54 protein-coding genes and 2 pseudogenes (1 of these 56 cut by a window edge) are annotated in these 55,825 nt (G+C 63.9%); 30 read left to right on the top strand and 26 right to left on the bottom strand.

From position 1 onward, the window contains the following. Positions 1-53 precede the first annotated feature (53 nt). The 3 genes and pseudogenes from AC0L3B_RS11605 to dusA all read left to right on the top strand — a co-directional run bounded on the left by AC0L3B_RS11605 (position 54) and on the right by dusA (position 1,538). Positions 54-194 (top strand): hypothetical protein, encoded by a 141-nt coding sequence (locus AC0L3B_RS11605; RefSeq protein ID WP_317244491.1) that lies wholly within the window; start codon positions 54-56, stop codon positions 192-194. 59 nt (positions 195-253) lie between these two features. Beyond that, a pseudogene (locus AC0L3B_RS11600) lies at positions 254-343 on the top strand (DUF3606 domain-containing protein); the annotation flags it as partial. A gap of 199 nt (positions 344-542) precedes the next feature. Beyond that, positions 543-1,538 (top strand): tRNA dihydrouridine(20/20a) synthase DusA, encoded by a 996-nt coding sequence (gene dusA, locus AC0L3B_RS11595; RefSeq protein WP_085352720.1) that lies wholly within the window; start codon positions 543-545, stop codon positions 1,536-1,538. 33 nt (positions 1,539-1,571) lie between these two features. On the opposite strand, the gene AC0L3B_RS11590 is transcribed toward dusA, so the two are convergent. From AC0L3B_RS11590 to AC0L3B_RS11570, 5 genes are all read right to left on the bottom strand, one after another. After that, on the bottom strand, positions 1,572-2,126 hold the full coding sequence (locus tag AC0L3B_RS11590; RefSeq protein WP_018459395.1) for a TIGR02281 family clan AA aspartic protease: 555 nt from the start codon (positions 2,124-2,126) through the stop codon (positions 1,572-1,574). A 28-nt stretch (positions 2,127-2,154) separates the two neighbouring features. Further along, positions 2,155-2,358, bottom strand: a complete 204-nt coding sequence (locus AC0L3B_RS11585) for a DUF1289 domain-containing protein (protein ID WP_018459394.1) — start codon at positions 2,356-2,358, stop codon at positions 2,155-2,157. A gap of 44 nt (positions 2,359-2,402) precedes the next feature. Continuing rightward, positions 2,403-3,998, bottom strand: coding sequence for a sensor histidine kinase (locus AC0L3B_RS11580; RefSeq protein ID WP_085352721.1), 1,596 nt, complete (start codon positions 3,996-3,998; stop codon positions 2,403-2,405). A 137-nt stretch (positions 3,999-4,135) separates the two neighbouring features. Beyond that, a complete protein-coding gene (gene nhaD / locus AC0L3B_RS11575) occupies positions 4,136-5,413 on the bottom strand; it encodes a sodium:proton antiporter NhaD (RefSeq protein WP_018459392.1) in 1,278 nt (425 codons plus the stop codon). A 22-nt stretch (positions 5,414-5,435) separates the two neighbouring features. Continuing rightward, complete coding sequence (locus tag AC0L3B_RS11570; RefSeq protein ID WP_026233796.1) at positions 5,436-6,308, bottom strand: NAD(P)-dependent oxidoreductase; 873 nt, start codon at positions 6,306-6,308, stop codon at positions 5,436-5,438. 182 nt (positions 6,309-6,490) lie between these two features. Between AC0L3B_RS11570 and AC0L3B_RS11565 the strand changes: the two genes are divergently transcribed. The 4 genes from AC0L3B_RS11565 (at position 6,491) to AC0L3B_RS11550 (ending at position 10,184) form a co-directional block, all read left to right on the top strand. Continuing rightward, positions 6,491-6,928: a VOC family protein gene (locus AC0L3B_RS11565; RefSeq protein WP_018459390.1), complete on the top strand. Its 438-nt coding sequence runs from the start codon at positions 6,491-6,493 to the stop codon at positions 6,926-6,928. A 53-nt stretch (positions 6,929-6,981) separates the two neighbouring features. Then, positions 6,982-8,124: an Mrp/NBP35 family ATP-binding protein gene (locus tag AC0L3B_RS11560; protein ID WP_018459389.1), complete on the top strand. Its 1,143-nt coding sequence runs from the start codon at positions 6,982-6,984 to the stop codon at positions 8,122-8,124. A gap of 218 nt (positions 8,125-8,342) precedes the next feature. Then, a complete protein-coding gene (locus AC0L3B_RS11555; protein WP_018459388.1) occupies positions 8,343-9,434 on the top strand; it encodes a TRAP transporter substrate-binding protein in 1,092 nt (363 codons plus the stop codon). Between the two features lie 303 nt (positions 9,435-9,737). Next, positions 9,738-10,184: a YunG family protein gene (locus AC0L3B_RS11550; protein ID WP_438286320.1), complete on the top strand. Its 447-nt coding sequence runs from the start codon at positions 9,738-9,740 to the stop codon at positions 10,182-10,184. Positions 10,185-10,241: 57 nt separating this feature from the next. Here AC0L3B_RS11550 and AC0L3B_RS11545 read toward each other — a convergent pair whose 3' ends face one another. Together AC0L3B_RS11545 and AC0L3B_RS11540 are read right to left on the bottom strand one after the other, a co-directional pair. Beyond that, on the bottom strand, positions 10,242-11,243 hold the full coding sequence (locus tag AC0L3B_RS11545; RefSeq protein WP_085385591.1) for a sensor histidine kinase: 1,002 nt from the start codon (positions 11,241-11,243) through the stop codon (positions 10,242-10,244). Between the two features lie 206 nt (positions 11,244-11,449). Then, entirely contained in the window at positions 11,450-12,496 is a 1,047-nt protein-coding gene (locus AC0L3B_RS11540; RefSeq protein ID WP_473380406.1) for an alpha/beta fold hydrolase, read from the bottom strand. A gap of 305 nt (positions 12,497-12,801) precedes the next feature. Between AC0L3B_RS11540 and AC0L3B_RS11535 the strand changes: the two genes are divergently transcribed. Both AC0L3B_RS11535 and AC0L3B_RS11530 read left to right on the top strand, forming a co-directional pair. Next, positions 12,802-13,476 (top strand): response regulator transcription factor, encoded by a 675-nt coding sequence (locus tag AC0L3B_RS11535; RefSeq protein WP_027569404.1) that lies wholly within the window; start codon positions 12,802-12,804, stop codon positions 13,474-13,476. 1 nt (position 13,477) lies between these two features. Beyond that, on the top strand, positions 13,478-14,887 hold the full coding sequence (locus tag AC0L3B_RS11530; protein WP_317244487.1) for a sensor histidine kinase: 1,410 nt from the start codon (positions 13,478-13,480) through the stop codon (positions 14,885-14,887). A 69-nt stretch (positions 14,888-14,956) separates the two neighbouring features. On the opposite strand, the gene AC0L3B_RS11525 is transcribed toward AC0L3B_RS11530, so the two are convergent. After that, positions 14,957-16,258, bottom strand: coding sequence for a M20/M25/M40 family metallo-hydrolase (locus AC0L3B_RS11525; protein WP_247821534.1), 1,302 nt, complete (start codon positions 16,256-16,258; stop codon positions 14,957-14,959). A 280-nt stretch (positions 16,259-16,538) separates the two neighbouring features. On the opposite strand from AC0L3B_RS11525, the gene AC0L3B_RS11520 reads away from it, so the two are divergent. After that, on the top strand, positions 16,539-17,627 hold the full coding sequence (locus tag AC0L3B_RS11520; protein WP_085395849.1) for a TRAP transporter substrate-binding protein: 1,089 nt from the start codon (positions 16,539-16,541) through the stop codon (positions 17,625-17,627). A gap of 78 nt (positions 17,628-17,705) precedes the next feature. Here AC0L3B_RS11520 and AC0L3B_RS11515 read toward each other — a convergent pair whose 3' ends face one another. The 5 genes from AC0L3B_RS11515 to AC0L3B_RS11495 form a co-directional block, all read right to left on the bottom strand. After that, positions 17,706-19,361, bottom strand: a complete 1,656-nt coding sequence (locus tag AC0L3B_RS11515) for a TRAP transporter large permease (RefSeq protein WP_085352727.1) — start codon at positions 19,359-19,361, stop codon at positions 17,706-17,708. Between the two features lie 27 nt (positions 19,362-19,388). Further along, positions 19,389-19,970, bottom strand: coding sequence for a TRAP transporter small permease subunit (locus AC0L3B_RS11510; RefSeq protein ID WP_018459380.1), 582 nt, complete (start codon positions 19,968-19,970; stop codon positions 19,389-19,391). 170 nt (positions 19,971-20,140) lie between these two features. Further along, on the bottom strand, positions 20,141-21,166 hold the full coding sequence (moaA, locus tag AC0L3B_RS11505; protein WP_085352728.1) for a GTP 3',8-cyclase MoaA: 1,026 nt from the start codon (positions 21,164-21,166) through the stop codon (positions 20,141-20,143). 107 nt (positions 21,167-21,273) lie between these two features. Beyond that, positions 21,274-21,771: a hypothetical protein gene (locus tag AC0L3B_RS11500; protein ID WP_473356795.1), complete on the bottom strand. Its 498-nt coding sequence runs from the start codon at positions 21,769-21,771 to the stop codon at positions 21,274-21,276. A 139-nt stretch (positions 21,772-21,910) separates the two neighbouring features. Further along, entirely contained in the window at positions 21,911-22,600 is a 690-nt protein-coding gene (locus AC0L3B_RS11495; protein ID WP_085395850.1) for an HAD-IA family hydrolase, read from the bottom strand. Between the two features lie 174 nt (positions 22,601-22,774). Here AC0L3B_RS11495 and rpiA point away from each other — a divergent pair, with 174 nt between their 5' ends. The 3 genes from rpiA to gor are packed head-to-tail and all read left to right on the top strand — an operon-like array spanning position 22,775 to position 25,453. After that, on the top strand, positions 22,775-23,488 hold the full coding sequence (gene rpiA, locus AC0L3B_RS11490) for a ribose-5-phosphate isomerase RpiA (protein WP_473380405.1): 714 nt from the start codon (positions 22,775-22,777) through the stop codon (positions 23,486-23,488). Between the two features lie 2 nt (positions 23,489-23,490). Then, positions 23,491-24,009 (top strand): DUF2059 domain-containing protein, encoded by a 519-nt coding sequence (locus AC0L3B_RS11485; RefSeq protein WP_085352730.1) that lies wholly within the window; start codon positions 23,491-23,493, stop codon positions 24,007-24,009. Positions 24,010-24,064: 55 nt separating this feature from the next. After that, a complete protein-coding gene (gor, locus tag AC0L3B_RS11480) occupies positions 24,065-25,453 on the top strand; it encodes a glutathione-disulfide reductase (protein WP_018459374.1) in 1,389 nt (462 codons plus the stop codon). A gap of 6 nt (positions 25,454-25,459) precedes the next feature. Here gor and AC0L3B_RS11475 read toward each other — a convergent pair whose 3' ends face one another. The 7 genes from AC0L3B_RS11475 to AC0L3B_RS11445 form a co-directional block, all read right to left on the bottom strand. Continuing rightward, positions 25,460-26,599 carry a hypothetical protein gene (locus AC0L3B_RS11475; RefSeq protein ID WP_018459373.1) on the bottom strand — a complete coding sequence of 380 codons (1,140 nt, stop codon included), beginning with the start codon at positions 26,597-26,599 and terminating at the stop codon, positions 25,460-25,462. Between the two features lie 572 nt (positions 26,600-27,171). Beyond that, positions 27,172-28,398, bottom strand: coding sequence for a carboxylate-amine ligase (locus AC0L3B_RS11470; protein WP_143275438.1), 1,227 nt, complete (start codon positions 28,396-28,398; stop codon positions 27,172-27,174). Between the two features lie 21 nt (positions 28,399-28,419). Then, positions 28,420-29,247 (bottom strand): class II glutamine amidotransferase, encoded by an 828-nt coding sequence (locus AC0L3B_RS11465; RefSeq protein WP_085352733.1) that lies wholly within the window; start codon positions 29,245-29,247, stop codon positions 28,420-28,422. Between the two features lie 92 nt (positions 29,248-29,339). After that, the gene (locus AC0L3B_RS11460) at positions 29,340-29,966 is read right to left on the bottom strand and encodes an FMN-binding negative transcriptional regulator (RefSeq protein ID WP_018459369.1); all 627 of its coding nucleotides are present in this window, start codon (positions 29,964-29,966) and stop codon (positions 29,340-29,342) included. 73 nt (positions 29,967-30,039) lie between these two features. Then, complete coding sequence (pdxR, locus tag AC0L3B_RS11455) at positions 30,040-31,506, bottom strand: MocR-like pyridoxine biosynthesis transcription factor PdxR (RefSeq protein WP_247297645.1); 1,467 nt, start codon at positions 31,504-31,506, stop codon at positions 30,040-30,042. A gap of 50 nt (positions 31,507-31,556) precedes the next feature. Next, on the bottom strand, positions 31,557-32,153 hold the full coding sequence (locus tag AC0L3B_RS11450) for a redoxin domain-containing protein (RefSeq protein ID WP_026233787.1): 597 nt from the start codon (positions 32,151-32,153) through the stop codon (positions 31,557-31,559). A gap of 15 nt (positions 32,154-32,168) precedes the next feature. Beyond that, the gene (locus AC0L3B_RS11445; protein ID WP_204510893.1) at positions 32,169-33,926 is read right to left on the bottom strand and encodes an MOSC and FAD-binding oxidoreductase domain-containing protein; all 1,758 of its coding nucleotides are present in this window, start codon (positions 33,924-33,926) and stop codon (positions 32,169-32,171) included. A 167-nt stretch (positions 33,927-34,093) separates the two neighbouring features. On the opposite strand from AC0L3B_RS11445, the gene AC0L3B_RS11440 reads away from it, so the two are divergent. The 5 genes from AC0L3B_RS11440 (at position 34,094) to AC0L3B_RS11420 (ending at position 36,998) form a co-directional block, all read left to right on the top strand. Beyond that, positions 34,094-34,474 (top strand): nuclear transport factor 2 family protein, encoded by a 381-nt coding sequence (locus AC0L3B_RS11440; RefSeq protein ID WP_204510894.1) that lies wholly within the window; start codon positions 34,094-34,096, stop codon positions 34,472-34,474. A gap of 435 nt (positions 34,475-34,909) precedes the next feature. Next, the gene (locus tag AC0L3B_RS11435) at positions 34,910-35,383 is read left to right on the top strand and encodes a tellurite resistance TerB family protein (protein ID WP_085352736.1); all 474 of its coding nucleotides are present in this window, start codon (positions 34,910-34,912) and stop codon (positions 35,381-35,383) included. 2 nt (positions 35,384-35,385) lie between these two features. Then, the gene (locus AC0L3B_RS11430; protein ID WP_026233786.1) at positions 35,386-35,748 is read left to right on the top strand and encodes a hypothetical protein; all 363 of its coding nucleotides are present in this window, start codon (positions 35,386-35,388) and stop codon (positions 35,746-35,748) included. Next, positions 35,745-36,380 (top strand): TerC family protein, encoded by a 636-nt coding sequence (locus AC0L3B_RS11425; RefSeq protein WP_204510895.1) that lies wholly within the window; start codon positions 35,745-35,747, stop codon positions 36,378-36,380. The genes AC0L3B_RS11430 and AC0L3B_RS11425 overlap by 4 nt, the downstream gene beginning before the upstream one ends. A gap of 33 nt (positions 36,381-36,413) precedes the next feature. Continuing rightward, positions 36,414-36,998: a TIGR00645 family protein gene (locus AC0L3B_RS11420; protein ID WP_085352737.1), complete on the top strand. Its 585-nt coding sequence runs from the start codon at positions 36,414-36,416 to the stop codon at positions 36,996-36,998. A 22-nt stretch (positions 36,999-37,020) separates the two neighbouring features. On the opposite strand, the gene AC0L3B_RS11415 is transcribed toward AC0L3B_RS11420, so the two are convergent. Next, the gene (locus AC0L3B_RS11415) at positions 37,021-37,959 is read right to left on the bottom strand and encodes a LysR family transcriptional regulator (protein WP_085362156.1); all 939 of its coding nucleotides are present in this window, start codon (positions 37,957-37,959) and stop codon (positions 37,021-37,023) included. Positions 37,960-38,117: 158 nt separating this feature from the next. Between AC0L3B_RS11415 and AC0L3B_RS11410 the strand changes: the two genes are divergently transcribed. Next, entirely contained in the window at positions 38,118-38,693 is a 576-nt protein-coding gene (locus AC0L3B_RS11410) for a hypothetical protein (protein WP_247398332.1), read from the top strand. 33 nt (positions 38,694-38,726) lie between these two features. Here AC0L3B_RS11410 and AC0L3B_RS11405 read toward each other — a convergent pair whose 3' ends face one another. Next, positions 38,727-39,809: a substrate-binding domain-containing protein gene (locus AC0L3B_RS11405; RefSeq protein ID WP_473380404.1), complete on the bottom strand. Its 1,083-nt coding sequence runs from the start codon at positions 39,807-39,809 to the stop codon at positions 38,727-38,729. A 114-nt stretch (positions 39,810-39,923) separates the two neighbouring features. Here AC0L3B_RS11405 and AC0L3B_RS11400 point away from each other — a divergent pair, with 114 nt between their 5' ends. Continuing rightward, positions 39,924-41,408 (top strand): aldehyde dehydrogenase family protein, encoded by a 1,485-nt coding sequence (locus tag AC0L3B_RS11400; RefSeq protein ID WP_247391217.1) that lies wholly within the window; start codon positions 39,924-39,926, stop codon positions 41,406-41,408. Between the two features lie 186 nt (positions 41,409-41,594). Then, positions 41,595-41,858, top strand: a complete 264-nt coding sequence (locus tag AC0L3B_RS11395; RefSeq protein ID WP_247391219.1) for a hypothetical protein — start codon at positions 41,595-41,597, stop codon at positions 41,856-41,858. Positions 41,859-41,865: 7 nt separating this feature from the next. Here AC0L3B_RS11395 and AC0L3B_RS11390 read toward each other — a convergent pair. Next, positions 41,866-42,763 (bottom strand): annotated as a pseudogene (locus tag AC0L3B_RS11390) (alpha/beta hydrolase family protein). A gap of 180 nt (positions 42,764-42,943) precedes the next feature. Here AC0L3B_RS11390 and AC0L3B_RS11385 point away from each other — a divergent pair. The 3 genes from AC0L3B_RS11385 (at position 42,944) to AC0L3B_RS11375 (ending at position 46,539) form a co-directional block, all read left to right on the top strand. Continuing rightward, a complete protein-coding gene (locus AC0L3B_RS11385) occupies positions 42,944-44,332 on the top strand; it encodes a class II 3-deoxy-7-phosphoheptulonate synthase (protein ID WP_085395858.1) in 1,389 nt (462 codons plus the stop codon). Between the two features lie 4 nt (positions 44,333-44,336). Continuing rightward, complete coding sequence (locus tag AC0L3B_RS11380) at positions 44,337-44,690, top strand: diacylglycerol kinase (protein ID WP_018459355.1); 354 nt, start codon at positions 44,337-44,339, stop codon at positions 44,688-44,690. A 91-nt stretch (positions 44,691-44,781) separates the two neighbouring features. Next, positions 44,782-46,539 carry an NAD+ synthase gene (locus AC0L3B_RS11375; protein ID WP_473380403.1) on the top strand — a complete coding sequence of 586 codons (1,758 nt, stop codon included), beginning with the start codon at positions 44,782-44,784 and terminating at the stop codon, positions 46,537-46,539. 207 nt (positions 46,540-46,746) lie between these two features. Here the strand turns inward: AC0L3B_RS11375 and AC0L3B_RS11370 are convergent, their stop codons facing one another. Both AC0L3B_RS11370 and AC0L3B_RS11365 read right to left on the bottom strand, forming a co-directional pair. Beyond that, positions 46,747-47,940 carry a DUF2865 domain-containing protein gene (locus AC0L3B_RS11370; protein ID WP_473380402.1) on the bottom strand — a complete coding sequence of 398 codons (1,194 nt, stop codon included), beginning with the start codon at positions 47,938-47,940 and terminating at the stop codon, positions 46,747-46,749. A 131-nt stretch (positions 47,941-48,071) separates the two neighbouring features. After that, the gene (locus AC0L3B_RS11365; protein ID WP_473380401.1) at positions 48,072-48,377 is read right to left on the bottom strand and encodes a hypothetical protein; all 306 of its coding nucleotides are present in this window, start codon (positions 48,375-48,377) and stop codon (positions 48,072-48,074) included. A 291-nt stretch (positions 48,378-48,668) separates the two neighbouring features. Between AC0L3B_RS11365 and cysS the strand changes: the two genes are divergently transcribed. From cysS to AC0L3B_RS11345, 4 genes are all read left to right on the top strand, one after another. After that, entirely contained in the window at positions 48,669-50,051 is a 1,383-nt protein-coding gene (cysS, locus tag AC0L3B_RS11360) for a cysteine--tRNA ligase (protein ID WP_473380400.1), read from the top strand. 115 nt (positions 50,052-50,166) lie between these two features. Then, positions 50,167-50,676, top strand: a complete 510-nt coding sequence (locus tag AC0L3B_RS11355) for a GNAT family N-acetyltransferase (protein ID WP_473380399.1) — start codon at positions 50,167-50,169, stop codon at positions 50,674-50,676. Then, positions 50,673-52,271 carry a citramalate synthase gene (gene cimA / locus AC0L3B_RS11350; protein ID WP_247369163.1) on the top strand — a complete coding sequence of 533 codons (1,599 nt, stop codon included), beginning with the start codon at positions 50,673-50,675 and terminating at the stop codon, positions 52,269-52,271. Before AC0L3B_RS11355 ends, cimA begins: the two co-directional genes overlap by 4 nt. A gap of 47 nt (positions 52,272-52,318) precedes the next feature. Next, a complete protein-coding gene (locus tag AC0L3B_RS11345) occupies positions 52,319-52,696 on the top strand; it encodes a VOC family protein (protein ID WP_473380398.1) in 378 nt (125 codons plus the stop codon). On the opposite strand, the gene AC0L3B_RS11340 is transcribed toward AC0L3B_RS11345, so the two are convergent. After that, the gene (locus AC0L3B_RS11340; protein WP_018459347.1) at positions 52,693-53,298 is read right to left on the bottom strand and encodes an LOG family protein; all 606 of its coding nucleotides are present in this window, start codon (positions 53,296-53,298) and stop codon (positions 52,693-52,695) included. The two genes, AC0L3B_RS11345 and AC0L3B_RS11340, sit on opposite strands and share 4 nt — an antisense overlap. A gap of 202 nt (positions 53,299-53,500) precedes the next feature. Between AC0L3B_RS11340 and AC0L3B_RS11335 the strand changes: the two genes are divergently transcribed. Together AC0L3B_RS11335 and AC0L3B_RS11330 are read left to right on the top strand one after the other, a co-directional pair. Further along, positions 53,501-55,456 carry an ABCB family ABC transporter ATP-binding protein/permease gene (locus AC0L3B_RS11335; protein WP_473380397.1) on the top strand — a complete coding sequence of 652 codons (1,956 nt, stop codon included), beginning with the start codon at positions 53,501-53,503 and terminating at the stop codon, positions 55,454-55,456. A gap of 77 nt (positions 55,457-55,533) precedes the next feature. After that, on the top strand, positions 55,534-55,825 hold the 5' portion of the coding sequence (locus AC0L3B_RS11330; protein WP_256374445.1) for a phosphatidylserine decarboxylase. Its footprint extends 413 nt past the window's final position; 292 of the gene's 705 nt are visible here — the first part of the coding sequence; its start codon is at positions 55,534-55,536; its stop codon lies beyond the right edge, outside the window.

Raw genomic sequence — 55,825 nt, 5'->3', positions numbered from 1 at the left:
AGCGGGCTCCGGGCGAAAGTCCGGAGCAAACCAGCTCGCGCGACGTGCGCCAAATGGCCGCTTTGCTCATGCGGCGCGACCAAGCCTTCGTGCAGGCGGTCGAGGAACTGAAAATGGAAAAGCCCACCAAGTTGGAGCCGCGATGCTGCGTCGCTCGCGTTCGTTCGGCCTCGCGCTCGCAACAGCTTCTTTGAAGGAACTCGCGATTCCTTGAAGCGTCGCACCGCGATGAGTTTCGCGGACGGAGGAGCAGATGGCAGCGAAGAAGAAGACCGCACGGGGACGCAAACAAGATCGCGCCCGCGTGGCTAACGGCCAGGACTACGAAGTGCGATACGATTCCTCCTGACTTGAACGCGCCAGCTGCCCGACTAGAGCTTCTTAAAGGTCGGCACCGCGTGTGCGCTCCACCCGGATTTCATGTGCGCTAGTGTGCACCGGGAGATCAAACGCGGTACAAACGTGTGCAATTTTGGCTAGTTTGGAGTGCACACGTGTGCACTTGTTCCTGCTCTAGTCCATTGTAAGGATAGGATAACTACTTGGAATATCAAGAATATCGCTTTTCCGTGGCGCCCATGATGGATTGGACCGACCGGCATTGCCGGGTGTTCCACCGTCACCTGACGAGGCGGGCGCTGCTCTATACGGAGATGCTGACCACTGGCGCCATCATTCATGGTGACCGGAAGCGGCTGCTTGGGTTCGACCTAGTCGAGCACCCGGTCGCGCTTCAGCTCGGCGGGTCGGACCCACGCGAGCTGGCGCTGGCGGCGCGGATCGGCGAGGAGTTCGGTTATGACGAAATCAACCTCAACGTCGGCTGCCCCTCCGACCGCGTGAAGGACGGCCGTTTCGGCGCTTGCCTGATGGCAGAGCCTGATCTCGTGGCGAGGTGCGTCGAGGCGATGAAGGGTGAGGTGGCCGTGCCCGTGACCGTGAAGTGCCGCATCGGGATCGACGACCAGGATCCCGAAGTCGCGCTCGACAACCTTGCGCACGCAGTCGTTGACTCCGGCTGCGATGCGCTGATCGTACATGCCCGGAAAGCATGGCTCAGCGGTTTGTCACCAAAGGAGAATCGCGACATCCCGCCGCTCGACTATGATCGCGTCTATCGCCTCAAGCGCGCGATGCCGGATGTGCCTGTCATCATCAACGGCGGCATCCCCGGTGTCGACGAGGCAAGGGCACATCTCGATCACGTTGACGGCGCGATGCTTGGACGAGCCGCCTATCAGGAGCCGTGGCGGCTGCTCTCGGTCGATACCGACATTTTCGGCGAGGCGGCGCCGCATGCCTCGATGCAGGATGCGCTCGAAGGGATGGTGCCCTACATCGAACAGCAGCTCGCGCGCGGCACGAGGCTGCACTCTATGGCGAGGCATTTCGTCGGCGCATTCCACGCCGTCCCCGGCGCGCGCGCCTTCCGCCGGCATCTTGCCGAGCAGGGGGTGAAGCCGGGCGCTGGCCTCGAGGTGCTACGCGAAGCGATTGCGCGTGTCGGTGCGCGCGCACCGGCGGAGGCGGCGGCCTAGCCGTAATCGCATGACGAGCCGGATTGCAAGAGTCTAGTCGACTGCCAGGCGCGAGCGGCGGCGACTGGTCTGGAGCTCCGGATAACCCGTGAGCATCAGCCTGTCGGCGCGCACGCCCCAGCTCTCCAGGCGATCGAGGAAGCTCATCCCGAGCAGGTTGGTCTTCATCTGCCCGCGCTGTACGACGAGGGCTGGCACCGATTTCTCGACGAGGTGACCGACGGAGAGGCGGTCGATCGTGAGGCGGGCCGCCTTGGTATGACCGCCCGCGGTTTCGAGATCGACGTCGTATTCGAGCATCTCGAGCGGCAGCCCGATCGCCTTCGCGGTTTCCCAGGTCAGCACCACCGAGGTCGCGCCGGTGTCAATGACCATCGGTGCGGCCACGCCGTTGATCTTCGCGCGCAGCGCGAATTCGCCGCCCTGGCCGCGCGGAATCTGCACGGCGGGCGCGGGCGCTGCGGTCTGCGTGCGAAAGATATGCGAGACCTTGCTGCTTGCGCGCGCGATCTGGTCGGAATCGCCATAGGCGACGACGGCACCGGCCGTGCAGGCGAGCATGATGAAGACGAGCAGAAAGCGGATCATTGCGCATCTCCAGATGCGCGCCGACCGGTCAGGTGTGTTTCGGCGATCCCGCGATGGGCGGAAGTCCAGCCTGATTCATGCGCGCCGGCAACAGCGCCATGAGGGCGAGCCGCTCCGCGCTCTCCATGGCGTGCCAGCGCGCGATCTCCGGCAATGTGCGTCCGCAGCCGAAGCACAGCCTGGTCTTGGGGTCGATCATGCAGACCGCCACGCACGGCGTTTCTTTGCTCATTGGGGCATAGTGGCGGATGGTCGGGCATGTCTGCAAGCATCTCGTTACGAGCCCGTACCCGCGCTCATGATCGGCTTGCGGCGGGGCCGGCGCTTCTCGTCCGCCACCGCGGAACTCTCGGGTTGGAGCGGCGGAGAATCATCCGACATCGGCGCCAGCGCGCTCATCACGCGCTCGGGCGGGAAGGTGACGATCACTTCGGTGCCGATGCGCAGCTTCGATTTCAGCGTGAACGTACCGCCATGCAGGTCGACCAGATTCTTGGCGATCGGCAGGCCGAGACCGGCGCCCTGTTCGGCCGACTTGATCGAATTGGAGCCTTGGCCGAACGAGGCGAGCACGACCGGGATCTCGTCCTCGGGAATCCCGGAGCCGGTGTCCTTCACCGAGAGATATTGTCCGCCTGAGGCCGTCCAGCCGGCCTTGAGCCAGATCTCGCCGCCCTGCGGAGTGAACTTGATCGAGTTGGAGAGCAGATTGAGCACGACCTGGCGGATCGCGCGCTCGTCGGCCCACAGCCGCGGCATTGCCTGCTCGAACACCTCGTGGATGGTGATGCCACGGCTCGAGGCGCGCAGCTTCATCAAATGATGGCAGTCGGCGACGATGCCGACCAGCGAGACCGCTTCCTCGTTGAGCTCGTAGCGGCCAGCCTCGATCCGCGACAGATCGAGGATCTCGTTGATGAGGTTGAGCAGGTGGACGCCGGAATTGTGGATGTCGGCCGAGTACTCCTTGTAGACCGGCACGGCATGCGCGCCGAAAATCTCGCTCTTCATCACTTCCGAGAAGCCGAGGATTGCATTGAGCGGCGTCCGCAGTTCGTGGCTCATCTGCGCCAGAAAGCGCGACTTGGCCACATTGGCGGATTCGGCGCGGTGGCGCGCTTCGTCCGAGATCGCCTTGGCTTGTTCGAGCTCGCCGATCAGCGCGTCCTTCTCGGCCCGCGCCTCGAGCGTGGCGAAGGTCGAAGAGTGCAGGCGGTGAGCCAACAACACGAAATAGCCTTCGGCGGCGACGGCGAGCGCGGCCAGAATGTAATTATCCAGCGAGCCGGTCATCACGAAGCTCAGCGCCATCGCGACCGCGACCGGTGCGGTGGCGGCGAGGGCGGCGATCGGCAGATTGGCGGCCAGCATGCTTGATACTGCGATCACCAGCAGCATCAGGAACATCATCAGCGTTTCCGTGATCATGTCGAGCACGGGATGGATCAGGATCGCCATCCAGCAAAGGCCATAGAGCAGGTCGAGCACGACGAAACGCGTCTGCCATGCGCGCGTTGCCGCGGGCGAGGCGGGCTCGGCCAGGAAGCGGTGGCAGCTGCGGATCATTGCGGCATGAATGCAAAGCATGCCGGCGGTCCAGGCCGCGGCCGGGATCGGCTGCATCCACAGCCCAAACAGCACGCCTGTCGCGACCACAAGCAGCATCACGACATAGGAGGCCGACAGCCGCGTCTGGGCGTACTGGCGCAGCATTTCGGCATCGAAAGCCGGCCGGGTTCCACTGGTCGACGTTAACTTATCGCGCGCCTCGCGCACCCGCTGTGCCGCAGCCCGGCGATTGCTCGCCGACGGCACGCTCACCGGCTCGGCCGGAAGCTGCACAACCTCGGGCTTTTCAGCGGGTTTACTCATCGCACAACAACAATTCCTGCCCGCGCGGGACGGGCCTTCTGCATTCTCTATCTCTGGCAAGAAATCCTTAAGAGGTGACTTAAGGAGCTAAAGAATTACGTTAACCCGGCGTTAATTTTGGATCCGGCGTGAGCCGCTCAATGCAGCGCCGCGTGCTGCGCGATGTACACCACGGCGCCCGCCAGATAGCCGGCGAGCGCGGGAACGGCGATGCGGCGGGCGTACCAGAGGAACTCGATGCGCTCGAGCCCCATGGCGGCGACGCCTGCGGCCGAGCCGATGATCAGGATCGAGCCGCCGGTTCCGGCGCAATAGGCGATGAACTCCCAGATGAAGCTGTCGGGTGGATAATGCGCGAGGTCGTACATGCCCATCGTCGCGGCGACCAGCGGCACGTTGTCGATGACAGCACTGAGCAGGCCGAGCACGATCACGATGATGTCCTGTCGGCCGATCGCGGTGTCCAGCCATTTGGCCACCATGGAGAGCAGGCCGGCATGTTCGAGGCAGGCGACCGCGAGCAAGATGCCGAGGAAGAATACGATCGAGCCCATGTCGATCCGCGTCAGCGCATTCGCAAGCGTGAGGGGACCGCGGACATGCTCATCCTTTTTGCGATGAACGATCTCGCCGACCAACCACACGATGCCAAGCCCGAGCAGGACGCCCATGAAGGGCGGCAGGTGCGTGACCGTCTTGAAGGCGGGCACCGCGATCAGTACGCCGAGTCCGAGATAGAACATCACGTTCCGCTCGAACGGATCGACGCCCTGCAATCCGTCCTCTTTCGGCGGTGGTGCGATGGTCTTGCCCTTGAGTGAAAAGCTGATGAATGCGAGCGGCACCAGCAGGTTGAGCAAGGAGGGCAGGAACACCGCGCTCATGATTTTCAGGGGCGAAATCTGTCCGCCGATCCACAGCATGGTCGTGGTGACGTCGCCGATCACGGTCCATGCGCCGCCGGCATTTGCGGCGATGACGATGAGGGAGGCGAACAGCAAGCGGTCGTCGCGCTTGGCGATCAGCCGCTGGATCAGCGAGACCATGACGATGGTGGTGGTCAGATTGTCGAGGATTGCACTGAGGAAGAAGGTAACGAAGCCAATCAGCCATATCAGACGGACCTGGCTGGTCGTGCTGATGCGGGAGGTGATGACCTCGAAACCGTCATGGGCGTCGATGACCTCGACGATGGTCATCGCGCCAACCAGGAAGAACACGATCTGCGCGGTGGCAGCGACGGACTCGTCAAGCTGACGGCCGACCAGCGTGTGGTCGCCGGTCGCGAGCGCGTAGATTGTCCAGAGCACGCCCGCGCCGAGTAGCGCAGACGCGCTCTTGTTCACCCCGATAGGATGCTCGAGCGCGATCGCCGCATAGGCGAGGATGAAGATTGCGGCGAGTGCGGTCAGCAAGGCAGGATCACTTCGTGAGGTGTCAGCGATTCAGGCGCGCGAGCAGGCTCGATGTATCCCAGCGCTTGCCGCCCATCTTCTCGACCTCGGCGTAGAACTGGTCGACGAGCGCGGTCACCGGCAGATTGGCGCCATTGCGACGGGCTTCGGCCAGCGAGATCGAGAGATCCTTGCGCATCCATTCGACCGCGAAGCCGAAATCGTATTTGTCCTCGTTCATGGTCTTGTAGCGGTTCTCCATCTGCCAGGACTGCGCGGCGCCCTTGGAGATGGTTTCGATCACGGCGGCGACGTCAAGGCCACTTTTCTTGGCGAAGTGAATACCCTCGGAGAGGCCCTGGACGAGGCCGGCGATGCAGATCTGGTTGACCATTTTGGTCAGCTGGCCGGAGCCGGCGGGCCCCAGCAATTTGCACATCCGCGCATAGGCGCCTGTGATGATCGGCTCGGCGCCGGCATAGGCGTCCTGCGCGCCGCCGCACATCACCGTCAGCACGCCGTTCTCGGCGCCGGCCTGGCCGCCGGACACGGGTGCGTCGATGAACTTGAAGCCGGCCTTGGTCGCGGCCGCATCGAGCTCACGCGCGACCTCGGCGGAAGCGGTGGTGTGGTCGACGAAGGTTGCACCCTTCTTCATGCCGGCAAACGCGCCGTCGGCACCGATCGTGACCGCGCGCAGATCGTTATCGTTGCCGACGCAGCACATCACGAAATCCTGGCCCTCGGCCGCGGCCTTCGGGGTCGCCGCGGTCTTGCCGCCGAACTTGTCCGCCCACTCCTTCGCCTTGGCCGCGGTGCGGTTATAGACGGTGACCTCATGGCCCCCTTTTTTCACGAGGTGTCCGGCCATGGGGAAGCCCATCACGCCGAGACCGAGGAAAGCGACTTTAGCCATCTGTAGTACCTTGTCCGTAGTTTGGGTTTTACGGTTCTTGCCGGGCGAGGGCCGTCCGGTTCCGCCATTGCGGCAGATCGGGCGCACCATAAACCCTTGAGGCCGGAGGGCAACGGGTTCGTTTGGCCCCCGCCTGTGTTAGGATGGTGGACCTAAGGACTTCAAAAAAAGGGAGCGAAGGCATGGGCGGCGTAAGCGTGGGCGTGCTCGATCATTTCAATGTCCGGACCCGGAATCTGGCCGAAACCGTCCGCTTCTACGAGGACGTGCTGGGCCTGGAAAAAGGCGCCCGGCCGAATTTCGCCTTCCCCGGCGCCTGGATGTACAGCGAGGGAAAGCCGGTGGTGCACCTCGTCGATATTTCTCCGACTGCCGAGCCACAAAAGCCGGATTCCGGCGTTGTCCACCACGTCGCCTTCGCCAGCCGCGGGTTTGACGGCATGAAGCAGCGGCTGGCCTCAAAGGGGATGAAGTTCGACTCCCGCCAAGTGCCCGGCGGTGAGCTCTGGCAGATCTTCGTCCACGACCCCAACGGGGTCATGATCGAGCTCAACTACGAGGCGGCCCTGGAGCAGGGGGCCGCGCCCGCCGAGATGGCTGACGATATCGGCAGGCAGTAGCCTTTTGGGCGTTTCCGCTCTAATGGGGCATCTTGAATTCTAGGAGATGCGCTTTGAGCGTGACGCAGCAACAGGTTCTCGACAGCCTCGCCAGGATCAAGTCGCCCCGCGGGGTCGCGCTCACCAATGCCAATGTGCTGAGCGCGATCAGCGCGGCCGACGGCAAGGTGTTCTTCTCGATCAATGTCGATGCCGCCGAAGCGCGAGCCTGGGAATCCGTCCGGGCCGAGGCCGAGGCCGCGGTGCGCGCCATTCCCGGCGTCACCACCGTCATGGTGGCGCTGACCGCCGAGCGGAAGGCCGGCGCGGCGCCGCCACCGCCGCCAACTCCCAGCCGCGGCACGCCGGGCGTGCAGCCCGTCCACGCCCACAAGCCGCCGCCGCAGGGCGGCGCCCAATCGCCGATGGCGCGGCAGTCCGAGATTCCGGGCGTCGCGGCCGTGATCGCGGTCGCCTCGGGCAAGGGCGGTGTCGGCAAATCCACCACCGCGCTCAACCTGGCACTCGGTCTGCGCGATCTCGGCCTCAAGGTCGGGCTGCTCGATGCCGACATCTACGGCCCATCGGTGCCGCGGCTGACGGGCCTGCACGAGAAGCCGGAGCTGAACGACGAGCGCAAGATGATTCCGCTCAGGCGCTTTGGCCTGGCCATCATGTCGATCGGCTTCCTGGTGGAGGAAGAGACCGCGATGATCTGGCGCGGGCCGATGGTGATGTCGGCAGTGACGCAGATGCTGCGCGACGTCGTATGGGGCCAGCTCGATGTGCTCGTCGTCGACATGCCGCCAGGCACCGGCGATGCCCAGCTCACGCTGGCGCAGAACGTCCCTTTGAAGGGCGCCGTGATCGTCTCGACCCCGCAGGACCTGTCGCTGATCGACGCAAGGCGGGGGCTTGCGATGTTCAAGAAGGTCAACGTGCCCGTGCTCGGCATCGTCGAGAACATGAGCTATTTCCAGTGCCCGCAATGCGGCACGAAATCCGACATTTTCGGCCATGGCGGCGCGCGCCACGAGGCCGAGAAGCTCGGGGTACCATTCCTGGGCGAGATCCCCCTGCACATGGCGATTCGCGCCACCTCGGATGCGGGCACGCCCGTAGTGGACAGCGAGCCGGATGGTCCCCATGCGGCGATCTACCGCGCCATTGCGGGACAGGTGCGGGACCAGCTCAAGGGCGTCATCGCCGCGGCCTAAGCGGATCCAAGCCGATCCCTTGAAACCAATACCTTGGGGACATGCGACTTTCGTAGAGCCCTGTCATGCCAATGTCGCGTTTCGAAAGCAGGGCTTCCGTGTTAAAGGCCCACGGCAGTCAAGCCCCTTCGGTTCGACGCGGCCCAAGAACGCGTCGCCGGAATGAGCGGCAGCAAAGAGGAAGTTAGGGGAAACGCCCCAACAAGGAGAGACTGAAGATGAAGCGTCGTGATTTCCTGAAAGTGTCGGCAGCCGGCGCGGCGGCGACCGCCGCGGTGGCCTCGCCGGCGATCGCGCAGTCCTCGCCCGAGATCAAGTGGCGCCTGACGTCGAGCTTCCCGAAGTCGCTCGACACCATCTATGGCGGTGCCGAGCAGATGGCGAAGTACGTCGCCGAGATGACCGACAACAAGTTTCAGATTCAGGTCTTCCAGGCGGGTGAAATCGTCCCGGGCCTGCAGGCGCTGGATGCGACCCAGAAGGGCACCGTCGAGATGTGCCACACGGTGTCGTATTATTACGTCGGCAAAGACCCGACCTTCGCGATTTTCGCGTCGGTGCCTTTCGGGCTGAATGCACGCCAGCAGAATTCCTGGCTGTACCAAGGCGGCGGGAACGAGCTCGCCAACGAGTTCTTCAAGAAGACGAACGTGGTGGGCTTCCCCTGCGGCAACACCGGCACCCAGATGGGCGGCTGGTTCCGCAAGGAGATCAAGACCGTTGCCGACCTGTCGGGCCTGAAGATGCGCATCGGCGGCATTGCCGGCCAGGTGCTTCAGAAGGTCGGCGTGGTGCCGCAGCAGCTCGCCGGCGGCGACATCTATCCGTCGCTCGAGAAGGGCACCATCGACGCGGCCGAATGGGTCGGTCCCTACGATGACGAGAAGCTCGGCTTCGCCAAGGTCGCTAAGTACTACTACTACCCGGGCTTCTGGGAAGGCGGTCCGACCGTTCACGCCTTCGCCAACATCGACAAGTGGAACGAGCTGCCGAAGAACTATCAGGCGATCCTCACCAACGCGACCGTCAACACCAACACCTGGATGGCCGCGCGCTACGACATGGTGAACCCCGGCGCGCTGAAGCGTCTGGTCGCCGGCGGAACGCAGCTTCGCCCGTTCACCAATGAGGTTCTGGAAGCCTGCCTCAAGGCGACCAACGAATTGTGGGGCGAGATCTCGGCCAAGAATCCCGACTTCAAGAAGTCGATCGACGCCATGCAGGCCTACCGCTCCGACGAATATCTGTGGTGGCAGGTCGCCGAATACACCTACGACAGCTTCATGATCCGCTCGCGCACCCGCGGCTGATCTTCGAGCAAGTCGCAAGACGACACGCCCGGTCTCGTTCGCGAGGCCGGGCTTTTCTTTGGGGCGACGCGATCGGAATAGGCGAGCGGATATCGGCGAGCGGCGGTGTCGCCGGGGGACGGGCGGGGCCTCCAACAAAAAATCTGAAAAACAACCCCATGCACAGTAGACGAGGGGTGAGAGGACAAGGCGTTGCGAGTGTAGCCAACAGCTTGATGCGATGGGCTAATTGGCAGGCACGCCCGAGCATCGCGCGGTCGAGGGCAACTTCGTATTTTTGGGCGTCAAAGCGGGCAGGCGCGCGTGCTTCAGCGAGATCGTTTGACTCGTCGGGCAAAACAGTGGCATAAAGGCATTATCGCAAAATCCGAAATGAGCGCCTCGGCGGCTGGCCTGGGGTTGATGATGAGCTTCGATCCCGATGAGGTTCAAAGCGCGCTGCGCAAGGCCTGGTCGTTGGCAACCGCCAGTCAATGGACGGCGAGCAATCCGGCGGCGGGGCAATGCAACGTCACCTCGCTGCTGATCCACGAGCTCTTCGGCGGCGAGTTGCTGAGGACGCCGCTGCCGGCCGGCGACCATTTTTACAATCGCATCGGTGGTCGGCGGTACGACTTTACGGCCAGCCAGTTCGATCAGCCGATTGCTTACAGGGATTTACCTGCAAGCCGTGCCGATGTGGAATTGGGAGCGACAAGCGATGAACTGGCCGAACTCAGAGAGGCTTTTCAGGAGCGTCGTACGAAGTAAAGCCAAGGGCCAATCGCAGACGGGTGACAGGAGTGGGCGCGGGAAATCAGCTCAACATCAATTCGCAAGACGGTCTTTGCTCATGCGCAGGATGACCACCACACCCTCTTCCGACCAGTCAAAAGTTATAGTCCCGCCAAGCTGGGCGGCCATACTTCGGTGCACCAACTGGCTTCCAAAGCCTTCGAGCTTTGTTGGAGCGACAACGGGGGGACCACCCCGCTCCGTCCACTTGACCACGACCTCGTCCTCGTGAGCGTTGCACGATACGTCCAGGGTGCCACTTGAAAGGGACAGCGCACCGTATTTCGCAGAGTTGGTTGCCAGTTCATGCATCACCAAGGCGAGTGCTGTGCTGGAAGCCTCTCCCACGTTCATCTTGGGGACCGAGACACGAATACGAACGCTGGCTCCTTCCTCATCGTACGGCGCAAGCAGAACAGAGATGAGGTCTCCGAGAAGCGTCCCTTCTCTATTTCGTCCCGGTACCGGGCGCACAAGGTCCTGAGCACGTCCAAGAGCCATCAGGCGACTGGTCAGCTCCTGGGCCATATCCTCTTTTGATGCTGCCGAGCGTGAGCTCATTTGCGTCAGCGCCGTTGCGACGGTGAGAAGGTTTTTCAGCCGGTGGCTCATCTCGCCCGCCAGGAGCTCGTTGGCTTCCTCGGCTTGCTTGCGTTGGGTGACGTCCAGGAAAATACCGAACATCGTTCGATCCGCGATGTCGGCATCGTCGCCCTGGCCCCGCGCGGAAATCCAACGGATATCGCTGCCGGTCAGAATACGAAAATCTATCTCGTAAGAGCCTACGACTGCGCGAGTAGCGGCAAATGCCGATCTCACCCTCTCAAGATCGGCGGGGTGGATGTTCTTGGACAGAATCTCGAACGTAATTTTCTGCTCGCCCTTGGGCACCTCCCAAAGGTCGTACGCGGGTTCATCCATGGTGATGGCGTCGGTATCAACGTTCCAGGACCATAGAGCGACACCGGCGGCGCGAGTGGCAGCCCGGAGGTGCTTTTCGTGCCACAAGGGCATCGTCACCTGGCTAGGAACCATTGTGCTTCGTTTTCCCGCTTTATCTGACCAATCGGCACCTCGGCCAACGGGCGATCGACAGATACCATACCCGGTCGAAAAGGTCTCCGTTCGACCGAGAGGGCGGGTTGAAGTGTGGTCCCGCGCCCGAGTTGGCTCAGAAGCGATCCTCCGCAAACGAGCCGTGAGGTTCGCCGACGGCGATCAGCGGCGTTGTTCGTGAGCGATTACGCGTTGCTTCGCGAAACGCCTGGGCCTTCCCGTCCATGGGTCAACACGGCCTCGGCAGCAGCTTCGTCGATGGCCGCCATCACATCAGCGGTTGCGGAATGATGAATCATGTGTCCCGCTCCGTCGATCCGGTGCAATTTGCTCTGCTTGACCTCGCCATGCAGCCTGACCGACTGCTTGATATCGATCAGACGATCGTTCTGGCCCGCGATAATGATCGTCGGCATCTTGAGTTCTGCATAAGTCTTCGAACCTGAGAATGCGGCGGAGATCAACATCGTCGCTTCGGCCGCTGTGGCCCGCATCTGTGATGGGCGCAACGCCATTTCTTTCGGAAAGCCGGCGAACTTGTTCGGGACCGGCCGGGGGCCAAACAGCTTGCGCAACATCGCGGGCCACATCATCCGACCGGCTAGCGGCGAAATCGTGGAGCTGATGACGTCCCCGACCACCGGTAGGGCGGACAGCACCGACGCCGCGCTGTCCGCGCGGGGAGTCGGGAAATAATAGCCCGAGGCCAATACGAGAGCCTGCACGAACGAAGGATGTCTTGTCGCCAGCGCAACCGCAACCGACGCTCCCCATGAATGGCCAAGGACAATCGCTTGAGAGACGCCCAACTGATCGAGGGCCTTCTTGAACAGGTCCGCCTGGGCATCCGGAGTCCAGACGACGTGCCTTGGCCGCGAGCTATGCCCAAAACCGGGACGATCGAACACTATGACCCTGTAGCTCTCGGCTGCGAGATCGATCAATCCACTCGAGACGAAATCCTGGACCATGCTGCCATTGCCGTGAAACAAGACTAGCGGCTTGCCTCTGCCGCGTTCCAAATAGTGCAGGCGAACCCCCTCGACGTCGATGAACCGACCCTGCGGAGGATTATCGCGTTGCGCTTTGTTCGCGAGCCGCCGGTTTATGATTGCGGTAGCCGCAACGAGGGTACCTGCGGCAGCAAACGCGGCGGCGCCTGGATGTCGCGTGATGGCGCCCAAGCAATCGGATAGAAGGGAGCTGGAACGTGTTCGTCGTGCAAGGCGCATGTGCATTACCTTAGGTGGTCTGCACGACGCCCCATCAAATGAGAAATGTTGCAGCTGAGTTGAACGGTTCGCGGGGGTGTTCGTTCCTCGGCAGGGCCGACGGCGGCGGGGCCCAAGGAGGTAAATTTCCGGGCCATCCGCGACTCATCCGCTCGTGCCCGGACTGGCTTACAGGAACCTGACGGAAGGGAGCGGCCGGCCCGCCGGGTGCTTTTTCGCTGGCCGAGATGCCCCGGATGATGGAAGACAGCGAAGATGCGGCGGAAGCCGTGCGGTGACACCGGAACATCCCGCGGGAAAATGCGATGCGCCTTCTGATCGTCGAGGACAATGCCGAGCTGTCGCGGCTCGTTGCCGGCGGGCTGTCGGCGGCCGGTTATGAGAGCGACATCGTCGGCAGCGTCGCTGAAGCGCGCGAGGCGGTCAGCAGCGTCAGCTATGCCGCGATGATCCTGGACCTCGGACTGCCCGACGGCGATGGCCTGTCGGTGCTGCGTGAGCTTCGCCGGCAGATGGAGCCGTTGCCGGTGCTGGTGCTGACCGCGCGCGGCGGCTTGCAAGATCGTGTCAGCGGCCTGCGCAGCGGCGCCGACGACTATCTCGCAAAACCGTTCGCGATGGAGGAGCTGGTGGCGCGACTGGAGGCGATCCTGCGCCGTCCGGGCCAGTTGCTTGGCCGCTCGCTGCGCCTCGCCAACCTCGTCTATGACACCGAGAGCCGCCAGATCTTCGTCGACGACCAGCCGCGCATCATCTCCGCGCGCGAGACCTCGGTGCTCGAGATCCTGCTGCGCCGGCAGGGGCGGGTGGTACCGAAGAAGAACGTCGAGGACCACATCTTCGGCCTCGATGGCGAGGTCGCCTCTAACGCGGTCGAGGTCTACGTCTCGCGGCTGCGCAAGCAGCTCGCCGAGCATGGCGCCAAGGTCGTGATCCACACCATCCGTGGCGTCGGCTATCTCATGGCCGAGGAGAAATAGCGTGGCCCGGATCGGATCTCACGCCGGATTCCGCGCCGGGATCCATGGGAGGTCGCCGACGTTCAAATCGCTGATCTGGCGCATCGTGTTCCTGCACATCGTGGCGGTCGCGGTGGTCGCGATCTTCCTGCCGCTGGTGCTGTTCTGGCTGCTCAATTCAGAGATCGACCAGCTGCATCGCGATGCCATGCGCGCGCAGGCCGAGGTGTTGGCCGAGCGCATCGTCGCCCAGCCCGACGGGCTGCTGACGTTCAACCTGCCGGACAGTCTCAAGGGCCTTTATTCAGAAGCCTATGGCCGCTACCAGTACGACATTCGCGATGCCGGGGGGAATCTGCTGTTTTCGTCGCGGCGCAAGACCGGCACTGCGGCGGCCGCGCCACCGCCGCTCTCCGAAACGATTTCCGGGGCCGGAGTCACCCGCACCATCGACGGCAAGGTGATACGCATTCGCGTCGCGGAGGACCTCGCGCACCGCGACGTCATCATCGACGACATCGTATCGAACTTCTTCCGGCGGGTCGGATGGATCACCATTCCGATCCTGCTGGTCCTGCTCGGCATCGACATCATCATCTTTCGCCGCGCTGTTGCGCCGCTATGGAAGGCCTCCGAGGAGGCGAGCAATATCGGCCCGGCGCGCACGGACATCCGCCTGCCGACGGAGCAGATTCCGCGCGAGATCATGCCGCTCGTCACCGCCGTCAACCAGGCGCTCGACCGCCTCGAGGACGGCTTTCGGGTGCAGCGGCAGTTCACCGCCGACGCCGCGCATCAATTGCGCACGCCGCTCGCGATCCTGCGCACGCGGATCGAGACGCTCGGCGATGGCGCCGCACGGCATGCGCTGCATGCGGACATCGAGGGCATGAGCCGCATCGTCGCGCAGCTACTGGAGATCGCCGAGCTCGACACGCTGGTGCTCGATCCCGGCGAGACCGCGGATTTGCGCGCGGTCTGCGCCGAGGTGGTCGGTTCGATCGCGCCGCTCGCGATCGCACAGCACAAGGATATCGCGCTGAGGGGCACCGAGGCGCCGGTGCTGATCCACGGCAATTCGGTGATGCTCCAGCGCGCGATCTTCAATCTCGCCGAAAACGCCATCAAGTTCACGGCAATGGACACGTCGGTCGATGTCGATGTGAGCGAGGATGGCGCGGTGCGCGTGCGCGATTGCGGGCCGGGAATCGCGGAAGCCGAGCGCGAATTGATCTTCCACCGCTTCTGGCGCGCCGACCGCCAGCGCAGCGACGGCGCCGGCCTCGGGCTGTCGATCGTGCGCGCCGTGGCGGATGATCACGCGGCGACGGTTGCGGTGGAGAATCTTCCGGGCGGCGGCGCGCAGTTCACGCTGCGGTTCAGGCTGGCAGAGAAGTCAGGCGACGTTGATTTGAACGCGGCGCTGCGCTGACGCGCCACTTTCTCCCACATCCGCCTTTGCCAAGGCTTCGGCGGACGTGAGGAGAGAAGGAAGATCGGGCTATTTCAGCTTGCCGGTGGACAGATCCATGATCATGCGTGTGGTCAGATAAAGCCGCGGCACGATGCTGTTGAGCTGCACATATTCGGCATCGTTGGAATGCGCGCCGAACCCCGACAGGCCCATGCCTTCCACCACGGCTCCGCTGGTCTTGAGTGCGGCAAACGCCGCATCCGTGCCGCCGCCGGTCGCCTTCTCGTCGACCTTGAGGGGCAGTCCGATCTCCCCATAGATCGTCTTGCCGTGGGCCGCGACTCGACGTGAGGCGTCGTTGGCTTCCAGCGGCGGACGGCGCACCTCGAATTTCAGCTCGACCTTGGACTCGGGCAGCAGGTGATTCTTGATCTTCTCCTGCAGTGTCTTCTCGAGCTCGTCGAAATCGGTGACCTTAAGTGCACGTGCGTCGGCCTGGGCCGTGGCCTCCGCGGGGATCACGTTGCGGTTGGTGCCGGCCTTGGAGACCGTCCAGTTCAGTTTCAGGCCCTGCTCTGGTTTGGACAGGTCCTTCATCTGCAGGAGCTGGTGGGAGAGCTCGTACAGCGCGTTGACGCCGCCCTCGGGCCGTGAGCCTGCATGTGACGACTTGCCCTGCACCGTGAGATAGGCCGAGCCGATGCCGCTGGTGGCCAGCCGCAGCGTGCCGTCGGTACCGCCGCCTTCAAAGGAGAACACCACATCCTGATCCGCAGCGAACCTGGTGATGGTGCTGCGCCAGCCCGGTGAGGAGATCTCCTCGTCGCCATTGGTGAGCACCGTGAGCGTGCCGTAGTCCCGGAAGCTCAGCTTCTGCAGCAACGCCACGGTATGAAGAATGAGCGCGACGCCCTGCTTGTCGTCGGCAATGCCGAGGCCGTAGGCCTTGTCGCCGTCGATGCGGAACGGTTGATCCTTCAGCATGCCCTTCAGGTACACGGTGTCCATGTGGGCGATCAGCATGATCTTCTTGCTGCCGGTGCCCTTGAATACGGCGTGTACGGCCGGGCCGATCTTCTCGGGTGTGTCGTCGAGGCGATAGACGTCGGTAGGTTCGAGGATCTCCACCGTGCCGCCCAGCTGCTTGAGCTGGCCGGCAACGCGCTCGGCGATCTGGTTAAGGCCTTCGACATCCTTGCTGCCGGATTCGATGCTGACGAGATCGCGCAGCGTGTCGAGCAGCGGCTGCTGCTCCTTTTGCGCCAACGCATGGACGTCGGCCATGACATTCGCGCTCAGCTCAGCATGCGCCGGCATTGCCGCACATCCCAGCCAGAGCGACGCGATCAACGAACCAACGAGCGATGGAGCAGGGTAGGATCGCGACATGCGTGGCGGCCTTAGGTTGGGGGAATGGCGCGGTATGCCCGTGTTTCCGGCGCTTGTCACGTGCCCGGCGCGCCCGTCATGCCCGGCCGAGGCGGGCGTGATGGGAACGGCCAGGGCCGCGGGCCGTCTAAGCCTAAAGTCGTAGGACCGGATGGCGCGGGAGCTGGGCATTTTCGTCCCTCACATCGTGAGGGATGGAAATCGGACGACACATGTTCCATGCTGGCCTCCAAGCCTCGGCAAGAAGGCCCACCGTCACAATCCATCAGGGTAGGAAATCATGAAAAGACGAGATTTCATCAAGGTCACCGGGCTTGGTGCGGCGGGTGTCGCCACGCTCGCCGCTCCAGCGATCGCGCAGACGACGCCCGAGATCAAATGGCGCATGCCGACGAGCTGGCCAAAATCGCTCGACACGCTCTATGGCGGCGCCGAGATGATGGCCAAGATGGTCGCGGAAGCGACCGACAACAAATTCCAGATTCAGACATTTGCCGGCGGCGAGATCGTGCCGGGCCTTCAGGTGCTCGATGCCGTGCAGAACGGCACCTGCGAAATCGGCCACACCGCGTCTTATTATTATTTCGGCAAGGACCCGACCTTCACCTTCGGCTCGGCCGTGCCGTTCGGACCGAACATGCGCATCAACCAGGCCTGGTACATGCTGGGCGGCGGCAGGGAGATTCTCAACGAGTTCTACAAGAAGTACAACGTCGTCTCGCTGCTTGCTGGCAACACCGGCTGTCAGATGGGTGGCTGGTTCCGCAAGGAGGTCAAGACGCCCCAGGACTTCAGCGGGTTGAAATTCCGCATCGGCGGCTTCGCCGGAAAAGTGATGGCCAAACTCGGCGCGGTGCCGCAGCAGATCGCCGGTGGCGACATCTATCCGGCGCTGGAGAAGGGCACCATCGACGCAGCGGAATGGGTCGGGCCCTATGACGACGAGAAGCTCGGCTTCGTGAAAGTCGCGCCGCATTATTACTTCCCGGGCTGGTGGGAAGGCGGGCCGATGCTGCTCGCCTTCGTCAACCAGGACAAGTGGAATGCTCTGCCGAAGCACTATCAGAGCATCCTCGAGCAGGCGGGGCACTACGCCAACAACTGGATGATGGCGAAGTACGACCAGGCCAATCCACCGGCGTTGCGGCGCCTGCTCGCGGCCGGCGCCAAGCTGCATCCGTTCTCGCCCGAGGTCATGCAAGCCTGCTTCAAGGCGGCAAAGGAGCTGCACACCGAAGTCTCGGCTACCAACGCGGACTTCAAGAAGGTCTACGAATCGCTGACCGCGTTCTCGAACAACGGATATCAGTGGTTCCAGGTCGCCGAAGTCGGCTATGACAACTTCATGGCGCGCAACTCGCAGAGCTGATCGCAGAGCGCACGATCGGCCCAAACGAAAAAACCCGGAGCTTTCGCTCCGGGTTCTTTTTTGCAGGCGGGCCGGGCGCTATTGCTTCGGCTGGCCGAAGTCGAGCGGCGGCAGATCGATCTGGGGAATATCGATCTTGATGCTGTTGGGATCGACGGTGGACTGCACGCCCTTGTAGTGCATCACCATCGACGGGAACATGATCACGAGCAGCACCATGATCATCTGGATGACGACGAACGGCACCGCACCCCAATAGATCTGTCCCGTCGTGACCGGCTCCATGCGTTTGCCGGTGACGCGATCGGTATAACGTTCCTTCGGCGCGACCGAGCGCAAATAGAACAGCGCAAATCCGAACGGCGGATGCATGAACGACGTCTGCATGTTGACGCCCAGGATGACGCCGAACCAGATCAGGTCGATGCCGAGATGCTCGGCAGCCGGCCCGAGCAGCGGGATCACGATGAAGGCAAGCTCGAAGAAGTCGAGGAAGAACGCCAGCACGAAGACGAAGGCGTTGACGAAGATCAGGAAGCCGATCTGGCCGCCGGGCAGGGATGTCAGCAGGTGCTCGACCCAGACATGGCCGCTGACGCCGTAGAAGGTGAGCGAGAACACGCGTGCCCCGACCAGGATGAAGACGACGAACGCGGACAGCTTCGCCGTCGATTCGGTGGCCTGTCGGATCAGGTCCCAGGTCAGCCGCCGCTTCGCGGCTCCGAGAATGAGGGCGCCGGCTGCACCCATCGCACCGCCTTCGGTGGGCGTCGCGACGCCGATGAAGATCGTGCCCAGCACCAGGAAGATCAGGAATAGCGGGGGCACCATGACGAAGGTGGTCTGTTGCGCCATCTTCGAGAGGAAGCGGTAGCCCGTCAGCTTGTCGAGGACCCAGTTCGCGATGGCGACGAAGAACGCGAAGAGAATGCCGAAGAACATGCTGAGCACGACGAAGTCGGCGCCGTGTGTCTCCGAATTCCGCATCATGAACCAGCCGAAGACGCAGCTCGCCAGGAACAGCACGCCGAGCGACTTGAGGCCGCGGTCGCCGCTCTCCTCGCGGAATCCGATCGCCTCCTTGGGAAGACCCGGCGCCGCCTTCGGGAAAATCATGGTCACGAGGAACGCGTAACCTGCATAGAGGCCGGCGAGCACCAGGCCCGGAATGAATGCGCCCTCGTACATGTCGCCGACCGACTTGCCGAGCTGGTCGGCCATCACGATCAGGACGAGTGAGGGCGGAATGATCTGCGCCAGCGTGCCGGAGGCCGCGATGATGCCGGTCGCCACGCGGCGGTCGTAGCCGTAGCGCAGCATGATCGGCAGCGAGATCAGGCCCATCGAGATCACCGAGGCCGCCACGACGCCGGTGGTCGCCGCAAGCAGCGCGCCGACGAACACCACCGCGTAGGCGAGGCCGCCGCGGATGGTGCCGAACAACTGGCCGATGGTGTCGAGCAGATCCTCCGCCATGCCGGAGCGCTCGAGCACCAATCCCATGAAGGTGAAGAAGGGAATGGCGAGCAGCGTGTCGTTGTTCATCACGCCGTAGACGCGCTCCGGCAGGGCCTGGAGAAAGTCCGGGTGGAATTGGCCGAGCTGAACGCCGATGATGGCGAAGAACAGGCCGACGGCGCCGAGCGAAAATGCTGCCGGGTAGCCGAGCAGCAGCACGATCACGAGCGTCGCGAACATGATGGGCGCCAGATTGGCGATAATAAACGCGGTCATGACTTCCCCCTAAACCGTCGCCAACGGCTACTTCTTTTCGATCGCTTCGACGAGGTGCTCGACCTCGGCCTCCAGTGCGGACACCTGCGACTCGTGTGGGTCCGGGATCATGCCGCGCATGATCGCGATTCGCTTGATCAGCTCGGATATGCCTTGAACGAGCAGGAGGGCGAAGCCGATCATGATCAGCGCTTTTGCCGGCCATTGTGGCAGGCCGCCCGCATTGCCGGATTGCTCGTTGATCTGGAGCGAGCGCAGGAAGAACGGTATTCCGGTCACGATCATGACAACGGTCAGCGGGATCAGGAAGAAGATGTGCCCGATGATGTCGATGATGTTGCGAGCCCGTTTCGGCATCATGCTATTGAAGATGTCGATCCGGATGTGCTCGTTGTCGAGCAGCGTCCAGGACGCGCACAGCAGGAACACGATGCTGAAAAGCACCCATTGCAGCTCGAGCCACGAGTTGGAGGACGTGTCCAATGTCTTTCGGATGATCGCATTCAGCGCCGAGATGACGACGGCGAGCAGGATCAGCCAAGCCAGACGTTTGCCCGTCCAACGTGTGAACGCGTCAATTCCATTGCTCAGCTTCAGGAGCGCTTGCAAGATTGGTCCTCCCCGATTTGCCCCGGCCGTCTTGGCTGCGCCGAGTGGGCGCGTTGGCTTGTCTCGCCGCGCAGGCATGAGGCTGCCGCACCAAACCAGCGAGCGTGCCGCCAGTCAATCGGAAGTTTGTTGATAGTTAAGGGGAATAAGCCGCGGCCGGCCAGCCGATGTTAGCCGCCGGTGACGCTCATGTGCCTGGAGACGCTGGGGCGGTCGTGGCGGCGGTCGATAATGAAATCGTGGCCCTTGGGCTTCAGCCCAATGGCGCGGTCGATCGCATCCGCAAGCAGCGAATCGTCGTCCGATGCACGCAGAGGTTTGCGCAAATCGGAGGCATCCTCGTGGCCGAGGCAGGTGTGCAACGTTCCCGTGCAAGTGACGCGCACGCGATTGCAGGATTCGCAGAAATTATGGGTCATCGGGGTGATGAAGCCGAGCTTGCCGCCGGTCTCGGCGACGCTGACATAGCGCGCCGGCCCCCCGGTGCTCTCGGCCAGATCGGTCAGCGTGAACTGCTGGGCAAGGCGCGCGCGCACCAGCGACAGCGGCAGATATTGGTCGATTCGTCCCGATCCGATCTCGCCCATCGGCATGACCTCGATCAGCGTCAGCCCCATGCCCTTGCCGTGGGCCCAGCGCATCAGGTCGGGAAGTTCATCCTCGTTGAGGTTCTTCAGCGCCACGGCGTTGATCTTGACCGCGAGGCCCGCGGCGCGTGCCGCCTCAACGCCTTCCAGCACCTTGTCGATCTCGCCCCAGCGGGTGATCTCGCGAAACTTTTGCGGGTCGAGCGTGTCGAGCGAGACGTTGATGCGGCGGACGCCGCAATCGGCGAGCTCGCTGGCATGTTTCGCAAGCTGGGTGCCGTTGGTGGTCAGCGTCAGCTCGCTCAGCGCGCCGCTCTTGAGATGCCGCGACAGCGAGCGCACCAGCGTCATCACGTTACGGCGGACCAGCGGTTCGCCGCCGGTGAGCCGCAGCTTCTTCACACCCTTGGCAATGAAGGCCGAGCAGAGCCGATCGAGTTCCTCCAGCGTCAGCAGGTCCGCCTTGGGCAGGAACGTCATGTCTTCCGACATGCAGTAGAAGCAGCGCAGGTCGCAGCGGTCGGTGACGGAGACGCGCAAATACGAGATGGTCCGTCCGAACGGATCGGTCATCGTGCTCGACAGGGGGCTCGCGGAAAGTCCGTTCATACCAAATGCCTTGTCACTTGCGGCAACGCGAGCAGTTTTGCTTCAGCGGTGTCCTGGAAGCAATCTAAGCATCGAATGCGTCAGAGACAAATGGGGGATGACGGAGGTCAGCGCTTGCCCGCGTTCGGATCGGGGAAAGGCGAGCCCGCAGCCGGTGCGGCAGCAGCCGGGGCGACCGCGGCCGCCGCCGGTTTCGGTTTCTTCGGGCGGTGCGGCTTGCGGACCGGTCTTGGCGGAACGGCCGGCTGGAGCTCCGCGAAAACCGGGTTGGGGTCGGTGGTGATCGAGGCGGGGGTCGTGAAGTCACCGGGATTCCTGATGACGTTCACCGGCACGCTTACTGGCTGGTATTTCGGCAGCGCGAAAGCGACCGTGAAGGGGGCGTCGGGGGCGGGAACCGACACGGAGCAGGGGGTCTTGCAGCCCTGTCCGAGCGAGGTCGTGGCGTCAGCGCCCGGGGGATTGGATTCGAGCCGGACCTGGTCGATCGGCGGGGCCGACTTGAACATGTCCCAGGAAGTCGAAGACATTGAGGAGCAGCCGGCAAGACTTGTCGCCCCGATGACGCTTACTCCAGCTAACGCAAACGAGATGACACGACGCATGGACCATCCACTTTTGCTGCGACGAACCGCCACACTCCACGCGAACTTAGGAGCGTCGCTTCCAGCGAGCAACCGGCGGGCCGCGCATAGTTAGTAGATGGTTAATGCGGGATTCTGCGGAATAATCAAACTATTTCAGCTACTTGAGAGTTTCCTGCGCAGTCATCAGGCTGCTGGCGGCGGCCGGCAGGTCGCGCATGTGATGGATCAGCCGGTCCGGCTTCAGCTCGGCGATCGGCACGTCCGTATAGCCGAAGCTGACCCCGATCACGGGAACTCCGGCGCGCCGGGCCACGCCGACATCGGGTCCGGCATCGCCGACCATGATGCTCGCTTTGACCTCGCCGCCGGCCCGCGCCACCGTTTCCCGGAAAATGGTCGGATCGGGCTTCTGGACGCCAAAAGTGTCAGCGCCGCAGATCGCGGCGAAGCGCCGGCTCAGGTCGAGCTGATCCAGCAGGCGCTTCGACAACCATTCCAGCTTGTTGGTGCAGACCGCGAGACGATGGCCTTGGACCGCAAATTGGTCGAGCGCGGCCTCCAGCCCCTCGAACGGCCTGGATTCGACGGCGATATTGTCGGCGTAATAGGCGATGAAATCGGCCGTCATCCGGTCCATGTCGGCAACCGTGACGCTGCGGCCCTCGGCCTCCAGCCCCCGCTCGATCAGCTTGCGGGCGCCGGCGCCGATCATGTTGCGGGCCGAGGCCATCGGCACGGGCGGCAGCCCTTCGCGGTCGAGCACGTAATTGAGCGCGGTGATCAGGTCGGGCGCCGTATCCACAAGCGTGCCGTCGAGATCGAAGACGATGGTGTGGGAGGGGGTCATGGTCCAGCGCTACCGGCCCGGCCCCGCCCGCGCAAGGGCCGAAGCCATAAGATCACCTTATAAGGTGGGTCCGGAGGCCGGTTCCCCAGACCCTGTTCTCCGAGGGAAAACGAGGCTACACAGGCCGCCGCGAGCCTATGAGGCAGCACACTCGTAATTCAGGGACGGCGCAACGTGAACATGGACCAGTTGAAGCGGCAGGCAGCGGCGCGCGCCCTCGAGGACGTCCGAGACGGCATGCAGCTCGGGCTTGGGACCGGCTCGACTGCAAAACATTTCGTCGAGCTGCTCGGCGCGCGGGTCCGCGCCGGACTGAAAGTGATCGGCGTGCCGACCTCCGAGGCGACGCGTCTCGATGCAATCCGCTGCGGCGTGCCGCTGACCACGCTGGATGAGATCGATCATCTCGACATCACCGTCGACGGCGCCGACGAGATCGATCCCGAACTCAATCTGATCAAGGGCGGCGGCGGTGCGCTGTTGCGCGAGAAGATCGTCGCGGCCGCCTCGGATCGCATGATCGTGATTGCCGACGACACCAAATGGGTCCCGACACTCGGCCGCTTTCCGCTGCCGGTCGAGGTCATCCCGTTCGGGCTCGGCGCAACGCGACGCGCGATCGAGAAGGCGTTTGCGGAATGCGGCGTTTCCGGGCAGATGGCGGTCCGCAACGGCAAGGACGGCCACGTTTTCGTCACCGATGGCGGCCACTGGATCCTCGATGCCCAGCTCGAAAAGATTGAGGATCCCGCCCGCCTCGCCACGGCGTTGAGCGCGATCCCCGGCGTCGTCGAGCATGGTTTGTTCATCGGCTTGGCCAGCTCGGCTGTCTTGGCGGGTGGCGAGGGAATTCGCGTGATTGAACGGCGAAAGCCGAAAGGAGACTAGGAATGAAGAGCGTTTTGAAATTGTTGCCGGTCGCGACCCTCGCTGTGGGACTGGCCCTCTCGGTCGCCCCGGCCGGGGCCCAGCAGGCGGCTCCGCCGAAATCGTCGCCGACGGCCATCGCGGCCGCCAAGGAGATCCTCGCGATCAAGAACGCCAGTGCGATGTATGCCAACGCCGTGCCCGGCCTGGTCGATAAGACCAGGATCGCGCTGATCCAGCAGAACCTCAACTATCAGAAGGATCTCACCGAGGTCGCCGGGGTCGTCAACCAGCAGCTGGCAGGCCGCGAAAAGGAGATCGGAGAAGGCATGGCGCAGGTCTATGCCAGCGAGTTCACCGAGCAGGAGCTGAAGGATCTCGTCACCTTCTACAAGTCGCCGCTGGGCAAGAAGCTGATCGAAGCCGAGCCGCGCGCGATCGGGCTGAGCATGGCCTTCATGAACTCCTGGGCTCAGAACTTCTCCGAGACCGTGATGGGTGCCTTCCGCGCCGAGATGCGCAAGCGTGGCAAGGAGATCTGACAGTCCCTATCTGATCGGAATCCGGATCATGTTCTGAAAGAGGTCGGAGTGGACAATGGCTGAATTCGACGTCGACCTCTTTGTCATCGGTGGCGGTTCGGGCGGCGTGCGCGCCGCCCGCATCGCGGCCGGCTACGGCGCCCGCGTCATGATCGCGGAAGAGTACCGCATGGGCGGGACCTGCGTGATCCGCGGCTGTGTGCCGAAGAAGCTGTTCGTCATCGGCTCGCATTTCCGCCATGAGATCGAGGACGCCGCCGGCTTTGGCTGGACCGTTCCGTCTGCGACCTTCGACTGGCCGACGCTGATCGCCAACAAGGACAAGGAGATCGCGCGTCTGGAGGCGGCTTACACCGCCAATGTCGAGAAGTCGGGCGCGCAAATCGTCAAGAGCCGCGCGGTGATCGAGGACAAGCACACCGTCCGCCTGCTCGAGAACGACCGGAAGATCACTGCAAAATACATTTTGATCGCCACCGGCGGCGCGCCCAATCACGGCGCTCCGATTCCCGGCATCGAGCACGTGATCTCCTCCAACGAGGCGTTTCACCTGGCCAAGCTGCCGAAGCGGATCGTGATCCAGGGCGGCGGCTACATCGCGCTGGAGTTCGCCGGCATCTTCGCCGGCTTCGGCTCCGACGTCACAGTCATCTATCGCGGCGACAACATTCTTCGCGGCTTCGACGAGGATGTTCGCGCCCATGTCCGCGCCGAGATGGAGAAGCAGGGCATCACCATCCTGACCGGCTGCACGGTGACGAAGGTCGATCGGCACGGCGAGGAATTCACCACGCATCTGTCGAACGGATCGAGCCTTGCCTCCGACCAGGTGATGTTCGCGATCGGCCGCCATCCCGCGGTCGCCAATCTCGGCCTGGAGAAGGCCGGCGTCGCCATCAACCCGCGGAACGGCGGCATCGCGGTCGACCATTTCTCCAAGAGCTCGGTCGACAGCATCTACGCGATCGGCGACGTCACCCATCGCTTCAACCTGACGCCGGTCGCGATCCGCGAGGGCCATGCGTTCGCCGACAGCGTGTTCGGCAAGCGCGAGGTGCAGGTCGATCACGCCAACATCCCGACCGCCGTGTTCTCGCAGCCGGAGGTCGGCACCGTCGGCCTGACCGAGACGGAAGCCCGCGCGCAATTCAGCCATATCGACATTTACAAGACCACGTTCCGGCCCATCAAGGCGACGATGTCGGGCCGCGATACCCGCGTGCTGATGAAGCTCGTCGTCGATGGTTCAACCGACCGTGTGCTCGGCTGTCACATCGTCGGCGATGCCGCAGCCGAGATCACGCAGGCAGTCGCGATTGCGGTGAAGATGAAGGCGACCAAGGCCGATTTCGACGCGACGATCGCGCTGCATCCGACCGCGTCCGAAGAGCTCGTCACCATGCGCACCCCGACCGCCCGCCACGTCCGCCAAGCGGCGGAGTAACTCCGCTCAGCCGTACAGGTATCCGACCGGCTTGCCCTCGGTGCGCAGCGGACGGATGTCCTTCTGCGTGATGATCTGACCGGCGAGGCCGTCGATCTCGTCGCGTTGCGTCGGCGTCCAGCTGCGGAGGTCGTTCATGCCCTTGAGAAGGCCGAGCCGAAGGACCTGCGTGTTCTCACCAACACCGACGAGGCTTGTGGCGTTCTTGCCCGCCGTCACCACATCGCCGGCCGCGAGCTCAAAGGTCTCGCCAGTCTTGTTCCTGAATTCGGCCGTGCCGCGGATCACGCGGTAGATCACGACCTCGCCCTTGGCGAAACATGTGGTGTCCGCCGCTGACGACGTGCTCTTGGACAAGAGCGATTGGCCGCGCGGATCGGTTGCGATGATGTGGCCGGCGACGAGGTGACCGCTCGGAGCCTCGATCCCGATATCGCGCACGTAAACCGGCATGGCCGATTTGATCGGGCTGTCGGTGAGCGGCTTGAACAGCGCATCCAGCGCCAAGGGGTCCTGGAGCCAGAAGCCTGCATCGACCGGGCGATCATGCAGAGAGTGGCTCCATGCCACCCGCGGCGTCTCGGCTTCGTTGATCTGGTCCGGACCGACGATGGTCGGGTTTGGAAACGTCGTCGGGTCAGTGATGAAGGCTTCGAGGAATTTGCCCGAATAGCCCATCGAGATTGGATCCGGCACCACCGTCTGCGGCGTCTTCAGATTCTCTTCGGTCGACAGTCCCGACCAGGTGTAGAACAGCTGTCGGTGCACGATCGCGCTTTGCAGCATCACCGCGCCGGGGCCGACATTATAGAAGCGCCCGTCATAGTCGAACGTGAACGCGCCCGACGTGACCAGCACGAGCTGAAAGCCGCCCGGCGGCAGATGAAGATGGAAGTCGGTAGGGCCGGTGTCGGGCAGATAGATCGGCAGATTGGTCGCGACCTCGTGCAGCAGGAAGGTTTCGTTGTTGGCGTGGAAACCCTCGTTGGCGCGATTGTAGAGGGCCTGCGGCCGGTACGTTGCCTCGAACTTCGCATTCCGGTCGCGATCGATCGCCACGAACTCCTGATCGTTGAGGCGAAGGGGCGCGCCGTCCGGGCGGGTGAGGCCGGTGAATTTGAGATCGCCGGTGGCATGCACGTTCATGGCATTCTCCGATCTGGCCCGCTCACCCTGTCTCGGCGCACGCATCTTGCTGAGAGCAGGGGATCAGGCCTGATGCTGCCTTGCGAATTTTAGGCCAGTCGAGGCGGTGCGCGGCACGCAAGGCTTTGCGACTCGCCGCCACGCGATGAAAAATCGAGGTTGCACTTGAGGTTAGATGACACGCTTGACCAGCCTGCATGGCCATGTTCGCCCAGTCTGCAATCCTGGTGACGAGACGTGTCTTGTCTAATTTGGCGGCATTCTGGCGCGGATGCGCAGCTGCGCCGATCAGGAGAAGTCGGCGGCCGGGTGTCTGAAGCCGTTCATTCGAAAGCTCGACGGACGGTCCGCTCGGGCTTGCCGTACGGGCTGTCAGCCCACTTCGCCATGTCCACTGCACGCGCCTCGATGAGCTCGCACCAGAGGCAGCTGAGCTCCGCGCGCCCTTTGGCCGAGAGCATCGGAATGAGGCCATGGCCACAGCCAGCGCAACATTTGACGTGATTCATCGTTCTCTCCGCGACCTTACGCATTCAGGACCGACATTGTTGCTCGCGAAGCTTGCGCGGGCGCTATGAAGGCGCGGGAACGCCTGCGGCGGGGGTGCTCGTGCCCGAGATCGTCGCGTCTGCGATCCAGCGCGACACGGCGGCGATATCTTCCGCATTGTCGCGGAAGGCGCGAAGCTGGAATTCGGCCGAGCTGCCGCGTTCGACGATGGTGCGACAGTGTTCGACCTCGGCCATGCAGTTCAGCGCGGCGGCGTCTTCGGCGATGTGCTCGATCACACGGGAGAGCAGCTCGGAGATCTCGACCGGCCCGTCCTTGGAGGCAAAGATGCAATCGGTGCCGTAGCGCTGGGCGCGCCATTTGTTTTCCACCGCAATTGCGCGTTCGACCGCGGTGACCTCTTTCGAGAGATGAGGTCGCAGGTAGAGATAGCGGGTCAGGCAGCGATAGAGCGAGGCAATGGCAACGGCGTCGTCGACGAAGGTGCAGGTATCGGGCGCACGCAGCTCGAGGGTCGGGTGCTTCATCGAGGGGCGCATGGCCCACCAGATGTGACTTTCATCGGGGATCACGCCCGAGCGCTGCAACGCGCCGACATATTCGTCGTAATCCTGCCGGCTCTCGAATAATTCGGGCAGGCCAGTGCGCGGCAGCTCGGAATAGGCGGCGAGCCGATAGCCCTTCAGTCCGGTCTTGTGTGAATTCCAGAACGGGGAGGAGGCCGACAGGGCGATGAACAAGGGCAGATGCGGCAGCATCGCTCGCATCACCGCCATGCGCTTTTCGGGATCGGGCAACTGGACGTGCACGTGCATGCCGCACATCAGGTTGCGGTGGCCGATGCTGCGCAGATCCTCAATCATCTCCTCGTAGCGTGGCTTCGGGCTCGGCTGCGACATGCGCCAGACCGCGGTCGGGTGCGTGCCGCAGGCCATGATCACGAAGCCGTATTGTGCCGCGACGTTTGCGACTTCGCGACGCAGGAAGCGAAGCTCTTCGCGCGCGTCGGCGACGTCGACATGCACGTTGGTGGCGACCTCGAGCTGCGACTGTAACATCTCCCGCATCGCCTGGCCGCCTGTCGACCAATTCGCAGATTCGAATAGCTCATTGGGGGTCTGGATCGCGACCTCCAGGCTGCGGCGATCGGCGAGGAAGTATTCCTCCTCGATACCGAACGAATATTCCGCAGCCTTGCCGCGTCCGCCGGCCGAGCGAATGACGAGGTGCTGCCTGTCCTCGGAGGAATCAAGCCGCAGCAGTTTCAAGACGTCTGACGCCAATGTCATCGTGCCACCCGGCCAAGGTATTTACCCGCGGGCGATAATCCTTCTGGCAGGAGCGGGTTCCGCGTCGACCTCACTGGAAATGGCAAGATCGAACGGAACAATTTTCGCGCTCTCGGACGCACGTGCGACCAGCGCGTGATTCGCGGGCACTTCCGTCCAGTCTGTTTCCTTGTCGAACGGCTCGGAGACGACGATGACTTGGCCGCCAGCCTCGCGGAAATAGAGCGTGTTGGCGGCATCGTTGACCGCAACCCGGAAGGCATAGAGATCACGGCCGTTGGCGAGGGCGCTGGTGAAGCGTAGCCGCTCACGAAGCTCGCCTTCGTTGACGAGGCCGACGAGGGCTCGCAGCACGCGATGCGTTGCGCCGAGCGGATCGGCGTCGAGACCCGCGCCCATCATGGCGAGAAACACGGCTTCCGAATCGGTCGTGCCTGTCCGCGAGGGGTAGTAGGCATCGGGGATCAGCGCCTCGACCTTGCGCCGTAGGCGATTCCAGCTGCCGACGAAACCATTGTGCATGAACATCCACTGGCCGCAGGCAAAGGGATGGCAGTTCTGCCGCGTCACTGCCGTGCCGGTGGCGGCGCGCACATGGGCGAAGAACAGATGCGAGCGCAAATGGCGGCAGAGGTAGCGGAGATTTTCGTCCGACCAAGCGGGGCGTGTTTCACGATAAAGACCAGGCTCCGGATGCTCACCGTACCAGCCGAGACCAAAGCCGTCGCCATTCGAGCCCGCCGTCGACTGGAGCGAGCGGATGCTTTGCGCGATGAGCGAATGCTCGGGCTCGGTGACATAGGGCTCGAAGGACGTGGTCTCGCCCCGGTATGCGATCCAGCGGCACATAGGAATCCCGTCAGGAGATGCTTGCTGAAATGTATCAACGAACCTGACAGGACGATGGTTCCCGACAGCGAGTGTCGGGAACCAAGTGGCCACTAAACCGGAACCGGAATCAATGGCGCAACCTCGCGATCACCAGCGTTCTCGCTCGCTGCGAGACCTTGCGCGACGCCGACACGGTCAGCCTCGGGACGGTTCTGGCTCATCTTGCGCTTGCCTTCGAACCGCACGACGGGAATGCGCACGCCGACGATTCCGCGCAGCTGAGTTGCGATGAAATCTTCGGGGGCATCGGTAACGGCCCACGGCTTTGCACGCGATCCTTCATGCCTATTCGTGAGCCGCGTCACGGCGTCGAGCAGGCGCTCGGGCTCCTGGAAGAATTCGACCGGGCCGTAGGCATGCACCGCGACGTAGTTCCAGGTCGGCACGACCTTTTCGGTTTCCTGCTTGGTCGCGTACCAGGACGGCGTCACATAGGCGTCGGGACCGCTGAAGATCGCCAGCGCATCTCCGATCGGCGGCAGTTTCCATTGCGGGTTGGCTTTCGCCACATGTCCGTACAGCACGCCATGTTCGCCTTCGCTCTCGTCGAGAAGCAGCGGCAGCGGCGTGGCGACGGGGCCTTCGCTGGTGGCCGTGACCAGGCTGGCGAGGCGGGCGCCGCGAATGGTCGCTCGGATGCTCTCGATGTCGTCCTTGAAGGCGGGAGGGATGTACATGTCTATCTCCGGTGTTGCTCTGGAGATAGCCGGAATCTGGCCTGTAAGAAACTGCCAGTTATCGTCTATTTGATCAGTCCAGTTCGGCGACGGCTTGTGCGAGAAGCCTGCAGCCGCGCTCGATCTGTGCCACCTCCAATGCCGAATAGCCCATGACGAGGCCGACCGTCTTCCGCGGTCGGCGAGGTCCGACGAACAGCGCAGAGACGGAATAGATGCCGACGCCCTTTGCACGGGCCGCCTTGATCAACGCGTCCTCTCGCTTCTGCGGCAGGTCGTCGAACCACGCCACGATGTGCAGGCCGGCGGCCGTGCCCTCGATCCGGACGCGGTCCCCGAACCTGCGGCGAAGCGCGTCGAGCAGCGCCCGCTGGCGTTCGGCGTTGCGCCGGCGCACGCGCCTGATGTGGCCGTCATAGGCGCCGCTTTCCAGCATCGACGCGAGAGCGTCCTGTTCGATCAGCGGCGTGTGCCGGTCCATGATCTGCTTGGCGGCGGCGATCAGGGATCGCAGGGCGGAGGGCACCACCAGAAAGCCGATCCGCAAGGTCGGCGAGAGCGTCTTGGAGACGGTGCCGAGATAGATCACATTGCCGCCGCCTTCCAGCGCGTGCAGCGGCGGGATTGGCTTGGTATCGTAGCGATACTCGCTGTCGTAATCGTCCTCGATCACGTAGGCGTCGTTTGCCCTGGCCCAGGCGAGCAATTGGTGCCGGCGGCCGATCGGCATGACGCCGCCGAGCGGATATTGGTGCGACGGCGTGACATAGGCGAGGCGGGCTTCGACGCCATCGAGCCGCGCTGTCTCCAGTCCATCCACGTCGACGGGAATCGGGATCGTCTCGGCGCCCGTCGCTGCGAAAGTATGCCGCGCCATCTGGTAGCCGGGATCCTCCATCACGAAGCGGTCGCCGGCATCGAGCAGCAGGCGCGCGCAGATGTCGAGGCCCTGCTGCGAGCCGTTGACGACGACGATCTGATCGACCTCGCAGCGGACGCTACGCGACCGCCAGAGATAGCCTTGAAGCGCGGTCCGCAGCCGCAGCGCCCCGCAGGGATCGTCATAGGCCAGCCGCTCGGGCTTGCGCGCCATCGCAGCGGTCACGGCCTTTTTCCATGCCAGTACCGGGAAATCCGACGGCGCGAGCTCGCCATAGCGGAAGTTCGCGACCAGCCCGCGCGGCGGCTCGGACCAGCGCGGCGGGTCTTGAAGCAACCGGTTCCCGAAGGCCGACAGCCGCACCTTCCGCGCCGACGGCCGCGACACTACGCGCGTGCGTCCTCGCTCGACGACGGCGCGAGCCACGCGCGGTCGCGCGCCATGGCGTGTTTCGATGAAGCCTTCGGCGGCGAGCTGTTCGTAGGCGATCGTGACGGTCGAGCGCGCCACGCCCATCTCACCGGCCAGCGCGCGGGAGGACGGCAGCACCCCGTCGATCCCGTACACCCGTGCCATGATCTGATCCCGCAGGACTTCGTAGATCTGGCGCGCGCCCATGCGGTCGGCACGGGGCGCGGGATTGGTCTTCATCTGGATCATCCACATTCCGAACCGGCATTCGCCCGAGCGGACGATGTCGGAATGTGGTTCTAATCCCGTTCGCCGAGAGTTTCGACGTAAGCCTTGCCGTAGGGATGAAAATGCTCCCTGCGGCCCTGGTCCCACAGTGCCCTGAGGCCGGGCGCCGCGATGTCCCAATCCGGCCGGCACTTCATGCCGACTGCCCTGAGGTCCTGGCGGAGCTCTTCGACGGTTGGACGGCCGAAGAACCAGTAGCCGTTGTAGATCTTGTGAATGACGAGGCCGGGCTCGAGCACGATCACGTGCGGAATCATCGGATTGTGGACGGGGTCGGTGTATTCGGCGATGTCGAGATCCTTCTGAACGAGGCGCCGCGAATCCGAGAGAAAGGGCCAGTGCGCTCCGACGCCGCTGCGATATTCGCTGGTCTGGGTGATGTTGTCGGTCGTGATCGTGACCATCCGGCAATAGCCCACCTCCATCTCGCGATGGAGTTGCAGCAAGCCTTCGGCCTGGCGACGATCCTTGGGACAAAATCCGCCGCGGCCGAGCACGAGCACCATTGGATCGCCCGCCTGCAGTTCGGAGAGCTTCCGGTGCTTGCCGGTGTGGTCGCTGAGTTCGTAATCCGGGAAGGTTACTCCCGGCATCATGTCAGGTCGCATTGCGCTCTCCCACTTTTACAGATCAACCACGACGTCGTTTCGGGGTCGTGAGCAGCAGATCAGGACATTGCCGTCCGCCGGCGGATCGAGCGGATCCGGCGCATAGTCAACCGTCCCCGCGATCAACCCGCTCTCGCAATTGTGGCAGACGCCGGTCCGGCACGACCAGCGCACGGGGACGTCGCACGCCTCGGCCAATTCCAGCAGGCTGGCATAGGATGGTCCCCAGCGGACATTGAGGCCACTCCGGGCGAACGAAACCATCGGGCCGGGGCCGGGGGCACCGATCGGCGGGTGCGCCCGCTTCTGCGGGGAGGACGCTATGCCGGGCGTCAAGGACGGTCCGGCGCCGAACAATTCGGTGTGGATGCGATCCGGTGCGACGCCCAACGTGGTGAGGCCAGCTTTCAGATCGTTCATGAAACCTGCCGGTCCGCACAGATAGAAATCGCCGTCACGCGGCACGCTCAGGGTCTGGAGCAGGCGTGCGTCGAGATGTCCGGCTGTGTCGAACGCCACATTGAGACGATCGTCCGGGTCAGGCGCGCTGTAGCAGACGTGGCTATGGTGACGAGAGAGCCCACCTAGCAATTCGCGCGCCTCGGCGGCGAACGCATGTTCGCGGCCATTGCGAGCGCCGTGCAGCCACCACACGTCCCGCGTCGTCGCTTCGGCGGCGAGCGCGTGAAGCATTGCGAGCAAAGGGGTGACGCCGATGCCGGCGCTCAACAGGATGACGGGGCGTGCATCTTGCCGGAGCGTGAAACTGCCGCGTGGCGCACCTAGTTGCACGGCAGCGCCGGCCAGCAGCTCGTCGGCAATGTAACGGCTGGCGGCGCCGTGAACTTCGCGCTTGATGCTGACGCGATAGGACGCGGCATCGGCGCCGCCCGACAGCGAATAGCTGCGTGTCATCGCCTGCGCACCGGAGGGCTCGAGCTTGATGACGACGAATTGACCGGGCAGGGCGGCCGCCACGGGATGTCCGTCGGCGGGTTCGAGGATCAGCGACGTCACGTTGCCGCTTTCGGCGATCTTTCGCGCCACGCGAAAGGAGCGGAATCCGCGCCAGGCCGGAGCTGGGCTCGCCGCCGGCCCAAGCCCGGCGTTTCCCGCGGTCTTGTTGTCCTTCTGCTGCTCGAGCAGCGCCTCGAAAGAACGGCGCCAGCCGCGGCTCAGCGCGGGAATCCGCAGCGCGCGCTCCAGGCGTTCGCGCGGATGAGGCGGCAGGTAAAGCAGCGCATTGATCTCGAACACGCTCATGCGCTCGGGTCCCACAGCGATCTGTGTGATCTCGTCACCGGCTTCGACGTCGCCTTCCTCGATCACACGGAAATAGAATCCGGGCCGCCCGTGCCTGACGAGCAGCGCGGCCATGTCCGGCTCGTCCATGCGAATGCCGAGACGGTAGCAGGTGACGCGCGGCTGCGTCACTTCGAACACCGCGGAGCCGATCCTGTAGCGGTCTCCGATGCACACGTTGGTGTCGGCGAGGCCCTCGACCGTAAAGTTCTCGCCGAACTGGCCATGAACGAGGTTCGATCGACCCAGATGCTCCTGCCAGTACCGGTAGGATTCATCCTGATAGACGAATACGGCACGATGTTCGCCGCCATGACCGGCCGTATCGCCCTGGCCGTCGCCATCGATGTTGAGCCGGCGCACCCTGCGCGGGCCTGTGACCTGTGCCTTCCAGATGCCGGTGTGGACGGTCCGACCCTGCCAAGCGACGTCGCGCGGCAGGCCGACATTGACCGAAAGCAGACGTGCCATTGCGTGTTCCCGATCTGGCTGCGCGGTTCTGCCGTCATCATTGCATCGGATGGGGTTTTTGGCTCGTTAGTCGTTGTTAGACGTTGCGAGCAAGCCTTGCCACCGGCGGCGCTGAGGCCAATTTGAAATGCGTAACGTAAACGCAGTCGGTACAACGGGAGATCACGATGGATGATCAGGGCAAGCTGGCCGCGCTCCAGCGCCATTGGGATGCTTCGGATGCGAACGATTTCGAGGCCGAGCACGACATCTATCGCGAGGACGCGGTGCTCGACTATCCGCAGTCCGGCGAGCGCATCCGCGGTCGCAGGAAGATTCAAGAGAGCCGGTTCGTGCAGCCGAACAAGAAGCGCTTCACGGTTCGGCGGATCGTCGGCAGTAACGATCTCTGGGTGAGCGAATTCGTGCTGACCTATGACGGGGTGCCGTCTTACGTCGTGAGTATCATGGAATTCCGCGACGACCTCGTGGCGCACGAGACGCAATATTTCGGCGACAGGTTCGAGCCGTCGCCCTCGCGGGCGCATCTTGTCGAGCAGGTGGGGTAGGCTGAGTGCTCCGCACTCCGCTGTCATCGCCCGCGCAGGCGGGGAATCCAGTACGCTGCGGCTTCTCGACAAACTACGGACGTCTCGGAGTACTGGATCGCCCGCCTGCGCGGGCGATGACAGTAAAAGACATGATCGCAGGTGCGGAGCGCGCAGAACTGCTTAGCCAATGTGGAAACACGGAACCCGATGCGGCGGCTGGTCGCAGTCGCGTCGTCTTGATTCCGACAGCCCCATCTTTATGTGTGAAACGAACAAGAATCCGGGCCCCTCTGGCGAGGAAGTCGACGCTGTCGGCAAAACCTCGTGATGTCGGATGACCTGTCCCGCGCCATGCGATGGATCGGCCGATCGTCGGGCCTTCTTGAGAGTCTCTCCGACCGAATCGTCCCCATCGCAGCTCCGTGCGGTCTTTCGCAAGATAAGGGAGCAACGATGTCCGACGCCAAGCATTCAAATCCGATCGAAATCGAGATCACCGAGCCATCCAGCCTGAACGAGCAGGCTGCGGTGGCACTGGTGATCGTCGGCGCGCTGGTTGCCGTCGCCGACCGGCAAGTTTCGCCGGTCGAACGCGACGAGGTCGTCCGGTTCATCCGGGATCGCAAGCTGGCGCCGCATATCTCGGACGACCGGCTCTACGCGATGTTCGACGAGCTTGCTGAACGACTCGAGGAGCCGGATTTCGCCAATGTGGTGATCGAGAATTTGCGTCCGGTTTCAGACCTGCCGCTGTCGGCTCATTTGATGGAACTGTCGGAGCGCGTCGCGGCCGCGGACGAGGACGTGCATCCCCACGAAGTGCAGGCGATCAAGCTGTTGCGCCTGCTGACGCTGGTGCTGCCGCGCGCAAAGCAGGTGACGCCGGGTGCAGTGCGCGCCGAACACCGCATCGCCGCCGAGGAGTAAGCATGAGCGTAGTTTCGGACGAGGATAAGACAGGGACTGCGGGCGCTAGCGGCCAGATGGCTGGCGGCGACCCGCGCCTCGACAAGCTTGTCCGTCGCCTGCCGCCGCGCATGGGCGACACCGTCACCTATCTGCTCAAGCCATCCAGCCGCTGGGTGAGAATCCCTTCGGGTGCGCTGCTGATTGTCGGCGGCGTGCTCTCCTTCCTGCCGGTGCTCGGCGTCTGGATGCTACCGCTCGGCCTCGCTTTGCTCGCGGAAGACGTGCCCGCGCTGCGCTCCGGGCGCGCCAAGGTTCTGGATTGGGTCGAGCGGAAGAAGCCGCACTGGCTCGATCCGTCCGCACCGAAAAATGACCAATCATGACTGAATTCATCACCACCGAAGCGCTGACCGCGCTGCTTCAGGTCGTCCTGATCGACCTCGTGCTCGCCGGCGACAACGCCGTCATCATCGGCCTTGCCGCAGCCGGCCTCCCGGCCGAGCAGCGCCGGCGCGCCATCGTCGTCGGCATCATCGCCGCCACCGCCCTGCGCATCGTCTTTGCCGGCGTCGCGACCCAGCTTCTGCAAGTGATCGGGCTATTGCTCGCCGGCGGCGTGCTGCTGCTCTGGGTGTGCTGGAAGATGTGGCGGGAGCTGCGCGAGCAGTCCGCGCATGCGAACGAGCTCGCGTTCAGCCATGGCGGCAGCAGCGCTGCGCCTGCGTCCCGAAAGACCTTCAGGCAGGCGGCGGTGCAGATCGTCGCCGCCGACGTCTCGATGTCGCTCGACAACGTGCTCGCGGTCGCGGGCGCTGCGCGCGAGCATCCCTACATCCTCGCTTTCGGCCTGCTATTGTCGGTCGCGTTGATGGGCGTCGCCGCCGATTTGCTCGGCCGCGTGCTCCAGAAGCAGCGCTGGATCGGCTATGTCGGCCTCGCCATCATCGTTTACGTCGCCTTCGAGATGATCTATCGCGGATCGCTCGAGCTCGCGCCTGTGATCGCGAGTCTCTGAGGCAACGCGCCTGTCCATCATCCGGAGTGATCAATGACGTCCGAACCCAAAGCACCTTCGGCGGATTCCGTGCCGGCGCCGCAAATCGGCCCGTTTGCCCAACTCATCTTTGGCTCGCGCTGGCTGCAGGTCCCGCTTTATGTCGGCCTCATCGTCGCGCAGGCCGTCTATGTGCTGCTGTTCCTGAAGGAGCTCTGGCACCTGGTCGTGCACTCGTTCGACGCCAGCGAGCAGCAGATCATGCTGGTCGTGCTCGGGCTGATCGACGTCGTGATGATCTCGAACCTGCTGGTGATGGTGATCGTCGGCGGTTACGAGACCTTCGTCTCGCGCCTGAACCTCAGCGGTCATCCGGACGAGCCGGAATGGCTCAGCCACGTCAATGCCAGCGTGCTCAAGATCAAGCTTGCGATGGCGATCATCGGCATCTCCTCGATCTCGCTGCTCAGGACCTTCATCGAGGCGGGCAATCTCGGCACGACGCGGAGCAATTTCACCGAGAGCGGCGTGATGTGGCAGGTGCTGATCCACCTGACCTTCATCATCTCCGCGATCGGCATCGCCTGGGTCGACCGCCTCGGCGATAGCGGCCAGCGCAAGGGGGTCGGCCACGGCTGAACGTCAGACCGTCGGCGTTTGATCAGGCGATCTGCGGATGCGCCGCGTTTTCCCGCCGCTCGCGCTCGCCCAGTTCGCGCACCAGCTCCTGGAGGAAGGATTCCGTGTAAGCGGGGAGGGTGCGCTCGGCGCGAACGTAGATGCCGAGATCTGACCACACCGGGCTGCCGGCATTGTCGAGCGGCAGGAAGACGAGCCGGCTGTCGCGCGACAGCCTGCTGATGCCGAGCTGGGTCTGGAAGGCGACGCCGACGCCGCGCGCCGCGAGCTCGCGCATCAGGTCGATCGAGTTGGCCTGGATGGCCGGCTCCGGGGTCTCGGAGAGCTGCGCGATCAGCGGCTGGAGCAGATGATAGATCGACAGCTCCGGCAGCGCGTGGATGACGGGAAAGGCGAGACATTGGGGCAGCGTGACCGTCTTGCCGCGCGCCAGTGGATGCTCGCGCGCGACGACCGCGCCCAGGCGAAACCGTTTCAAGGCGACCTGGCGCAGGTCCGGCGGATGCCGCAGCGCCATGGCGATGCCGATGTCGGCCTCGCCGCGGCTCAGGGCCTCCAGCACGTCCGACGATCCCTTCACCTCGGTGGTGAAGCTGACGCGCCGGGCGCGGCCGCGATGGGAGGCTATCAGGTCGGGCAGCACCGACTCCGTGAGCGACTCGATGCAGGCAATGCTGACGGTGCCGTGCCAAGTCCCCGCCAGGGATGCGACGTCCGAGCGGAAGCGGTCGAGGTCCTGGAGCACGTTCATGACGTGCCGGGCCAACATCTCGCCGACCGTCGTCAGCGTCAGGCCGCGCGCATTGCGCTCGAACAAGGGTGACCCAACCTCCTGTTCAAGCTTGAGAATCTGGCGGCTTACGGCCGACGAGGCAACGTTCAGCATGCGCGCAGCGGCCCGGATCGAGCCGGTGCGGCGGACGGCGTGGAAGTACTGGATGGCTGGTGAGTGAAATCGCATGGGACCCCCGGCCGGACTATAGCCGTTGCCGAAACGGCATCAACGTGTACGAAATTCTGTGCTTTTCGAGCGCGCTCCTCCCACCTAGGTTCGCCGCCGGCTTGGCCGGTCCTGTCGGGCCGCCATGCCATGCGCAACGAGGCGCCAGGGGATCCCGGGTGGACGAGAACATTGTTTGCGAGGTCGCGCCGGACACGCGTCTGGTCGATCGCCGTCGCGCGGCGGCCTATGTCGGCGTGACCGCCGGACGCTTCGAGCAGCTGGTGCGCGACAGCGTCGTGCCACCGCCGGTCATGGTGGACAACAAGCGGCGCTGGCCGCTCGCGTTGCTCGACGTTGCGAAGGACGCGGTTGTCGCCAGCAGCATGCCGTGCCTGCCGCAGGTGATGGTCGAGATTGCGCAGGACGCGCGTCCCTGCGAACGGGCCCCCGCACCAGCCTCGCACGAACTGCCGGATAAAAACTGGTTCGAGCAGCGCGCGCGGTTCGTTCAGCGCGTGCGCCGGTCGCTGCTGTCGGGCAACGAGATACGGCTCTTGCGCGAGTTCAAGCTGCTCAGGCAGAACCAGATCAGCATGTTCGGCTATTACGGCAGTTTCGAAGCCCTGATGGTGCGCGGCTACATCGTCGAGCTCGCGCGAAAGCCGCCGTCGAGCCGTCCGCTGGTGACGTACCGGCTGACCGCGCAGGGCGAGCGGGTCATGTCGGCGCTCAAGGGCGAGCCGGCGATCTGACCGGCGCGGACAAGGCGATGGCATCCTCCGCCATCATCGCACGGCGTGCATCTCCAGAAATGCCTTCACGCCGGTGACGGTGCCCGTATCCGACGGCACATAACCGGGCAGGGTGGCGATGGCTGCGCGAAAATCGGCGCTGCGGATGATCTCCAGGATGCGCTGCATCGGCCCGGTGTCCAGGAACGCGCGCTTGCAGACGAAGAAATAATCCTCGGTCAGGAGCCGGATGAAATCGAGGCCGAAATGCCGGGCGGCGGCTTCGACGCCGAAGCTCGCATCAGCCATGCCGCTCGCGACATAGGCTGCGACCGCGGCGTGGGTGAATTCGATCTGCTGCGCGCCCTTGATCCTGCTCTCGTCGATGCCGTTTGCCGCAAGCAGTTGGTCGAACAGAAGCCGCGTGCCGGAATCGTGGTCGCGGCTGACGAAGCGGACTTTTGGTCCGGTGAGATCATCGAGCGAAGCGATGCGCAGCGGATTGCCGCGCGCGACCATCAATCCCATTTCGCGTGTGACGAAGCTGATGATGCGATCCTCGCGCGGATCGAGCCATTCGCGCGCAGCCTTGATGCCCTGAGCCCGTAGCGCGCCGTGCGGCAGATGCAGGCCGGAGAGATCGCAGGCGCCCTGCGCCAGCGAGACCAGCGAATGCTGGTTGCTGACATAGCGCAGATCGACGCCGATGCCGGGCTCGCGGTCGAGGAATTCGCGCAGTTTTGCGACCGCAAAACCGTGGCTGGCATGCACGCGGATCACCGACGGGCGCTGCTCGAGGAACGGCTTGATCTCGCTCGCCAGCTCCTGTGCCAGATTCTCAAGCTGAGGTCCGAGCCGGGCCTGCATGCGCTCGCCCGCCCACACCAGCCGCTCGCCGAACGGCGTGAGTTTCGAGCCCTTGCCGCGCTGGGTCTGCACCAGCGGCGTGCCGAAGAACTCCGACCATTGCTCGATCAGATTCCAGACATGGCGATAGGAGAGGTGCGCATCCTTGGCCGCGCTGGTGATCTTCCCGGTTCTCCTGATCTCGTTGAGGACGCCAAGCATGATGACGGCGGTGCGCGGATTGCCCTCCCGGCGAAACCGCCAGACGGCCTCGATCTCGATCTGAAGCATTGGTCCTCCCTATGAACTACATTTCATATGACCGCGGTCCATTTGCAATCCATATCATATTTACTCCCGTCCACAGGCGCGCCTAGTCTGGTATACCAGAACTGGAGGAATATGATGTCTGTTGCATATGACTTTGCACACTCGCCGGCCACCGAGTTCATGTCCCGGCCACAGCATCTGCTGATCGACGGTCGCCGCGTCCCGGCGAGCTCCGGTCGCACATTCAAGTCGCTCAATCCGGCCACCGGGCAGGTCATCGCCATCGTCGCCGAAGGCAACGAGGCCGATGTCGATCATGCAGTAGCGGCCGCGCGCCGGGCCTTCGAAGGCCCCTGGCGCACGATGCGGGCGTCCGAGCGCGGCCAGATCCTGCTGCGCTGGGCAGACCTGCTCAAGGCTCACGCCGAGGAGATCATCGAACTCGAGTCGATCGATGCGGGCAAGCCGATCGCCGCGACATCGCGGCAGGATTTTCCGGCCGCCGTCGACACGCTGATTTACTACGCCGGTTGGGCCGACAAGATCAGCGGCGACGTCGTGCCCGTGCGCGATGATGCCCTGACCTACACCGTGCGCGAGCCGGTCGGCGTGGTCGCGGCGATCGTGCCCTGGAATTTCCCGCTGATGATCGGGATGTGGAAGCTCGCGCCGGCGCTGGCCTCCGGGTGCACCATCGTGATGAAGCCGGCCGAGCTGACCTCGCTGTCGGCGCTACGCATCGCCGAGCTCGCGCTTGAAGCCGGCCTGCCGGCGGGCGTCTTCAACGTCGTCACTGGCCCCGGCCGCGTCGTCGGCGACGCGCTGGTCAATCACCCTGACGTCGACAAGGTCACCTTCACCGGCTCTCCCGGTGTCGGGCGGGGAATCATGAAGGGCGCCGCAAGCAACTTCAAGCGCGTCTCGCTCGAGCTGGGCGGCAAGTCGGCCAACGTCATTTTCGACGATGCCGATCTCGAAGCTGCATCGAAAGCTGCGGCTTCCGGCATCTTCTTCAATGCCGGCCAGGTCTGCTCGGCCGGCTCCCGCGTGCTGGTGCAGGAGAAGGCCTATGACGAGGTCGTCGAGCGGCTGGCGGCGCGCGCAAAGTCGCTCAGGATCGGCGACCCGCTCGACCGCAAGACGGTGCTCGGTCCCGTCATCTCCGAGAAGCAGATGAAGTCGGTCCTCGATTATGTCGACATCGGCCGGAAGGAGGGCGCGACCCTCGTCACCGGTGGCGAGAAGGTCGGCGATCGCGGCTACTTCATCAGCCCCGCGGTGTTCGCGAATGTCGCGCACGAGATGCGGATCTCGCAGGAAGAGATCTTTGGCCCGGTCGTCAGTGTCATCAGGTTCAAGGACGAGGCCGACGCTTTGCGGATTGCCAACGGCACGGCTTACAGTCTCGCCGCCGGCGTCTGGAGCCGCGACATCGGCAAGCTGCAGCGCTTCGCCAAGCGAGCGCGCGCGGGCACAGTCTGGATGAACACCTATGGCTATACCGACGTGCGGCTGCCCTGGGGCGGCGAGCGCGACTCCGGCCTCGGCCGCGAGCACGGCACCGCCGCGCTCGACAATTTCACCGAGCCCAAGGCGGTCTGGATGAATCTGGCCGTTTGATACCTCCCGAGCGGCCAAGCCTGGAGCCCGCCTGACCACCCGTGCAGGCGGGCTCTTTTTCGAGATCGATAAAATTGTCTGCATTCCGCTCAGCTGCGGCAAACCGTGCGGACAAGAACCGCGCGTCCTTAAACCCCGGCTTTGGAACCGGCGTGCATCCTGCCTGCAACAGGGTGGGGCATCAGCATGTCAGTTCTCAGGGAGGTCGTCGTCGCAATCGCGGGAGTCTACGCACTTCTGTTTGCGTGCGACGCAATGTTCGGGATCGGCGAGGCGCGCTTCGACGACGCCTATTACAGCGCCAGCTTCTATGCGCCGCGGCCGAAGGAGTTTCGTTTCGCCGGCGATACGCCGCCGGCGGTCCGCGTCAGCGAGGCGTTTGCGCAATTCGCGCCGGGCGAAGCCAAGCCGAACAAGCGCTACTCGTCGCTGACCACGATCCTCCGGTAAGCACTGTCTATTCTCCCTGGATCCATTCCGCGACGCCACGCCACAACGTGTCGCGATGTTCGGGGCGGAAGAAGCCGAAATGGCCAATCGCCTTGGCGCCGACGTCGGACGGCTTCACGTTGATTACCTCCGGCTTGATTGCGGTGAATCCGCTCGCAAGCAGCTCGACCGCGGGCCGCGTCGCCCAGGGATCGTCGGAGAAGCAGAGGGTGCGCAACTCGCCCTTGAACCTGGCGAAATTCTCCAGCGCCGGCAGCTTTGAATCGAAGAGATAACGGGGGCTCGAGACCCACTCGGCCCATTGCAGGAAGACGCCCTTGGGCAGATCCTCGCCGATGCCGGCCCAGCCCGGCGCGTAACCGAGCGCGTGGACGAGCGGCACGCCGACAAAATTCATGAAGGCGAAGACGCGGTATTTTTCCGGCGACGTCATCAGCCGCCAGGTCGCCGCCTGCGAGGCCACCAACGCGGCGCGCGAGATGTCCGCGTTGTTCGCGATCAGCCCGAGCGCCTGGCCGCCATAAGGAGTGCCCGACATAGGCCAAGGGCAGAGTGTGGTAGCGCTCGCGCATCCAGTGCACTGCGGCGGTGACGTCGAGCGCGGCCCAGTCCGACATCGAGGCCTTGAAGCCGACCAGCGATTTCGGTTGGTTGTAGCCAACCATCGCCGGCAGCCGGGAGTCGCCGATGCCGCGATAGTCGTAGGTCAGGACTGCGCAGCCGCGATGGGCGAGATAGGAGGCAAAGCCGCGATAGATTTTTCGCGGGACGGCAGTCGCCGAATTGACCAACACGGCATGACGTTTGGTGCCGCGGGGCAGGAATAGCGTGCCGGCCAGCGCATACCCGTCGGTCGCCGGGAAGCTGATCTCGTCGATGAAAACGTCGTCCAGTGCCGCGTCCATGGACCGAAGGTATCTGCCAGTTTCCAAGCCGTTTCCCAGCAAATGCGAATTTGGCTTTCCCCGCAAGGCTTTGCAGTGCCAGACGGATTTACAACTGGCGGCCGGTGGCCAGCCTGTGTATAAGGCGACCCTCGCAACCCACAGATCAGGTTGTGCTTTTTGCTTCACGGAGAGATTGCGATGTCCGAGCGGTGGACGCCCGAGTCCTGGCGCAGCAAGCCGGTGCTACAGGTGCCCGATTATCCCGACGCCAAGGCCCTGGCCGACGTCGAGGCGCAGCTTGCGACCTTTCCGCCGCTGGTGTTCGCGGGCGAGGCGCGCAATCTGAAGAAGGCGCTGGCGCGGGTCGCGGCCGGAGAGGCCTTCCTGCTGCAGGGCGGCGACTGCGCCGAGAGCTTCGCCGAGCACGGTGCCAACAACATCCGCGACTTCTTTCGCGTGCTGCTCCAGATGGCGGTGGTACTGACCTATGCCGGCGCCGTCCCGGTGGTGAAGGTCGGGCGCGTCGCCGGCCAGTTCGCAAAGCCGCGCTCCTCGCCGATGGAGAAGATCGACGGGGTCGAGCTGCCGAGCTATCGCGGCGACATCGTCAACGACATCGCCTTCACCAAGCAAGCGCGCGTCCCTGATCCGCAGCGCCAGCTGATGGCCTATCGCCAGTCGGCCGCGACGCTGAACCTGCTGCGTGCGTTCGCGACCGGCGGTTACGCCAATCTCGGCAGCGTGCATCAGTGGATGCTCGGCTTCCTCAAGGACAGTCCGCAGTCCCGTCGCTACAAGGAATTGGCCGACCGCATCTCCGATGCGCTCAACTTCATGCGCGCCTGCGGCCTCGATCTCGAGGCCCATCCCGAGCTGCGCGCCACTGATTTCTACACCAGCCACGAGGCCCTGCTGCTCGGCTACGAGCAGGCCATGACCCGGGTCGATTCCACCACCGGCGACTGGTACGCGACCTCGGGGCACATGATCTGGATCGGCGACCGCACTCGCCAGCTCGACCACGGCCATATCGAATATTTCCGCGGCATCAAGAATCCGATCGGGCTCAAATGCGGCCCGTCGCTCAAGCCCGACGAGCTGCTGAAGCTGATCGACGTGCTCAATCCCGACAACGAGCCGGGCCGGCTGACGCTGATCGGCCGCTTCGGCTCCGACAAGATCGGCGAGCACCTGCCGAACATGATCCGCGCCGTGAAGCGGGAGGGCAAAGTGGTGGTGTGGTCGTGCGATCCCATGCACGGCAACACCATCACCTCGACATCAGGTTACAAGACACGGCCCTTCGACCGCATCCTGTCCGAGGTGAAGTCGTTCTTCGCGATCCACGCCGCTGAAGGCACCCATGCCGGCGGCGTGCATCTGGAGATGACCGGCCAGGACGTCACCGAGTGCCTCGGCGGCGCCCGCGCGATCACTGACGAGGATCTCAACGACCGCTATCACACGGTCTGTGATCCCCGGCTCAACGCCGAGCAATCCATCGACATGGCTTTCCTGGTCGCAGAACTGCTCAAGCAGGAACGCGCCGGCAAGGTCAGGCCGATGCCGGTCGCAGCGGGGCTCTGAGACCTTGCTGCGAATCTGGAAGGCCACGATCAATTCCCGTAACGGTCTGGCCTTTGCGTTCCGCTCGGAGCAGGCCGTCCGCGAGGAAATCGTTGCGCTCCTCTTGTCGCTGCCGCTCGCGTGGTTCGTCGGCGCGACCGCGATGCGGGCGGTCGAGCTGATCTGCGCGGTCGCGTTCGTGCTGGTGGTCGAGCTGCTCAATACGGCGATCGAGAAGCTTGCCGACCGGCTGACCATGGATCACGACAAGCAGATCGGACGGGTCAAGGACATGGGCTCGGCCGCGGTCGGTGTCGCGCTGCTGATGGCCGGCGCGTTCTGGATCATCGCCATCATCGAGCGATTGGGATTTCTTTAAAGCGCGTATCGCGCTTTAAACTGTTTTTTCAGCATGATCTTTTCGGAAAACCGCTTCACTCTTTTCCGGATCATGCTCTGATCGGAGCGCCATGACCGAACGTCTCAACGCATTCGCGGTCACGCTCGCCCAGCTCAATCCGACCATGGGCGACATCGAGGGCAATGCCGCGAAAGCGCGCGCGGCGCGCGTGCAGGCAGCCGCCGACGGTGCCGATCTCGTGCTGTTTCCGGAATTGTTCATCGCCGGCTACCCGCCGGAAGATCTCGTGCAGAAGCCTTCCTTTCAGGCCGCCTGCCGCGCTGCGATCGAAGCGCTGGCGCGCGAGACCGCCGATGGCGGGCCAGCGATGCTGATCGGCACGCCCTGGGTCGAGGAGGGCAGGCTCTATAATGCCTGCGCGCTGCTCGATGGCGGCCGTATCGCTGGCCTGCGCTTCAAATGCAATCTACCGAATTACGGCGTGTTCGACGAGAAGCGGCTGTTTTCGCGCGGGCCTGCCGCCGGCCCCGTCACCGTGCGCGGCGTGCGCGTCGGTGTGCCGATCTGCGAGGACATCTGGCTTGAGGAGTCCGAGGACTACGAGAACGTGGTCGAGACGCTGGCCGAGACCGGCGCCGAGATCATCCTCGTGCCGAACGGCTCGCCTTACGCCCGCGACAAGGCCGACGTGCGCTTGTCGGTCGCGGTCGCGCGCGTCACCGAGAGCGGTCTGCCGCTGGTCTATCTCAACCAGGTTTGCGGCCAGGACGAGTTGGTGTTCGACGGCGCCTCCTTTGCGCTCAACGGCGACCTTTCGCTCGCAGCGCAATTGCCGGCGTTCGCGGAGAGCATCACCACACTGCACTTCACGAGAAGCGGCGACGATTGGCGTTGCACCGGGCCGATCGCCGCGCAGCCCGAGGCAGACTACGCCGACTACGCGGCCTGCGTGCTGGGCTTGCGCGACTACGTCGCCAAGAATGGCTTTCCCGGCGTGCTGCTCGGCATTTCCGGCGGCATCGACTCCGCGCTGTGCGCGGCGATCGCGGTCGATGCACTCGGTTCCGATCAGGTGCACGGCGTGATGCTGCCTTATCGCTACACCGCGGCAAGCTCGATTGCGGACGCCGGCGAGCTCGCCGGCCATCTCGGCATCCGCTACGAGGTGCTGCCGATCGCCGAAGCGGTAACCGGGTTCGAGACCATCCTGTCCGGCGTCTTCAAGAATCTGCCGCCCGATGTCACCGAGGAGAATCTCCAGGCCCGCACCCGCGGCACGCTGCTGATGGCGATCTCGAACAAGACCGGCCTGATGGTGGTGACCACAGGCAACAAATCGGAGATGTCGGTCGGCTACGCCACGCTCTATGGCGACATGAACGGCGGCTTCAATCCGATCAAGGACATCTACAAGACGCAGGTGTTTCGGCTGGCAAGCTTGCGTAATTCGTGGAAGCCCGAGGGGGCGCTGGGGCCGGCCGGTGAGGTGATCCCGCCCGACATCATCACGCGTCCGCCGACCGCGGAGCTGCGCGAGAACCAGACCGACCAGGATTCGTTGCCGGCTTACGACGTGCTCGATGCCATCCTGGAGCGTCTGATCGAGCGCGAAGAGCCGCTCGAGACAATCATCGCCGCGGGCTTTGACCGCGAGACGGTCACCCGCATCGATCATCTCCTCAACGTCGCCGAATACAAGCGCCGCCAGGCCGCCCCCGGCGTCAAGGTCACAGCCAGGAATTTCGGCCGCGACCGCCGCTATCCCATCACCAACCGCTTTCGCGACAAAGGCGAGCAGCTCGCCGCTCCGGATGAGACGCTGGTCTCGCGTGGGAGCAAAGCCTCGATCGACGCGTTTGAGGGGTGAGGCTGGCGCTTGCGCTGCCGTTTCCGCAACCGAGATCGGCGTTATTGTGCCCTCGCCCCTTGCGGGAGAGGGCAGCTCCGCTGTCGAAGCGAACTCATTCGGGTGAGGGGTCTATCTCCGCGTACTCATGTGCACATGTGAGCGGATAGAACCCCTCATCCGGCGCTTCGCGCCACCTTCTCCCGCAAGGGGAGAAGGGAAGGGCTATTACTTCTGTTGTTGCGGCAGGAAGCTCGGGCCGACCGAACGGATCGGCTTGTTCTCGGAAGGCGTCGCAGGGGTGCCGGTGTCCGCCGGCGGCGTTGCTGCCGGGGCGCCAGCAGTCGTCGGTGCCGGAGCCGCACCCTTCTTGCCATTGGCGGCAGGCGTGCCCTTGTTGAGCTGCCGCTGCTGCATTTTCTTGGCGCTCTCCTCGGTGACGATGATGTCACCTTGCTGTTCGGCCGACGCCTTGTCGTCGGCCGATTTGAGCGCGTCCGCCCAGGTCTGGCCCGCGGCCTTGCAGGAGCAGGACGGGTTGAACTCGCTGCGGAATTTGAACGCGGTCGGCAGCGCCGTGTAGGGCTGGCCGCTGGTGGAGACCGCGGAGTTCATGTCTTCACCGGGATTGCGATGGGTGTAGAGCACGGCCTCGGCGGCCGGGCACAGCGCCTTGCAGGTCTTCTCGTCGTCGGGGAAGCGCGCCGGCACGGTCGCAAACGAGACCGGGAAGTAGGCGCCGTCGCAGGTGCGCACGCACACAGTGCGATAGGTGCCTGATTGCGGGCCGAGATCGGACGGCGGCACGCCTTGCGGATTATTGGGGTTGTTGCCGCCGAACAGATTGCTCAGGAAATTGCCGCCGCCTTGCGACTGCGCCGCATTGGCATATTGCGGGCCGCAATTGTTCTGCGCCAGCGCTGCCAGCACCGAGCGGCGCTGGTTGTCACGCTCGGGGCTAAAGCCGCCGGGGCCGCCGCCGCGCAGGCGTTCGAGATTGCCGGTGATCTGGTCCAGATTGGCGCGCATCTGCTGGATCTGGGTGTTGACCGGACCGCATTGCGCCGACTGGCCGCTGAACAGCGAGAAGAAGCCGGAGGAATCGCAACCCATGCGCTTGGCCTGCATGGTGACACGATCGAGCTCGGCCTGCTGCTTGGTCTGAGATTCCTGATAGCGGCGGATCTGGTCTTCGCGCGCGGGATCACCGCCGCCGCCACGATCGAGACCGGCGAGCTGACCTTCCAGGCGCGCGCACATCGGGTTGGGTCCGAGCCCGTTCTGGCCGGGCTGAGGCGGCGGTCCCGGCGGGCCGGCCTGTGCGAACGCGTTATTGGCGAGCGCAACCGTGCTGAAGAGCACGGCACAGGCAAGGATCGAGCGAGCACGGGAGAGAGACAAAAATTCAGGCATATCCGCCATTCTAGCGAGGTCACGGCCACGCGTGATGCGGGGAGGCCGGAGCGCGCCCTCCCATAGCCGCTTCCTGCGGCATCGTCACGTCGTTTCAGAGGCCAGCGATTGGGCCTAAGGTACGCCAGTTCCGAGCGAATTCAGCGCTGGCAGGTGATTGCGACATATTCGTCGCAATGGCCATGGGAGCAGTTTGCGCCGGATTTGGGGACAGAGCCGGTAATTTCGTCGGGATCGACCCGGCGATAGGCCGAAGCCTGGGCAAAATCGCGTGACTGGCAGTAGGTGCGGGCGACCTGCGCGCCGCATTTGTCGCTCTTGGCCAGGCACTGATCGACGCCGTAGCCGTCCGCCTGGTTTGGGATGATGAAGACGCGGGTCTCCGCGACAGCGCTGGACGCCGCAAGGATGGAGGCGCAGGACATGAGCGCGAGCAATGATCGCATGAAAACACCGGGGCAAAAAATGTGAACTGCCAGTTCCAGAATGGGCTCAAATGGTTAAGGAGATGAACCATCTGCGCGCGGCGGCTGCGCATTGCGGAGATAAGACGGCGTTTTCGCGGCTCTCTTGACGCGGGGCCGCCTCATAGCCCATATGTTCCGTCATGAACGGTCTCCTCGTCATTTGCGCCATTTGCCGCGAGATTACGAGCTAGCGATTCGCTGGCTGGAGCCGTCTTTTCTCAAAACCATTGAGAGCACTGGACGCCCGGCCAACAGCCGACGGGTATCCTTATGGAATTGCGCCTTTACGATACGCTGAGCCGGGAAAAGCGCACCTTCGTGCCGCTCGATGCCAAGAACGTCCGCATGTATGTCTGCGGACCGACGGTCTATGACTTCGCCCATATCGGCAATGCCCGGCCGGTGATCGTGTTCGACGTGCTGTTTCGGCTGCTGCGCCATCTCTACGGTGAGGCGCACGTCAAATATGTCCGCAACATCACCGACGTTGACGACAAGATCAACGACCGCGCCGCGCGGGATTTCCCCGGCCTGCCGCTGAACGAGGCGATCCGGAAAGTCACCGAGCAAACCGGCAAACAGTTTCACGCTGACGTCGACGCGCTCGGCGCGCTGCGGCCGAGCGTCGAGCCGCGCGCCACCGAGCATATCGGCGAGATGCGCGAGATCATCGAACGGCTGGTTGCCGGCGGCTTTGCCTATGTTGCCGAGGATCACGTGCTGTTCTCGCCGCAGGCGATGAACGCGGCCGATGCCGGGTTGCCGCGCTATGGCGCGCTGTCCAATCGTTCGCTGGACGAGATGGTTGCCGGCGCCCGCGTCGATGTTGCGCCCTACAAAAAAGGCAACACCGACTTCGTGCTGTGGAAGCCGTCCAAGCCCGGCGAGCCGTCATGGCCGTCACCCGCCGGCGTCGCCGCGCAGGGGCGCCCGGGCTGGCATGTCGAGTGCTCGGCCATGGCCTGGAAGCATCTCGGCGAGCACTTCGACATCCATGGCGGCGGCATCGATCTCGTGTTTCCGCATCACGAGAACGAGGTCGCGCAGACCTGCTGCGCCTTCCACCGGGAGCGCATGGCGAACTACTGGATGCACAACGGCTTCCTGCAGGTCGAGAGCGAGAAGATGTCGAAATCGCTAGGCAACTTCGTCACGATTCACGAGCTGCTCGCGGACTGGCCGGGCGAAGTGCTGCGCCTGAATATGCTCAAGACGCATTACCGCTCGCCGATCGACTGGACGATGAAGTCGCTGGAGGAGAGCGCCAGGACGCTCGACGATTGGTATCGGGTTGCGGCTGACGTCGCATCCAGCAAGCCCGCCCCGTCAGTGGTCGAGCCGCTGCTCGACGACCTCAACACGCCGCTGGCGATCGCGGCGCTGCATGGGCTGCGCGGCAGCGATGTTGGTGCCCTCGCGGGTTCGTTGCGTCTGCTCGGCTTTCTCTCCGAGAGTGCCGCGCAGTGGGAAGGACGCAAGCAGCAGGCGAGCGGCGTCGATGCCAAGGAAGTCGAGCGCCTGATCTCGGAGCGGACGGCGGCGCGTGCGCGCAAGGACTTTGCGGAGTCCGATCGTATCCGCGATCTGCTTGCCGCGATGGGCGTTGCGATCAAGGATTCCAAGGAAGGGACGACGTGGGAGGTCGCACGATGAAGCGACCCGATACGCCTTTTCCGCGGCACTGGTTCTATTACATCGCGCTGAAAATCCTGCTGCTCGGCGCTGCCGTGGCGCTGGCGCTGAAACTCTATGGGATGTGGTGAAGACGATGGCACAAGCACTCCCAAAGCCTGGCTTGCGGCCCTTCCTGCCGGAGGACGTGCCGGTTCTCGCCGCGATCTTCACCGCCAGCATCGAAGAGCTGACCGGCGAGGACTATAGCGAGGCCCAACAACAGGCCTGGATGGCGTCGGCGGAAGACGAAGAGTTCGGCAAGGGGCTCGCCTCCGACCTGACGCTGATCGCAACGCTGGAGGGGTCACCGGTGGGTTTTGCCTCGCTGCAGGGCAAGGATCATATCCGCATGCTCTATGTGCATCCGGCCGTGGCCGGGCAGGGCCTCGCGACCATGCTCGTCGATGCGCTGGAAAAGCTTGCGGGCGGCCGCGGCGGCGACAAGCTGACGGTCGATGCCAGCGACAACGCGCAGGGCTTTTTCGCCAAGCGCGGCTATGTCGCCATGCAGCGCAACAGCATCACTGTCAACGACGAATGGCTGGCCAACACCACCATGCAGAAGACGCTCGGCAGTGGACCCGCGTCGGGAGCGCTGCAATGAGCAAGGAGCGCCTCTATCTGTTCGACACCACGCTGCGCGACGGCGCGCAGACCAACGGTGTCGATTTCACGCTGACCGACAAGCAAATCATCGCCCAGATGCTCGATGAACTCGGCATCGACTATGTCGAGGGCGGCTATCCCGGCGCCAATCCGACCGACACCGAGTTCTTCGGCACCAAGCCGAAGTTTTCGCATGCGCGCTTCACCGCCTTCGGCATGACGCGGCGAGCGGGGCGCTCGGTCTCCAACGATCCCGGTGTGGCCGGGCTGCTGGAGGCCAAGGCCGACGTGATCTGCTTCGTGGCGAAGTCGTCGGCCTATCAGGTGCGCGTTGCCCTGGAGACGACGAAGGAGGAGAACCTCGCCTCGATCCGCGACAGCGTCGCAGCGGCGAAGGCTGCCGGCCGCGAGGTGATGCTCGACTGCGAACACTTCTTCGACGGTTACAAGGAGGATTCCGGTTTCGCGCTCGCCTGCGCGAAAGCTGCTTATGAAGCCGGCGCGCGCTGGGTGGTGCTGTGCGACACCAACGGCGGCACCATGCCCAGCGAGGTCGAAGCGATCGTCGCCGAGGTGGCGAAGCACATCCCCGGCGATCATCTCGGCATTCACGCCCATAACGACACCGAGCAGGCGGTGGCGAATTCGCTCGCCGCGGTGCGCGCCGGCGCGCGGCAGATCCAGGGCACGCTGAACGGCCTCGGCGAGCGCTGCGGCAACGCCAATCTCTGCTCGCTGATTCCGACCTTGAAGCTGAAGGCCGAGTTTGCCGACGCCTTCGAGATCGGCGTCACGGCGGAGAAGCTCGCGACCCTGGTCAAGGTGTCGCGCACGCTTGACGACATGCTCAACCGCGTTCCGAACCGGCATGCGGCCTATGTCGGCGAGAGCGCGTTCGTCACCAAGACCGGCATCCATGCCTCTGCCGTGCTGAAGGATCCGCAGACCTACGAGCATGTCTTGCCGGAGCTGGTCGGCAATCATCGCAAGGTGCTGGTGTCCGATCAGGCCGGCCGCTCCAATGTCATTGCCGAGCTCGACCGCGCCGGCATCGCCTATGAGAAGAGCGATCCGAAACTGTCGCGGCTGGTCGAGGAATTGAAGGAGCGCGAGGCGCAGGGCTACGCCTATGAATCCGCCAACGCCTCGTTCGAGCTGCTGGCGCGGCGCACGCTCGGCAAGGTGCCGCATTATTTCGAGGTCGAGCAGTTCGACGTCAATGTCGAGCAGCGCTACAATTCGCATGGCGAGCGCGTCACCGTGGCGCTGGCGGTGGTCAAGGTCGACGTCGCCGGCGAGCATCTGATCTCGGCGGCCGAAGGCAACGGTCCCGTCAACGCGCTCGACGTTGCCTTGCGCAAGGATCTCGGCAAGTACCAGAAATATATCGAAGGCCTGACGCTGATCGACTATCGCGTGCGTATCCTCAACGGCGGCACCGGCGCGGTCACGCGCGTCCTGATCGAGAGCGAGGACGAGAACGGCGACAGCTGGACCACGGTCGGGGTGTCCCCCAACATCATCGACGCCTCGTTCCAGGCGCTGATGGATTCCGTGATCTACAAGCTGGTGAAGTCGGGCGCGCCGGCGTAGGGCGGTGCCACAAACGGGATGACGAACAGGAGAGGGGGGCGCGACCCATGATCGATCACATCTCCGTCGGCGTCAGCGATCTCGAACGCTCGGCAACATTTTACGAGGCGGCGCTCGGGGCGCTCGGGCTCACTCGCGTCGTCACGCGACCGCGGACGATCGGCTTTGGCAAGGCCTATCCCGAATTCTGGATCAATCTGCGCGAGGGCATGCCGCACGTGCCGCCGGAGAGCGGCGTCCATATCTGCCTGCGGGCAAAGACGACCGTCGAGGTCGATGCATTTCACGCCGCAGCGCTGTCGGCCGGCGGCGCATCCGACGGCGCGCCGGGTATCCGCCCGCACGATCGCGTGCGTTATTACGCAGCCTTCGTTGTCGACCCCGATGGTAACCGGATCGAGGCGGTGACGTTTCCTGCGGACTAGAGCTTGCGCGCCATTTCCGGTGCGAGCTGCTTTTCCGCATCTTCGATCTGCGCTGCAGCCGATTTCAGCTTCGGCAAAATCTCTTCGATCCGATCGGCCTTGAGGATGTCGACCGAAAGGCCGGCGCGGATGAACTCGGTCTGGCGCATGTGCGACAGCAGCGAGAACAGCGGCTCCCAGAAATTATCGATGTTGGCCAGCAGCACCGGCTTGGCGTGACGTCCGAGCTGCTTCCAGGTCAATTGCTCGACCAACTCCTCCAGCGTGCCGACGCCGCCCGGCAGCGCCACGAAGGCGTCGGAGCGTTCGAACATCAGTCGCTTGCGCTCGTGCATGTCGGGGGTGACGATCATCTCCTGCACGCGCGTCAGCGCGTTTTCCCGCATCCTCAGGAAATCGGGGATGATGCCGGTGACAGTGCCGCCGTGATCGAGGACGGAGGTCGCCACCGAGCCCATCAGGCCGAGCGAGCCGCCGCCATAGACGAGGCGGATGTTGTTCTCGGCGAGCGCCTTGCCGAACGCCTTGGCGCCTTCGGTGAAACGGGGATTGGTTCCTGGGCCGGAGCCGCAATAGACACAGACGGTTTTGATCGTGCTCATTGGTGCCATGATGCATTGCAGCGAAGGGGCGTCAAGCCCAATCGGTGATTCGGGGCTTCCGGAAATCTACCGGTAAACCACGACGAACAATCCAAGATTCGCCATCTGGCGGGGTGCATGGGCATCGGTAAGGCTCTATATGACAAACGAAAATCCTTAATGGCAACGCAGCCCGCATTCGACGGGCTTTTCAGGCTTCTTGATGGACCAAGCTCAATCGCCCGCCGGCGCCAACGTTCCTGATCCCGCCGGGGGGCCGCTGGAGCGGGCCACGCTGATGGGCACGCTGGCGCATCTGTGGCCCTATATCTGGCCGGGCGACCGTTTCGACCTGAAGATGCGCGTGGTCTGGTCGATGGTGCTGCTGCTCGCCGCCAAGCTGATCACGCTGACGGTTCCTTTCAGCTTCAAATGGGCGACCGACGCGCTGACCGGCGCCAACAGTGCGCCAGTTCAGGCCGACAATTGGCACCTCTGGGTGATCGCCTCGCCGCTGCTGCTGACCGCCAGCTACGGCGTGATGCGCATCGTGATGGCGGTGCTGACGCAATGGCGCGACGGCATTTTCGCGCGCGTTGCCATGCACGCGGTGCGCAAGCTCGCCACCATCACTTTCATCCACATGCACGAGTTGTCACTGCGCTTCCACCTGGAGCGCAAGACCGGCGGCCTGACGCGCGTGCTCGAGCGCGGCCGCGAGGGCATCGAGGTCATCGTGCGCATGGTGATCCTGCAGCTGATCCCGACCATCGTCGAGGTCTCGCTGCTGATGGCCGTGCTGCTGTGGCAGTTCGATTGGCGCTACGTGCTTGCGACCCTCGTCACTGTCGCGGTCTACATGTACTACACCTACATCGCGACCGAGTGGCGGATCGGCATCCGCCGCAAGATGAACGATGCCGACACCGAGGCGAACACCAAGGCGATCGACTCGCTGCTCAACTACGAGACGGTCAAATATTTCAGCGCCGAGGCCCGTGAGTCACAGCGCTACGACCGGTCGGTCGCGCGTTACGAGGAGTCGAGCGTCCAGGCCTATACTTCGCTGGCCGTGCTCAACACCGGGCAGGCCGTGATCTTCACGCTGGGGCTGACCGCGACCATGCTGATGTGCGCGATCGGCGTGCGCAACGGCACCAACACGGTCGGCGATTTCGTGCTGGTCAACGCGATGATGATCCAGCTCTACCAGCCCTTGAACTTCATGGGCATGGTTTATCGCGAGATCAAGCAGGCGATCATCGACATCGAGAAGATGTTCAACGTGCTGGGGCGCGAGGCTGAGATCAAGGATGCGCCGGGCGCGAAGCCACTGGTGGTCTCCGCGGGCAATGTGCGTTTCGAGGATGTGCGCTTTGCCTATGAGCCGTCCCGTCCGATCCTCAAGGGCATCAGCTTCGAGGTGCCGGCCGGCAAGACGGTCGCGATCGTCGGCCCGTCAGGTGCGGGCAAGTCGACCATCTCGCGGCTTCTGTTTCGCCTCTACGACATCTCGGGCGGCAAGATCCTGATCGACGGCCAGGACATTCGCGAAGTCACGCAGGCGAGCTTGCGCGCGTCCATCGGCATGGTGCCGCAGGACACCGTGCTGTTCAACGACACCATCCGCTACAACATCCGCTACGGGCGTTGGGACGCCAGCGATGCCGAGGTCGAGCAGGCAGCGCAGCTGGCGCAGATCGATCATTTCATCCGCATGGCGCCGAAAGGCTACGAGACCCAGGTCGGCGAGCGCGGCCTGAAACTGTCCGGCGGCGAAAAACAACGGGTTGCGATCGCGCGCACCGTGTTGAAGGCGCCGCCGATCCTGGTGCTGGACGAGGCGACCTCCGCGCTTGACACCCACACCGAGCACGAAATTCAGGGTGCGCTCGAGCGCGTGGCGAAGAACCGCACTTCGCTGGTGATCGCCCATCGGCTCTCGACCATCGTCGGCGCCGACGAGATCATCGTGCTGGACCAGGGCCGTATCGCCGAGCGCGGCACCCACACAAAACTGCTTGCGGAGGGGGGACTTTACGCCAGCATGTGGAACAGGCAGCGCGAGGCCGAGGCGGCGCGCGAGAAACTGGCGAGGATGGCCGATTCCGGCGAGGCGCCCAACCGGGAGGCACCGCCGGTCGCCGATGTCCTGACGGCGCCTGCGGCGGCGGAGTGACCTTGTCTCCGGTCCCAACTCTGGCCTAAACAACACCACCGCGCGGGACGACCTGCGCCATCAACCCTGAGCGGCAGATAGCGATGTCCATTCTCGATTCGATCCAGCGTCAGATCCCGCCGATCCACAAGGAGGGATATCCCTTCATCGGCGGCTTTGCGCTGGCAAGCCTCCTCCTGTTCTGGCTGTGGTCGCCGTTGGGGTGGATCGGCACCATCCTGACCGTATGGTGCGCGCTGTTCTTCCGCGACCCCGTGCGCGTGACCCCCGTGCGCGAGGGGCTCGTGGTGTCGCCCGCCGACGGCCGCGTCTCGATGATCACTATGGCGCTGCCGCCGGCCGAGCTCGGCCTCGGCGATCGGCCGCTGC

Source organism: Bradyrhizobium sp. Kon56 (genome assembly GCF_055807635.1).
The sequence above is the reverse complement of the archived record's forward strand: the minus strand, read 5'-3'. Positions and strand labels throughout refer to the sequence as shown.

Bases quoted from the DNA above. Each gene is read 5' to 3' on its own strand.
- AC0L3B_RS11605 (WP_317244491.1), top strand. From the start codon at position 54: ATGGCCGCTTTGCTCATGCGGCGCGACCAAGCCTTCGTGCAGGCGGTC.
- AC0L3B_RS11590 (WP_018459395.1), bottom strand. From the start codon at position 2,126: ATGATCCGCTTTCTGCTCGTCTTCATCATGCTCGCCTGCACGGCCGGT.
- AC0L3B_RS11585 (WP_018459394.1), bottom strand. From the start codon at position 2,358: ATGAGCAAAGAAACGCCGTGCGTGGCGGTCTGCATGATCGACCCCAAG.
- AC0L3B_RS11580 (WP_085352721.1), bottom strand. From the start codon at position 3,998: ATGAGTAAACCCGCTGAAAAGCCCGAGGTTGTGCAGCTTCCGGCCGAG.
- AC0L3B_RS11570 (WP_026233796.1), bottom strand. From the start codon at position 6,308: ATGGCTAAAGTCGCTTTCCTCGGTCTCGGCGTGATGGGCTTCCCCATG.
- AC0L3B_RS11565 (WP_018459390.1), top strand. From the start codon at position 6,491: ATGGGCGGCGTAAGCGTGGGCGTGCTCGATCATTTCAATGTCCGGACC.
- AC0L3B_RS11555 (WP_018459388.1), top strand. From the start codon at position 8,343: ATGAAGCGTCGTGATTTCCTGAAAGTGTCGGCAGCCGGCGCGGCGGCG.
- AC0L3B_RS11545 (WP_085385591.1), bottom strand. From the start codon at position 11,243: ATGGTTCCTAGCCAGGTGACGATGCCCTTGTGGCACGAAAAGCACCTC.
- AC0L3B_RS11540 (WP_473380406.1), bottom strand. From the start codon at position 12,496: ATGCGCCTTGCACGACGAACACGTTCCAGCTCCCTTCTATCCGATTGC.
- AC0L3B_RS11535 (WP_027569404.1), top strand. From the start codon at position 12,802: ATGCGCCTTCTGATCGTCGAGGACAATGCCGAGCTGTCGCGGCTCGTT.
- AC0L3B_RS11525 (WP_247821534.1), bottom strand. From the start codon at position 16,258: ATGTCGCGATCCTACCCTGCTCCATCGCTCGTTGGTTCGTTGATCGCG.
- AC0L3B_RS11520 (WP_085395849.1), top strand. From the start codon at position 16,539: ATGAAAAGACGAGATTTCATCAAGGTCACCGGGCTTGGTGCGGCGGGT.
- AC0L3B_RS11515 (WP_085352727.1), bottom strand. From the start codon at position 19,361: ATGACCGCGTTTATTATCGCCAATCTGGCGCCCATCATGTTCGCGACG.
- moaA (WP_085352728.1), bottom strand. From the start codon at position 21,166: ATGAACGGACTTTCCGCGAGCCCCCTGTCGAGCACGATGACCGATCCG.
- AC0L3B_RS11500 (WP_473356795.1), bottom strand. From the start codon at position 21,771: ATGCGTCGTGTCATCTCGTTTGCGTTAGCTGGAGTAAGCGTCATCGGG.
- AC0L3B_RS11495 (WP_085395850.1), bottom strand. From the start codon at position 22,600: ATGACCCCCTCCCACACCATCGTCTTCGATCTCGACGGCACGCTTGTG.
- AC0L3B_RS11485 (WP_085352730.1), top strand. From the start codon at position 23,491: ATGAAGAGCGTTTTGAAATTGTTGCCGGTCGCGACCCTCGCTGTGGGA.
- gor (WP_018459374.1), top strand. From the start codon at position 24,065: ATGGCTGAATTCGACGTCGACCTCTTTGTCATCGGTGGCGGTTCGGGC.
- AC0L3B_RS11475 (WP_018459373.1), bottom strand. From the start codon at position 26,599: ATGAACGTGCATGCCACCGGCGATCTCAAATTCACCGGCCTCACCCGC.
- AC0L3B_RS11470 (WP_143275438.1), bottom strand. From the start codon at position 28,398: ATGACATTGGCGTCAGACGTCTTGAAACTGCTGCGGCTTGATTCCTCC.
- AC0L3B_RS11465 (WP_085352733.1), bottom strand. From the start codon at position 29,247: ATGTGCCGCTGGATCGCATACCGGGGCGAGACCACGTCCTTCGAGCCC.
- AC0L3B_RS11460 (WP_018459369.1), bottom strand. From the start codon at position 29,966: ATGTACATCCCTCCCGCCTTCAAGGACGACATCGAGAGCATCCGAGCG.
- pdxR (WP_247297645.1), bottom strand. From the start codon at position 31,506: ATGATCCAGATGAAGACCAATCCCGCGCCCCGTGCCGACCGCATGGGC.
- AC0L3B_RS11450 (WP_026233787.1), bottom strand. From the start codon at position 32,153: ATGCGACCTGACATGATGCCGGGAGTAACCTTCCCGGATTACGAACTC.
- AC0L3B_RS11445 (WP_204510893.1), bottom strand. From the start codon at position 33,926: ATGGCACGTCTGCTTTCGGTCAATGTCGGCCTGCCGCGCGACGTCGCT.
- AC0L3B_RS11440 (WP_204510894.1), top strand. From the start codon at position 34,094: ATGGATGATCAGGGCAAGCTGGCCGCGCTCCAGCGCCATTGGGATGCT.
- AC0L3B_RS11435 (WP_085352736.1), top strand. From the start codon at position 34,910: ATGTCCGACGCCAAGCATTCAAATCCGATCGAAATCGAGATCACCGAG.
- AC0L3B_RS11430 (WP_026233786.1), top strand. From the start codon at position 35,386: ATGAGCGTAGTTTCGGACGAGGATAAGACAGGGACTGCGGGCGCTAGC.
- AC0L3B_RS11425 (WP_204510895.1), top strand. From the start codon at position 35,745: ATGACTGAATTCATCACCACCGAAGCGCTGACCGCGCTGCTTCAGGTC.
- AC0L3B_RS11420 (WP_085352737.1), top strand. From the start codon at position 36,414: ATGACGTCCGAACCCAAAGCACCTTCGGCGGATTCCGTGCCGGCGCCG.
- AC0L3B_RS11415 (WP_085362156.1), bottom strand. From the start codon at position 37,959: ATGCGATTTCACTCACCAGCCATCCAGTACTTCCACGCCGTCCGCCGC.
- AC0L3B_RS11405 (WP_473380404.1), bottom strand. From the start codon at position 39,809: ATGCTTCAGATCGAGATCGAGGCCGTCTGGCGGTTTCGCCGGGAGGGC.
- AC0L3B_RS11400 (WP_247391217.1), top strand. From the start codon at position 39,924: ATGTCTGTTGCATATGACTTTGCACACTCGCCGGCCACCGAGTTCATG.
- AC0L3B_RS11395 (WP_247391219.1), top strand. From the start codon at position 41,595: ATGTCAGTTCTCAGGGAGGTCGTCGTCGCAATCGCGGGAGTCTACGCA.
- AC0L3B_RS11385 (WP_085395858.1), top strand. From the start codon at position 42,944: ATGTCCGAGCGGTGGACGCCCGAGTCCTGGCGCAGCAAGCCGGTGCTA.
- AC0L3B_RS11375 (WP_473380403.1), top strand. From the start codon at position 44,782: ATGACCGAACGTCTCAACGCATTCGCGGTCACGCTCGCCCAGCTCAAT.
- AC0L3B_RS11370 (WP_473380402.1), bottom strand. From the start codon at position 47,940: ATGGCGGATATGCCTGAATTTTTGTCTCTCTCCCGTGCTCGCTCGATC.
- AC0L3B_RS11365 (WP_473380401.1), bottom strand. From the start codon at position 48,377: ATGCGATCATTGCTCGCGCTCATGTCCTGCGCCTCCATCCTTGCGGCG.
- cysS (WP_473380400.1), top strand. From the start codon at position 48,669: ATGGAATTGCGCCTTTACGATACGCTGAGCCGGGAAAAGCGCACCTTC.
- AC0L3B_RS11355 (WP_473380399.1), top strand. From the start codon at position 50,167: ATGGCACAAGCACTCCCAAAGCCTGGCTTGCGGCCCTTCCTGCCGGAG.
- cimA (WP_247369163.1), top strand. From the start codon at position 50,673: ATGAGCAAGGAGCGCCTCTATCTGTTCGACACCACGCTGCGCGACGGC.
- AC0L3B_RS11345 (WP_473380398.1), top strand. From the start codon at position 52,319: ATGATCGATCACATCTCCGTCGGCGTCAGCGATCTCGAACGCTCGGCA.
- AC0L3B_RS11340 (WP_018459347.1), bottom strand. From the start codon at position 53,298: ATGAGCACGATCAAAACCGTCTGTGTCTATTGCGGCTCCGGCCCAGGA.
- AC0L3B_RS11335 (WP_473380397.1), top strand. From the start codon at position 53,501: ATGGACCAAGCTCAATCGCCCGCCGGCGCCAACGTTCCTGATCCCGCC.